Consider the following 57671-nt stretch of genomic DNA (forward strand, 5'->3'; position numbering starts at 1 on the left):
TTTATTTTAACTATGATTTTAAATCAAACTTTTCACATATAATTTTAAATTCATAAAAAAACTTAAAAAACAATAAATATTTTTTTTAATTTTTTTAAACTTAAAGCGCTATTTTATAGGATTTTCATAAGAAAATCACATTGTGAAAACTTTGTGAATAAAATGTATTTTTTTAAGATCTTAATTGGATAATTTATCTCTTATAAGTTGTAATTTCGGAGCAATAACAAATTGGCAATAACTTTGATTTGGATTTTTTGCAAAATAGTTTTGATGATAGGATTCTGCGGAATAATATTTATTTAATTTATAGATTTGAGTTGCTATAGGTAAAGAGTAGTTATTTTTTATCTTTTCAATAAAGTTTTTAATTAGAATTTCATCATTTTCATTTTCGTAAAAAATTGCAGATCGATACTGAATTCCTATATCAGCACCTTGTTTATCTATGGAAGTAGGATCATGAATTTTAAAGAAGATGTCTAAAATTTCTATAAGAGAAATTTCTGCATCGTTGTAGTTTAGTTTAACAACTTCAATATTGCCATCACCAGAGCATACGCTTTCATAGGTTGGATTTTCAGCCCCTCCTGTATATCCAACTTCGCTATATACAACGCCTTTAATGTTTTCAAATACAGCTTGTATGCACCAAAAGCATCCACCACCTAAAATAATACTTTTCATATTTTCCTTGATATTAGCCTAAAAAAGGCTAATAATTTATTTGTAATTTTTGATCGCTTTTTCTAAAATTTCAATTGCAGCATCTGTATCTTTGAAATCTTGCACTTTTACCCATTTATTTGGTTCAAGAATTTTATAGGTTTCAAAGAAATTTTTGATTTTATTTAAGGTTGCTTGAGGCAAATCGGTATAAGATTTGATATTATCATATCTTGCATCAATTTTCGAGCTTGGAACAGCTAAAAGTTTTTCATCCATTCCGCTTTCATCTTCCATGATTAAAACGCCAATTAAACGGCAAGGAATAACAGCTCCAGCTTGGATAGGATACTCATTTAAAACCAAGATATCAACAGGATCGCCATCATCAGCTAGGGTATTTGCGATAAAACCATAATTTGCAGGATAAAACATCGCACTTGCCATCACGCGATCAACCATAATAGCGCCACTATCTTTATCGATTTCATATTTGATATTTGATCCATAAGGAATTTCGATTACAGCATTGATTTTATTTGGGATGTCTCCAATTTTGATTTTGCTTAAGTCCATATTTATTCTCCTTTAAATGCTTTGAATTTTTTTAATTAATTCTTTCATATCTGCAACAATAGGTTCTATTGTGCGTTCTCCATCGATAATAAAATGAAGTTTTTTATCTTGATAAAATTTTTGAATTTCTTCTAAAGGCTCGGTATAAACTTTCATTCTATTATAAAAAACCTCTTCATTATCATCTGCTCCGCGATTTCTACCTAAAACTCTATCTTTAGCCACTTGCTCGCTTACGCGTACCTCGATCACGCCTTTAAGCTCTATTTCGTTTTGAGAGCTTAAGACTTTATCAAATTCCATCATTTGTTCAACGCTTCGCGGATAACCATCTATAATAATTGTTTTTGTTGGAGCGTTTTTAAGTGCTGAAACTATAGTATTTACAACCACATCTAAAGGAACTAAATTTCCTTTAGAAATAAAGCTATCAATTGTTTTTCCAAGTTCGCTTCCACTAGCAACTTCTTCTCTTAATAAATCACCTGTTGAATAATGAGTAATATTAATATCTGATTGAGCTATAAGACTTGCATCTGTAGTTTTTCCACTTCCAGGTGCCCCTATGATTAAAAATAATTCTTTCATTTTATATTCTCCCTTAATTTGATTCCTAATTCTCTTAAAGCTTCTTTATTTGGCTCTGATGGTGCGTCTGTCATAAGACATTGTGCTCTTTGTGTTTTTGGAAAAGCGATAACTTCTCTTATGCTTTTTGATCCAGTCACTAGCATGATAAGTCTATCTAAGCCTATGGCAATACCACCATGAGGTGGAGCTCCAAAACTTAAAGCATCGAGTAAAAATCCAAATTTATTTCTTTGTTCATTTTCATCGATATTTAATTTTTTGAAAACTTTTTGTTGGATATCGTTTTTATGAATTCTAATGCTTCCACCGCCTAATTCTACGCCATTTAAAACCACATCATAGGCAATAGAATAAATCTCTTCAATATCTTCTTCATCAATATTTTTTGGCATAGTAAAAGGATGATGCATAGCTGAATAAGTTCCATCATCGTTTTGTTCAAACATAGGAAAATCAACAACCCATAAAAATTCTAATACATCAGGATTGATTAATTTTAATTCTTCTGCAAGGAAAATTCTAAATCTTCCCATATAATCAAGAACGGTTTTTTTAGCCCCAGCTCCAAAAAAGACAACATCTCCAACTTCTAAATTACAGCGTTTGCTAAGTTCTTGCAAATCAGCTTCATCAAAAAATTTACAAAGTGGACCCTTAAGACCATCTTCTTTAACTTGTATAAAGGCCAAACCTTGCGCTCCAAATTTGCGAACAAATTCTTCAAATCTTTGCATTTGTCTTTTTGAAAAGATAGTGTCTCCTTGTGGAACGCGTATAGCTTTGATACGATTTTTCTTTGTATCTTTAGCGATATTTGAGAAAATTTCATTGTTAGATTTAGCAAAGATATCGATTACATCTATAAATTTAAGATCAAATCTCAAATCAGGTTTGTCACTCCCATAAAGCTCCATAGCTTCTTTATATTGCATGACTTTAAAAGGAGTTTTGATTTCTTTTCCACAAGCCTTAAAAATGTCTTTCAAAAAGGTTTCAGCAACCATCATAACGTCTTTTTGTTCGCAAAAACTCATTTCAACGTCAATTTGGGTAAATTCAGGCTGACGATCGGCTCTTAAATCTTCATCTCTAAAACATTTTGCGATTTGAAAATAACGATCAAAACCACTACACATTAAAAGTTGTTTAAATAATTGCGGACTTTGAGGCAAGGCATAAAATTCACCTTGATGAACGCGAGAAGGGACAAGATAATCTCTTGCTCCTTCAGGTGTGGCTTTAGTTAAAATAGGGGTTTCAACTTCTAAAAATCCCATATTAGCTAAAGAATTTCTAGCCGCTATACAAGCTTTAGATCGTAAAGAAAAATTTTCATAAAGTTTAGGACTTCTTAAATCTAAAAATCTGTATTTTAATCTTAATTCTTCATTAACGCTTTCATCGGCGATTGCAAAAGGAGGAACCGCGCTTTCATTTTCTATAATGAGTTTGCTAACAACAACTTCGATTTCACCGGTTTTTAATTTAGTATTAACGAGTCCTTCTCCGCGAGGACGAATTTTGCCTTCAGCAATAAGCACAAATTCATTTCTAGCACGTGAAGCGATTTCGTGAGATTCTTTGCTATCATTTGGATCACAAACAAGTTGTATGATACCGCTACGATCTCTTAAGTCTATAAAAATGACTCCTCCGTGATCGCGGTAGCTATTGACCCAGCCACAGAGTTTAACTGTTTCTCCAACATTGGAAATTCCCAAGTCTGTATTGTAATGACTACGCAATTTTTTTCCTTGAAATTAAAATAATTATTTTAAAATTATAGTATTTTTATTCTTTTGCTTAGCTAAGTTTTGTTATAATTTTTCCATGCAAAACAAAATAGATTATAAAAATATTAAGAAAGTAGGGCTTGTTGTTCGTTTTAATTCGGATCTTGATAATGAAATATGTATTTTAGAAAATATTTTAAACAAATATAATGTTGAACTTTTGCTTTTAAAAAACTCTAAAAATCCGAATTTATCACATTATGATATTGATGAGTTGTTTAAAATTTCTGATTTTATTATTTCTTTGGGTGGCGATGGAACTTTGATTTCTGTATGCCGCAAAGCTTGGGAATATCATAAAGCTGTTTTGGGAATTCATGCAGGACACTTAGGTTTTTTAACGGATTTTAAAATTGATTATGCGGAGGAATTTTTTCAATCTTTTTTTTGTGGTGATTTTAAAACGGAAAATCCTTTCTTGCTTAGTGTCAGTTTAAAGCAAAAAAATGGTCAAAAAATAAAAAATTATGCTTTTAATGACATTATCATAAAAAGGGAAGATCAAGCTTCTATGGCACATATTGAAGTTTATCATCAAGACAAAAAATTTAACGAATATTTTGGAGATGGATTGATCGTTGCTACACCTGCTGGATCGACCGCTTATAATTTAAGTGCTAATGGTCCTATAGTTTATACTTTAGCTCAAGCCTTTATCTTGACTCCAATTTGTTCTCATTCTTTGACACAAAGACCTATTGTATTGCCTAAAGGATTTGAATTAGAAATTAGAGCAAAAGGATGCATGTTTTCCATAGATGGGCAAGAAAATTACAAAATGGATGATTTTAAAAGCATTAAAGTGGGTTTAAGTCATAAAAGTGTTACTTTGATTCGTCCAAAAAATCGAGATTATTTTCAAATTTTAAAAGAAAAATTAAATTGGGGAAGTTAATGATCAATAGAATTTTGATAAAAGAAAATTTGGGTTTTAAAGAAGCAAAGCTTGAAATTTCAAAAGGACTTACTGTTTTTACTGGGCTTAGTGGAGCTGGAAAATCTGTGTTATTTAAGGCAATTTTATCCGCTTTTGCTCTAAGCGATAGTGAGGCTAAACTTGTAGAGTTAGAGCTTGATGATGAGTTAAATTTAGAAGAATATGGAATAGAAAGCGAAGAAGAAAATGTTTTTAAGCTTTTAAAAGAAAAAAATACAAAATATTTTATTAATAATCAAAGCATCGCTAAAAAAAGTTTGCAAAATTTAAGTAAAAGTTTTATTAAATATCTTAGTGCCAAAGAAAATAATGAATTTAGCAATGAAAAATTTTTGAGAATTTTAGATGCTTTGGAGATACAAAATAATCCTCAATTTGAAAATTTCTTAAATGAATTTAGAGAAGATTTTGACAATTACACTCGATTTTCTGAAGAATTAAATCAAATTTTAGATGAAGAAAAAAAAATCGAAGAATTAAAAGAAGTGGCAAGCATTCAAATTGAAAAAATTCAAAGCATTAATCCAAAAATAGGAGAATATGAAGAATTATTAGAGCTTAAAAAAAAGCTTTCTAAAAAGGATAAATTAGATGAAGCGTGGCAAAAGGCTAGTGTAATTTTTGATTTGGAAAAAGTCGTGATTGATGCTTTAAATTTAAGCGATAAAGATCCGACTTTTTTTAGTGAATGTTTGAATGAGTTGCGTTTGATTTCGGAAAGTCAAAAATTGGAAGATTTTGATTTTGATATTGAAAAAATACTTGATAGGATAGAAAATTTATCTTTTTTAATTAAACGTTACGAGAGTATTGAAAATGCACTAGAAATTTTAGAGCAGAAGAAAAAAGAACTTGAGCATTATGAAAATCTAAGTTTTGAAAAAAAAGAGCTTGAGAAGAAATTTGAAAAAGCAAAAGACAAAATAGAAAAAAGTGCAAAAATTCTAACCCAAACAAGAAAAAATAATCTAGAACAATTGCAAAATTGCTTAAATGGATATCTAAAAAATCTTTACATGAAAGATGCTATTTTAAATTTGGATGAAAGTAAAATGATATCTTCTATGGGCAAAGATGAGATTAGTTTAAATATCAATTTGGCTAATTTGAAAAATTTAAGCTCAGGAGAGCTTAATCGTTTAAGACTTGCATTTATAGCAACAGAATGTAAAATTTTAGGCCAAGGCAATGGGATATTATTTTTAGATGAAATTGATGCTAATTTGAGTGGCAAAGAAGCGATGAGTATCGCTAAGGTTTTAAATGAACTTTCAAATTTTTATCAAATTTTTGCTATTTCACATTTACCACAACTTTCTTCTAAGGCACACAATCACTTTTTAGTTGAAAAAAAGGGTGATGAAAGTTTTGTCAAAAAACTGAATCAAGAAGAGAGAATCAAAGAGCTTGCTAGAATGGTAAGTGGGGAAAAGATTAACGATGAAGCTTTAGAATTTGCTAAAACTTTGTTTAAGTCTTAAGCGGATTTTTTATTTAAGCATGTTACAATTTTATCCTTACATTAAAATTAGCTTTAATTTTTAAGGTGTGTTAAATTTATGGATAAAAAAATTTTAATTGTCGATCATAATAAAATGCTTGGAAAGCTTTTGGCTAAAAAAATCCAATCGACTTTAAATTATGAGGTTGATATTGTTTTTAGTTATACGGAGGCAAAAGAATTATCTTCTAATAAATATTTTTTAGTCTTTGCTGAATTATATTTACCAGATGCTCCAAATGGAGAGGTAGTAGAGTTTCTTTTAGAAAAAAAATTACCCGTGATTGTTTTAACTGCTAATAACGATAAAGAAGTAAGAGATGACTTTTTAAAAAAAGATATAATGGGTTATATTTTTAAAGAAAGCAGTACTTGTATTGATGATATTATAAATTCTATATCTAAATTAGATCAATATTCTGGAACTAAAATCATTTTAGCCTTAAGCAAACTTCCTGAACGTAATGAAATTAAAAAGATCCTTACGCAAAGACGTTTTAATGTTTTAGCTGCTGCTCATGGAGAAGAAGCTATGAGTTATTTAAATGATAACAATGATATACGCCTTATTATTGCAGATGTTAATATGCCAGTTATTAGCGGAAGCGAACTTTTAGATGAGGTTAGAGCTCGTTTCAGTGAAGATGAACTAGGAGTGATACTTTTAGGCGATAAAAATGATACTTTAGAGGCTGATTTATTTAAAAATGGTGCCAATGAATATTTAATAAAACCAATTAAAAGAGATAGTTTTAATTCTCGTTTGGATCGATGTTTAACTTATATGGATAATATGAAATTTTTAAATACCTATAACAATCTTGATCCTATTTCGGGTGTAAAAAATTACGAAGCTTTAATGGATGATATTGAAGCGTATTTTAATGAAGTTATGATTAAAGAAGAAGATTTTGCTTTGGCTTTTTTAAATATTGATGATTTAAAATCTTTAAATGAAAGATATGGTTTTGATGCGGGTAATGAGATTATTAAAATTTGTGCTAATGAAATTGTAAATGAAGTTAAGGGTAGGGATATAGTAGGAAGATTTAGTCCTGAAAAATTTTGTATTTTATTAAAAAATATTTCTCACGAAAAAGCTGTTAAAATTTTATCTCGCATCCGTGTTAATATAAAAAAAGTTGGAATTTTGATTAATTTAGATGAAGTGTTTTTTACTGCTTCTATCGGTGTAGTTTTTGGTAAAAACAAAGATAAATTTGACCACTTAGTCGAAAAAGCATCTAAGGCACTTGCACAAGCAAAAACTAACGGTAAGGATCGAGTGGAAGTATGTTCTTAGATCTTGAATTTAAAGATAATTTAAAGATTATCGACACCCATTGTCATATTGATAGTGATGTTTTTAAGGATGATTTGGATGCACTTTTAACACATTCTTTTAATAATGGGATTGAAAAAATAATTATACCTGGTGCGCATATTAAAGATCTTCCTTATGCTGCAGAATTAGCGCAAAAATATGATAGAGTATATTTTGCAGCTGGAATACATCCTTATGAAATTGATAATTTTGATGAAAACATTTTAAGACAATATTTAAAACAAGAAAAATGCATAGCGGTAGGCGAGTGTGGATTGGACTATTTTCGTTTTCAAAGCGATGATTTAAAAGAAATAGAGCATCAAAAAAATCTTCAAAAACATTTTTTTAAAATTCAGCTTGAATTAGCAAAAGAGTTTAAAAAGCCTGTGATTATCCATACACGAGAAGCCAATAATGATACCTATGAAATTTTACATCAATATTCTAAGGATCTTGTTGGTGGAGTTTTACATTGTTTTAATGCGAGTGAACATTTACTTCGTCTTAGCAATGAAGGTTTTTATTTTGGAATAGGTGGAATTTTAACGTTTAAAAATGCTAAGAAATTAGTGGAAATTTTACCTAAAATTCCAAGGGACAAATTACTCATTGAAACTGATGCGCCTTATTTAACTCCAGAGCCTTATCGCGGGAAGAGAAATGAGCCTTTGCTAACTCAATTAGTGGCTAATAAAATGAGTGAAATTTTAAATTTATCAAGAGAAGAGCTTTTAAAAATTTGCTTGGATAATTCTAAAAAATTATTTTTTCAAGGTGGTTTATGAAAAAAATATTATTACTATTATTGTTTTTTAATTTTCTTTTTGCACAAATTAATTCTCCAGAATTTTATGAAAGACAGATAAAAATTTTAAGAGATTTAGATATAGAGTCAAATTTTATCAGTAATTTAGTTTTTGTTCAAAGTCAACAAGATATAAAATCAAAGCATACTAAAACTTTGATTGATGGAATGCAAAATTTTTCAAAAATAACTCCTATGATTCGAAAAATAATATCTGAAGAAGAAGTTCCTGAAGAAATTTTATATTTAGCTATGGTTGAATCTGGTTTAAAGGTTAATAGTGTTTCTAATGCTAAAGCTGTTGGAATTTGGCAGTTTATGAAACCTACGGCCAAAAATTTAGGACTTAGGGTAGATGCTTATGTTGATGAAAGACGGGATCCTGTAAAATCAACTTATGCAGCTATTGATTATTTAAAAAGAATGAAAGCAGAGTTTGGTAAGTGGTATCTAGCTATTTTAGCTTATAATTGCGGCAATGGAAAATTGCATCAAGCTATTAAAGAGGCAGGCAGTGATGACTTAAATGTTTTGCTTGATTCAGATAAAAAATATCTTTCTTTAGAAACTCGTAATTTTTTGCGTAAAATTTTAACCCTTTCATTTTTGGCAAATGATAGAGATTTTTTATTAGCAAAAGATGCATCTTTGGTAAATTATGCTTTAAGTAATGATTTTATTAAAGTGGATGCCCCATCTTCTGTCTCGTTAAAAGATATAGCCAAAAATTTAAATATAAGTTTTGCTACTTTTAAAAAATACAATCCTCATTTTAAGCATAATTTTACGCCGCCAGGCAAAGGATATTATATGTATATTCCTTTAAATAAAGTGGCTTTTTTTGACAAGTATTTTAAAGAAAATAAACTTGCAAAAGTTGATACAACTATACCTATGACCAAAGTTTATACCGTAAAAGCGGGAGATTCTTTGTATAAAATAGCGAAAAATCATCATGTGAGTATAGATAGTATTAAAGAATTAAACCGTATTTATAAAAATCGTTTAAGTATTAATCAAAAAATTATAATACCAATAAAGGAGAACAAAAATGCAAACATTAAGACAGCTCAAAGCGACTCTAAAAATTATTCCAATTTTATCCGTCATTAGTATTTTTACGGGTTGTGGAATAGGTAATTTACTTTCAGAATCAAGTAGCGGTGCTCAGGTTTATTACCCGAGTAATGATTTTAAAAGCAATCCTAGTTCTTCAGGCGGTAAAGGCACAATGAAGCCTTATACCATAAATGGAAAAACTTATTATCCAACTGTGGTATCTGTTGGAGAAACTGCTGATGGTATTGCTAGTTGGTATGGACCAGGATTTCATGGTAAAAAAACTTCAAATGGTGAAATTTATGATCAAAATGCATTCACAGCAGCACATAAAACTTTACCTATGAATACTATTTTAAAGGTTACAAATTTAAACAATAATCGTCAAGTTACCGTTCGTGTAAATGATCGTGGTCCTTTTGTAAATAATCGTATTATTGATTTATCTAATGCGGCTGCAAAACAAATCGATATGATACACAGTGGAACGGCACCAGTTAGACTCGAAGTTATAGGATTTGGTTCTTCAAATTCTGGCAATAATGTCGTTCATTCTAATGTAAATTATGGCAACGGTGGAGAAATTTCAGGCAATGGACAAATTTACGAGGGTGGAAATTTTATGGTTCAAATTGGTGCGTTTAAAAATCCAGAAGGTGCAAGAACTATAGCTTCAAGATATAAAACTTATAGAACTTATTCTTCGACTATACGCACAAGTACAGTGGATGGTTTAAATCGAGTTTTTTTAACCGGATTTAGAAGTGAAGAAGAAGCACGTGATTTTGCTGCAAGTGGAGCATTTGCTGGAGCTTTCATAGTAAGAGAATAAAATGATAGAATTAATTTTTTTAGATGTGGATGGTTGCTTAACAGATGGAAAAATCATCTACACTTCAGAAGGTGGTTTTATCAAAGAATTTAATGTTAAAGATGGTGCAGCGATTGAAGCTTGGATAAAACTTGGCAAAAAAATCGCCATCATTACAGGTAGAAATTGCCCTTGTGTAGATAAAAGATCTAAAGATTTAAAAATAGATCTTTTATTCCAAGGAGTTAAAGATAAATTAACTTGCGCAAAAGAAATTTTGCAAAAATTAAACCTTGATTTTTCTCAGTGTGCAGCTATAGGGGATTATTTTAATGATAAAAATCTTCTTGAAAATGTGGGTTTAAGCTTTAAGCCAAAAGATGCTCATAAGGATTTAAAGGTTGATGTGATTTTGGAAAATAAAGGCGGAGAAGCCGCTGTAGCAGAAATGATAGAATATATCGTGAAAAAAAATAATATGCAGCAAGATTGGAATAAAATTTGGCTATAAAAAGTTTTGGTATCCTTATCGCTCTTTTTGTGATTACTTTTGTGATTTTATGGCTTCAAGATCCTTATTCTTTAGATATTAAATCTTATTCTTTAAATTTTAAAAATATTGAAGCAAATCATTTAAAAGCTTATGATATCAATCAAACAGCAATTAAGTCTTATTATAAAGCTAATTCTTGGGTAAGATATTCTAATAGAGATGAATTTGATAATTTCACAAATTATAATTTGGATTTTAACTTAAGTGCTAATAAGCTAGAACTTTTGGGTCAAAATATGGATAAGATAAAATTTGAAGGAAATGTTACATATTTAGGATCTAATAATGTTAAATTTATTGCTGATGAAGTAGAGTATCAGCCAAAAAACAAAATTTTAAGCACAGATACAGGTTTTAAGGGTTTGATTAATGGAAATATTGTTAATGGAAAAATTTTACAATATGATACAAAAAACAAAATTTTGCAAATTCAAGAGGTAAATGCATGTTTGCAAGAAAAATAATTTTATTATTCTTTTGTATAAGTGTATCTTTAGCGACTAAAATTGAAGTAAAAGCTTTAAATTTTTATTCCGATGAGAATAAGGGAGAAAGTATACTTAGTGGCGATGTTGAAGTTAAAAGGGGAGAAGATATTTTAAATGCTGGAAAATTGATCATCTATACTGATAAAAATCGCAAACCTATACGGTATGAAGCTACGCAAAATCCAAAATTTAAAATTAACTTAAAAGGCAAGGTTTATAAAGGAGAGGGGGATAAATTAATTTATAATGTTGTTGATGATACTTATGAAATTGATGGAAATGCATATATCAATGAACCAATCAACCATCAAAAGCTTTGCGGAGATAAAATTATCGTAGATAGGAAAAAAAATATTTATAAAATACAAAGCAAAGACAATAAACCTGCACGCTTTGTATTTGATTTGAAACAAAAATGATTATTAATGCACGTTTTATCACCTCTTTGGCAAAATTTGATATCAATTTTGCGTCTAATTTTAGTGAAGTTGCTTTTTTAGGAAGATCAAATGTTGGCAAAAGTTCTTTAATTAATTCTTTGTGTAAGCAAAAAAATCTTGCCAAAAGCTCTTCAACTCCTGGAAAAACTCAATTGATAAATTTTTTTGAAGTTTTATGTCAAAAAGATGAGGATAAATTTAATATTCATTTTGTAGATTTACCTGGTTTTGGTTATGCTAAGGTTTCTAAAAATTTAAAAGAAGAGTGGAATGTTCATTTGGATGAGTTTTTAAGATTAAGAACTTCCATAAAGCTATTTATTCATTTAATTGATTCAAGACATACTGATTTAGAAATTGATAAAGGATTGAATGATTATTTAAAAGGATTTTTAAGACTGGATCAAAAAATTTTAAAAGTTTTTACAAAATGTGATAAATTAAATCAAAGCGAAAAAGCCAAACTTAGAAATAATTTTAAAGATGCAATTTTAATTTCAAATTTAAATAAATTTGGGCTTGATAAGCTTGAGAATGAAATCATTAATCAGGTTTTGGGTTTATAAATGATAAAAAATTATAGAGTAAATATCAATGGTGGGTATATATTTTTAGGTTTTTTTTATATTGTATATCAAATTTTAGGATCTATTTTTACCTATACACCTTTGCTTTATGGTTTATTTTTTTGCTATATGATTTATCTTTTAGAACAAAGTCAAAAAACCTTTAATAAACTTGATTTTCGGTGGTATTTTTCTTTATTTTTTTTGTTTTTTACAGATGTTACCTATGATTTTTTTATTTTTTCATCTTGGATTGCCTTTGCTCTTTTTTATTATATTTGTGCTGATTGGATTAAAACGAGTTTGAAAATGGAAAAATTGATACCTGTTGCATTTGTTCTTTGTGCTTATTTTTTCATTTTTCTTTTGGATTTTATTTTTTCTTATATGAATAATCAGCATTTTAAAACATTGAGTTTTGGATATTTAATATCTATAGCAATTGAATGTTTTTTAGCTTATGTCTTTTTTAGAGGTAAAATTTAATGCGTATGCGTTTGGTTGTTGGTTTTATACTTTTATTTTTTATTTTTTTATTAAGTCGCATTTATTATTTGAGTATAAAGTCTAATGTATATTATGAAGAGCTTGCAAAGCAAAATGCTATAAAAACTCAATTGATAGCTCCTAAACGTGGGGAAATATTTGATCGAAACGGCACACTTTTGGCAGTTAATGACTTAGGATATAGTATTTCTTTAAAACCTTATTTAAGTCTTAAGAAAAATAAAATCAGTATTTTAGAAAAAGAATTAAACAAATTGCAAGGTTTTTTTCCGGATTTAAATGTTACAAAATTATTACAAATTTATAAGAAAAATGATTCATATTATAATCAAGATTATATACAAATTGTAGATTTTATACCCGCACAAGAGATGATGAAACATTATTCAGTGCTTAATTTGGATGAAAATATAAAAATAGAATCTACCGTGCAAAGAAAATATCCTTATGGAAAATTAGCCTCTCATATTATAGGTTATGTTGGAAAAGCTAATTTACAAGATATAAAAGAAAATGAAATCTCTAAATTGACAAATTTTATTGGAAAAAGTGGCATAGAACGTTATTATAATGATGTTTTACAAGGAGTCAAAGGAGAAAAAGTTTATAAGGTTAATGCCTTAAATCAAGAAGTGGCACAAATTTCTTATACTCCTCCACTTTCAAATGATATACATTTAACTATTGATATACAATTGCAAGATTTTTTGACTAATATTTTTGAAAATAATGCTGGAGCAGCAATTATTATGGATATTAAAGATGGATCTATTTTAGCAGCTGGAAGTTTTCCAGAATACGATCTTAATCCTTTTGTAACGGGAATTTCTTTTAAAGATTGGGATGAGCTTTCTAATAATCTTGATCATCCTTTTACAAATAAACTAATCAATGGATATTATCCACCTGGCTCCGTTGTTAAGATGGGTGTTGCTTTGGCTTTTTTAAATTCAGGAAATATAACACCTTCTACTCAATTTTTTTGTGGGGGTAGTGTGGAGCTTGGAGGAAGATTATTTCGATGCTGGAATCGATCAGGGCATGGAAACGTGGATTTAAAACATGCTATTAAATCAAGTTGTGATGTTTATTTTTATGATGGAGGTTTGCAAGTTGGTATCAATCAAATCAGTCAAACTTTATCACGCATTGGTTTTGGTGCAAAAACTGGAGTTGATTTGCCTAATGAATTTGTAGGTATTTTACCGAGTAGAGAATGGAAAATGCAAAGATATAAGCAAAATTGGTTTCAGGGTGATACTTTAAATACGGCCATAGGTCAGGGAAATTTTTTAGCAACTCCTATGCAAATTGCAAGATATACAGCTCAAATTGCTAAAGGTGAACAAGTTTTACCTCATTTTTTACAAAGTATAGAAAATAATAATACTAAAATTGAAAATAAAACCCATGATAATCAAGAAATTTTTACCTTATTTGAAAAAAGTCAGCTTCCTTATATAAGGGATGCTATGTATGCTGTAGCTAATGAACAAGGAGGAACAGCTTATCGTTATTTGCATAATCTTGGTGTAAAAGTAGCTGCTAAAACAGGAACTGCACAGGTGGTAGGATTTTCTCAAACAGATCGCAGCAGGGTGGATGAAAAACAATTACAATATTATACAAGATCTCATGCATGGCTTACTTCTTATGCGCCTTATGCAAATCCGAGATATGTTGTAACCGTTTTACTCGAACATGGAGGTAGAGATACTACCTCTGGGGAAATCAGTGCGAAAATTTATCAAAAAATGATAAGTTTAGGTTATTTTAAATAACTTGAAGTTTTTAACAAAGCTAATCAATAGTTTTTGTTTTATTTTTTAGCCATTTTAAAACTTTAGGTTCATTTTTTAGCCTTATGGAAAGTTTATCATAAACTTTTTTATGATAAGCATTTAGCCATGATTTTTCATCTTTATTGAGTAAAGTTTTATCGATGCATTTTAACTCAAAAGGACAAAGAGTTAAGGGTTTAAAGTATAAAAATTCTCCATAATCTTTATTTTTTGGATTTTTAACTTTGGTATTTAAAACTAAATTTTCAAGCCTAATACCCCATTTATCTTTTTTATATATTCCTGGTTCTATAGAGGTTAGCATTCCTTCTTTGGCTTTGGTTTTTTCAAGGACAGGCGCAAAATAAGATAGGGTTTGAGGACCTTCATGGACATTTAAAAAATAGCCTACCCCGTGGCCGGTTCCATGCATATAATCAAGCTGATTTTTCCATAAAGGCGCCCTTGAGATCGCATCAAGTAAAGGCATAGGAATATCTTTTGGAAAAATAGTACTTGATATGGCTATATGTGCTTTTAAAACAAGAGTATAATCATAAATTTGCTCTTTGCTAACTTTTCCTATGGCAACAACGCGAGTTATATCTGTGGTGCCATTTTCATATTGGGCGCCAGAATCTATGAGTAAAAGTCCATTATCTTTAATATAAGAAAAATTCTCTTTTGTTGCCTTGTAATGAACACAAGCCCCATTAGCATTAAAACCTGCTATGGTTGCAAAGCTATTGCTAATATAATAAGGACTTTTTGATCTAAATTCTGTTATCTTAAGATCAATATCAAGCTCACTTATGCGTTTATTTTTTTTGATATTTTCTTCTAGCCAAGTAAAAAATCTACACAAAGCAATTCCATCTTCTATCATAGCATTTTCTATATGTTTGATTTCTTTTTGAGTTTTGATTGATTTTAAATATGTGCTAGGATTAATTTCTTTTATGATTTTTACACTTTTATGAAGATATTGAATCAATAAAGCTGTTGTTTTTGTTGGTTCTATGAGTAGGTTTATATCGCGGAGTTTTTGAATTTCTTGATAAATTTCACAATAATTTTTAATGTAAATTCCATCTTGATTGAGCTTTTTTTCTAGCTTTGAATCAATTTTATTTTGATCAACAAAAAGCAAAATTGTTTTTTGACTGATAAGCAAATAACTTAAAAATACAGGGTTGTATTCTATATCGTTTCCTCTTAAATTCGTAATCCAAGCGATATCATCAAGCGAAGAAATGAGATGACTCTGCGCGTTTAAATCTTGCATTTTTTCTCGTATTTGTTTGATTTTTTCTTGACGAGAATAACCACAGTATTTAATCTTGTGCTCGTAAATTTTGCTTTTTGGTAAATTAGGACGGTCTTGCCATAAAGGTGAAATCAAATCAATGTGTTTTAATCTTGCTCGGTAATTTGTTTGCAAATTTTCAAATAAATTTAAAGACAAGAGAGAAAAATCAGTGCCTAGAATTTCATTGTTTTTAAGATTTTCTTTTAACCAATTTAAAAAAGTGTTAGCATGATCTTGTTTTTGAAGTTCTATAGAACTTCCTTTTAATTCTTTTTCAGCTTGAAGCCAATATCTTCCATCTGTCCATAAAAAAGCTTTTTTATGGGTAAAAATCAAGGTTCCAGCTGATCCTTTAAAACCGCTAATGAAAGTTTTATTTTGATAAAAATCTGGAAGATATTCATTTAAATGAGGATCTGAACTTAAAATCAAATAAACATCTATATGATTTTTTTTCATTAAGTCTCTAAGTTGTGTGATCTTTTGTTGGTATAAATTCATTTAATTTCCTTATTAAGATATATTATTGATATTTCAAGATTTAATTCCAGTTTTAAGCTTGTTAAATTTTGCATTTCAATGATATTGATTTGATAATAACAATTTGAGTTTTCTAAATCTTTTATAAAAGACAATAAAGCATTAAAATTTCCATAAGTTTTGATAAAAATTTTATAGTGATCGATATTGTTTTTTTGAGTTTTTGTCTGTGAGATTTTTTTTATTTCGATTTTGTTATTTAGAGCTAGTGTTTTGATATTTTTTAAATATTGATCATATTTTTTTTGGAATAAACTTAAGTATTGTTCATAAACGAGTGTTTTGTTTTGAATTTGTTGTAGTTTTTGATTTGATATTTGTATTTTTTGTTCTAAATTTTCATTAGCAGCTTGTTCTTTTTTAATATCAATATTATGGATGAAAATATTATGATTAAAAAAAGAATTTACAAATAAAGGTTCGATTTTAAAAGCTAAAAATATAGCGAACAATATTATAATGATAGTAATGAGAAGTTTTTCTCTTAGATTTAAATTTTCTAAAAAAAATTCTATTTTATCCATGGATTAACTCTAAAATAATTTGATGTAATGCATCGTTTTTGGATATAAGCTTCAATTCAGTTTTTAAATTTTTAAGAGCGTGAAGATAGTTTTCCTGATTGTTAAATTGTATGATAATGTTATAATCTTTTAGTTTTAAGCTAGAAATTCCTAGTGAGTTTTGGTTAAGCCAAATAAAGATATTTTTTAAAATCAAAGTTCTATCTTTGTTTGGTTTGAAATTTTTTACAATTTCATTGAGTTGATTAAAATTTTGATCAAGAAGTATTTTTTTATCATAAAGAGTTAAATTTAAGTCTTTGAGTTTTTTTTCTAAGATTTTATTTTTCTCTTTTTCTAGTTTGTAAAGCTTATCTTGAGAGTTTTTATTTTGAGTTTGCAAGTTTTTATTCTCTTGATAATTTAAAAAATTAGTAAAAATTAAAATTCCACTCGCACTAAAAAAAATGAATAAAAATAAAAAAAATAGTTTTAAATAATAAGGAAAAATTTTCTTACTTGTTTTAATAAAATTTGCATTTTTATCTAAGATTGGCATGCTTAATTTTGCGAGTTTATTTTCATTTTGTTCTAAAATTTTACAAACTATTGCTTTATTTTTTAATTCTTTTATCAAATCATTATTTTCAAAACTGATTAAAATTTCACTTTCATAGTATTGTAAAAGTTCTAATATATGTGTTTTTTTTAAAAATAATTCTAAGTTTTGTTCATATTTGAATTTTTTAAAAGCTTTAAATTTATCTTGTTCATAAAAACATAAATATATTTCATCCAAATAAAGCTCTAGAAAGCAAAAATTATTTTTTTCAATCAAATTATTTTTAAATAAAGGCTTAAAAATGAAGGCTTTGGGGAAACAAGCGAGGCATTTGGGTAAATTTTCAACTCTACTTAAAAAACAGTGATAAATTTCATCTTGTTTTAAAAATGCTATTTGATATTCAAAAGGATTTTTTATATCACATTCTTTGATTATTTCCTCAAAGAGTCTATCTTCTTCAAATCTGCCATTTTTTTGGATATAAATGAGTTTTTCAAAACTTACAATTTCAATTTTATTCTTCATAATTTAACATTTTTTTTAAAAAATCCTCATCTTTTTGCCAATTCTTTTTTACCACTACATATAGTTTTAAAAGAATTTTATTTTGAGCTAGTTGTGTAATTTTTATTCTAGCATCTTTGCCTATACGATTGAGCGTTGATCCATTTTTTCCTATAAGCATGGCTTTATGAGAATTTGTATCTGTAATGATTTGAGCTTCAATAATGATAAGATTTGTTTTTTCTTTAATTTTATTGATCATTACTTCGGTGCAGTAAGGCAATTCTTGACTTAAATTTTCATAAATACTTTCAAGTATAAAATCTCTATAAAGCTCTTTTTGACTGCTTGGAGTTAAAAAATCAGGATCATAAAAATATTCATGTTCGTCTAAATATTTTACAATTTCATCAAGCAAGGTTTTTTTGTAAGTCTTTTTTTTGCAAGAATAAGGAATGATAGCCTTAAAATACTCGCTAAATTTAGCATAATCGTTCAGTTTTTTTAAAAGAGCGGCATTATCGGTTAAATCAACTTTGTTTAAAACGATAATATGAGGAACTTTTGGTTTTAGTGTTAAAAATTCTTCATAATTTTTCAGATCATCAAATACGCTTGCCACAAACAAAATCAAATCACAATCTCCCATGGCTTTTATAGCACTTTCAATTAACATTTGATTTAAGGTTGCATTACTTTGATGTAATCCAGGAGTATCAATAAAAATAATTTGATCTTTTTCATGCATCACTATGGCTTTGATTTTTCGCCTTGTGGCATTTTGTTTATGAGAAACTAGAGTGATTTTTTCCTCAAGCAAGGAATTAACCAAAGCACTTTTTCCAGCATTGGTTCTTCCTATGATGCTAACAAAGCCACTTTTCATAAAATATACCTAGCTAAGTCTTTATTTTCTATAATATCTCCAAGTTTTTCTTCGACCATTTTTTTATCAACGATAAATTTCTTACCCGCGTATTCATCAGCCTCAAAACTTAAGTCTTCAAGAAGTTTTTCTATCACAGTATGCAAACGTCTAGCACCTATATCTTGCATTTCTTCATTTGCTTTAGAGGCTATTTTTGCAATTTCTTTTATAGCTTCATCATCAAATTCAAGTTCTAATTTTTCTGTTTTTAAAAGTTCGGTGTATTGTTTTAAAAGTGAATTTTTAGGACGGGTTAAAATTTCATAAAGAGCTTTATCATCTAAGCTATCAAGTTCAACCCTTAAAGGAAAACGTCCTTGAAGTTCTGGGATTAAATCACTTGGCTTGCTTAAATGAAAAGCACCCGCAGCGATAAAAAGTATATGATCAGTCTTTAAGGTTCCGATTTTAGTTTGAACGCTAGATCCTTCAACGATTGGTAATAAATCTCTTTGTACTCCTTCTTTGCTTGGATCTTGTCGATTTGAATTTCCACTTGAAACGGCTATTTTATCGATCTCATCTATAAAAATAATCCCTTCATTTTCTGCTCTTTTTAAAGCTTCACTTTTTATGCTTTCTTGATCTAAAATTTTATCTCCAGCTTCGTTTCTTAAAGCGTTTTTAGCATCTTTGATTTTCATTTCTTTTTTGACTTTTTTACTTCCTACGCCAATAACCTTGACAATATCTTGCATCGCTCCCATTTCAGGCGGCAAGTTAGGATTGGTATCGAACATGCTTTGAGAAATTTCTATTTCTATATTGCTTTCATCCAAATCTCCATTTCTAAGTTTGGTTCTCATTTTTTCAAGGCTGTTTTTATATTCTTCTTGTTTTTCATCACTAATGCCTTTTGGTAAAGGTGGCAAGAGTTTTTCTAAAATTTTATTTTCGATAAATTCATCGATTTTATCTTTGTTTTTTTCTTTTTGTTCATTCTTGACCAAATTTAAAGCTGCATTAGCCAAATCTCTTACCATGCTCTCTACATCACGCCCTACAAAGCCCACTTCAGTGTATTTGCTAGCTTCAATTTTTATAAAAGGAAAACCCATCATTTTTGCAAGTCTTCTTGCAATTTCGGTTTTGCCAACTCCAGTTGATCCTATCATTAAAATATTTTTTGGCATAATATCATCTTGAAGTTCTGGGCTTAATTGCATTCTTCTATAACGATTTCTTAAGGCTATAGCAATGATTTTTTTAGCTTTTTTTTGACCGATAATATAATCATCTAAGAATTTGACTATTTCTTTTGGAGTTAAGTTCATTTTTCATCCTCTATTACATAGGTTTTTATATTTGTATTGGTATAAATGCAAATTTCTCCTGCAATTTGTAAGCTTGATTTTACTAGTTCTTCTTCATCTAAAGAAGCGTGTTTTGCTAAGGCTCTTGCAGCTGAAAGCGCATAATTCCCACCACTACCAATCGCTGCGATCTCTCCATCTTCTGGTTCTACTACATCGCCAGTTCCCGAAAGTAAAAAAATGTGATTTCTATCAAGCACTAGCATCATGGCTTCGAGTTTTCTTAAGTATTTATCTTTCCTCCATTCTTTGGAAAAATCTATAGCGGCCTTCAAAAGATCGCCTTTAGAACTTTGTAATAAATTTTCAAACATATCAAAAAGATTAAAAGCATCCGCTGTACTTCCTGCAAAACCTGCCAAAACTTTGCCATTGTTAAGCTTTCTAATTTTAACGGCATTGCCTTTTAAAACAGTATTTCCAAAGCTAACTTGCCCATCTCCTCCGATTACGGATTTATTTTTACCCTTATAGGCTAAAATCGTAGTTGCGTGAAACATAATTATTCTGCCTTTATATCAATTTTAAAATTTGCATGGATTGCATGGCCTAATTTTACACTGATTTCATGAATTCCAATGCTTTTTAAAGTATCACATTCTAAACTTTTTTTATCAAGTTCTATATTTTTTTGCTCTTTAAGTGCATGAGCGATTTCATCTTTTGTAACCCCGCCAAATAAGTTGCCATTGGCTCCAACAGGTTTAAAAATTTCAAGGGTGATTTTACTAAGCTCTTCTTTTAATTTTTCTAAATTTGCAATTTCAAAGCGTAAATTTTCAGCTTCTTTTTTCTTATCACTTTCATATTTTCTTAAAACTTCAGTAGTAGCAGCTTTAGCCAAGCCTTTTCCGATTAAAAAATTTTGTCCATATCCATCTTTAACCTCTTTAACTTCTCCGGCTTTCCCAAGCCCTTTAACATCTTTAATCAGTAATACTTTCATCAAACAATCCTTTTTTAAGTTTTAACTTAATTTTTATCTTATTGTATCTAAAATTTGTTAAAAGAAAGGTTTTTAATGAAATTTAATTGCATCAATACAAGCAAAATATGTTCCAAAATTTGTTTTTTTTTGCTAAAATTCATTCCTATGAGAGTGGATAAATTTTTAAATGTGGTTAATATCACAAAAAGACGAGCAATTTCTGAAGATATGTGTAAAAGCGGAGTGGTCAAAGTCAATGATAAAGTCGCTAAAGCGAGTAAGGAAGTGAAAATAGGAGATATCATTAGTTTGCATTTCATGCAATACACTCAAGAATATAGGGTTTTGGCCATACCTTCTACTAAAAGTATTCCTAAAAATACCCAAAATCAATACGTGGAAAAATTATGAAAGAAATGATTTTATCTAAAGAAGAATTAGATCAAATTTTTTCTTATTTGCCTTGCGATGGAGTGGTTTTGTTGCAAGGAGATTTAGCTAGTGGTAAAACTAGTTTAGTTCAAGCTTGGGTTAAATTTCTAAATTTAAGCGATCAGGTTACTTCCCCAACTTTTTCTATCATGCAAAAATACCAAAATAAAAATATTTGTGTATATCATTATGATATTTATCAGCAGGGCTTAGATGGGCTTTTAAAGAATGGCTTGTTTGATAATTTATTTGAAGAAGGTTTGCATCTGGTAGAATGGGGAGATGATGAGTTAAAAGAAAAATTATTGCAATTTGGAATTTTATCTACAATTGTTAAAATCAGCGTTAAAGAAAATAAAAGAAAGTATGAAATTTTATGAGTAAATTACAAATCATCAATCTAGAAAAAATCATAAAAAAAACAAAAATTATACAAGATGTATCATTAGAATTAAATAGTGGCGAAGTTGTTGGACTTTTAGGGCCAAATGGAGCAGGAAAAACCACTACTTTTTATATGATATGTGGTTTAATAACTCCAAGTAATGGAAAAGTTTTGCTTGATGGTGTGGATATTACGAAAGAGCCATTAAATAAACGTGCTAGAGAGGGAATTGGATATTTACCACAAGAAAGTAGTATTTTTAAAGATTTAAGCGTTGAAGAGAATTTGCTTTTAGCGGCACAAATTTTTTATAAAGATAAAAAAGTATTAAATGAAAAAGTAGAGCAAATGCTTGAACTCTTGAGTATAGAACCGATTCGCTTAAGAAAAGGTTTGAGTTTAAGTGGCGGTGAAAGAAGGCGTTGTGAGTTGGCAAGAAGTTTGATGTGTGAGCCTAAATTTTTACTTCTTGATGAACCATTTGCTGGGGTCGATCCTATAGCAGTTTCTGAAATTCAAGCTTTGATTAAAGAACTTAAGAAATTAAATATTGGAATTTTAATTACTGATCATAATGTGCGAGAGACTTTAGCTATTTGCGATAGGGCATATGTGATTCGTTCTGGATCTTTATTGGCAAGTGGGAATGCTGAAGAAATTGCAAACAATAAAGATGTAAAAAAATACTATTTAGGAGCGGAGTTTAAACTCCTAGATTAATGTTAAAGCAAAAGATTACTCAAAGTGCAAAAACAAAAATTTCTCAAACCTTGCGTTCGTGGCTTCCTATTTTACAGGCAAATATAGAAGATTTAAAAGAGAATTTGGACAAATTTGCAGAAGAAAATCCTTTTTTAAATATTCAAGATGCGATTAAAACCTCTGAAAAAGGAAAGAGTTATTTTGATTCTTTTTATAAAAACAATACAAATTCAGCTATGGTTGAAAGTATGGGTATTGGTAAAAAAAGTGTTTATGAACTTTTAAATGAGCAAATTATCCCTCCGCTTTTTCCTACAAAAAAATCTCAGAATATTGCAAATAAAATCATAGAATGTCTTAATCATGAAGGGTATTTTGAATACGATCAAGAAGTCATGCAAGATATTGATGAAAAGGATATTGAAAGCATTAGGATGCGTTTTAAGTTTTTAGATCCTATAGGTGTGGGTGCTAAAGACTATAAAGAAGCTTTTTTATTTGCTCTTGAAAATGAAAATATAGATGAAGAACTCTATGATTTTTGCAAAATGCTTATATTGGATTTTGAAAATATTCAAAATTATACGAAAGAAAAATTATATACTCAAGCAATTTCTGTGATAAAAAAATTCAGCATTCCTCCTTTTTTGGAATATTTTGAAGATTCTCAAGCTATCATTCCTGATATTTTTATTTTTCGAGAAAATAATGAAATTAAAGTAAAAATTAATGATGAGTATTATCCTGAAATTTCTATTGAAACAGATGGAATTGACCATGAATATTTAGCACATTACATTAAAGAGGCTAAAAATTTAGTAGATGCTTTGGCTATGAGAAAAGCAACTTTATATAAAATTGGATTGATGATAGTAGAGCATCAGTATGATTTTTTTGTGGGTAAAGATATTAAACCTATGACTTTAAAAGATATTGCAGAAGATTTAGATCGCAATGCTTCTACGGTTTCAAGGGCGATTGCAAATAAATATTTAAGCTGTGAAAGAGGATTGATTCCTTTAAAAGATTTTTTTGCTTTTGCTCTTGATGAAGAAGGAGAAACTTCTAATGCGAGTGTAAAAGATTTTATCGCAAATTTGGTTAAAAATGAAAATCGCTTAAAACCTTTAAGTGATAGTAAAATTTTAAAACTCATACAGGATGAATTTAAGATCGATATTGGGCGTAGAACGGTTACTAAATACCGAAAACATCTCAATATCGCAAGTTCTACAGATAGAAAAAAACTTTACGAACTTGAAGGATAAGTTTTTTTAAAACTTCTTATATTTAATTTTTATTTATATTATTTAATAAATATTATCTTTTCTTTTTAAATTATGCTACAATGAAATTATTGATTTTTATAATTTAAAAAGGAATTAAAATGGATTTTTTAACAAATCTTAGTGAAGGGTGGCAATTTTTTATTCAAATAGTGGTAGTGCTTATTTGTCTTTTTTATGGTGCTAAAAAAGGCGGTATAGCTCTTGGTTTATTAGGTGGAATAGGCATTTTGATGCTAGTTTTTGTTTTTCATATCCAGCCTGGAAAACCTGCGATTGATGTTATGCTTACTATTTTAGCTGTAGTTGTTGCTAGTGCGACTTTGCAAGCAAGCGGTGGCTTGGATGTTATGCTTCAAATTGCTGAAAAAATTTTAAGAAAAAATCCTAAATTTTTAACCCTTTTAGCTCCTTTTGTTACGTGTTTTTTGACAATGCTTTGTGGAACAGGGCATATGGTATATACTATAATGCCTATCATTTATGATATTGCCATTAAAAATGGTATTCGTCCAGAACGTCCTATGGCAGCAGCTTCTATATCTTCACAAATGGGAATTATTGCAAGCCCTGTTTCTGTAGCGGTTGTAAGTTTAACAGCTTTGCTTTTAAATACTTCTCATAAATTGGCCGGTTTTGATGGCTACATTAATTTACTTCAAATCACTATACCTAGTACGCTCATAGGTGTTTTATGTGTGGGAATTTTTTCTTGGTTTAGAGGTAAAGATTTGGATAAAGATGAGGTTTTTCAAGAAAAATTAAAAGATTTAGAATTTAAAAAATATGTTTACGGAGAATCTAAAACGCTTTTGGGGGTTAAATTGGCAAAAAGTAATTGGGTTGCAATGTGGATTTTTATCCTTGCAATTTTTTCAGTAGCTATTATTGGAATTTTTGATGATTTAAAACCCAATTGGGGTCAAAAAATGGTGTATCAAGCGCACATTGATAATACAGTAGAATGGACTTTAAGTGGAGGCAATAAGGCTGTAATTGATCTTAAAAAATTAACTTCTAATATAAAAGATCATTCAGAAGCGATTGTAGCTATCCCTCAAAAAGATAAGCTTGGAAATCCAAGTTATAATTATATTTCTATGGTATCAATCATTCAAATGTTTATGCTTTTAGCGGGTGCTTTGATGATTATTTTTACAAAAACAGATGTAAAAAAGATAGGCTCTAACGAAATTTTTAAATCCGGTATGGTAGCCCTTGTGGCAGTTTTTGGAATTTCTTGGATGGCTGATACGATGTTTGCAGTCCATACTCCTATGATGAAAGCTTTATTTGGAGATATAGTTAAAGAGCATCCTTGGACTTATGCTTTAATGCTTCTTTTAATTTCAAAATTTGTTAATTCTCAAGCAGCAGCTATTTCTGCTTTTGTTCCTTTATCTTTAAGTATTGGTGTTGAAGCAGGTGTGATCATAGCTTTTGCGGCTGCTTGCTATGGGTATTATATTTTGCCAACTTATCCGAGTGATTTGGCTACTATACAATTTGATCGATCAGGGACAACTCGTATTGGTAAATTTGTGATCAATCATAGTTTTATTTTACCTGGACTTATTGGCGTGGTTTCTTCTTGTATAGCGGGTTATTTTATAACAATGATGGCAGGATATCTTTAGTTTGAAAATAATAAAGCAAATTATAAGGCTAGCAAGGATAGAATTAAAACCCTTTATTGTAAATGATTTTTATTAATAGGATTTTATGAATGATCTTTTTATTGATTTTAAGTTTATTGCTTGCTTGCTATCTTTTTTATGCACTTTTATATCCTGAAAAATTCTAAAGGAATAATATGTTAGAAATTGTAATAGTACTTCTTATAGCTTTTGGTTTATCCTTAATTTTTGGACGATACTTATATAAAATTGCTAATTTTAAAAAAACTATTTTTGATTTTATTTTTAATCCTATAGATACTTTTATTTATAAAATTTGCGCTATCGATAGAAAAAATATGACTTGGAAACAGTATTCTTTTCATTTGTGTATTTTTAATCTTTTGGTGGCTATTTTTTCTTTCATTATTTTTTTATTACAAGATAGATTTTTTTTAAATCCTAACTCTATCAAATCAATGCCGCTAGATTTGAGTTTAAATACCGCTATTAGTTTTATTACTAATACTAATTTACAGCATTATAGCGGGGAAAATGCTTTAAGTTTATTTTCTCAAAGCACAGGAATTTTGCTTGCTATGTTTGTTTCTGGCGTGAGCGGATATTGTGCTTGTATGGCTTTTTGCAGGGCATTTTGTGGTATGCAAATGGGAAATTATTATGAGGATTTTACTCGTGTGATGACACGTTTAATACTTCCTTTGAGTTTTATTATTTCTTTGATTTTTATTTCTCAAGGTGTAGTGCAAAATTATTATCCAAATTTTAATCTTGTAACTTTAGAAAATAAAATTCAAACTATAGCTACAGGCCCTGTTGCTGCTATTGAGTCTATTAAACACTTAGGAACCAATGGTGGAGGATTTTTTGGAGCTAATTCAAGTATGCCTTTTGAAAATCCTAATGCTTTAACCAATCTTATACAAATTTTATCCATGATGTTAATTCCTAGTTCTTGTGTTGTAGCCTTTGGATTGATGATTCATTATAGAAAAGAAAAACAAGGTTTTGCTTTGATGGGAAAACAAGGCGGAGTTATCTTTGGAGCTATGGGTATTATTTTCTTAATTTCTTTAATTATTATCCATTATAGTGAAACTCTTCCAAATCCTAATTTATCTTCTTTAGAACTTAATCAAACTTTGGGAAATTTAGAGGGAAAAGAATTAAGATTTGGGGTTAATTCATCCAGTTTATTTAGTGCTGTTACAACGTCTTTTACAACAGGAAGTGTTAATAATATGCATGATAGTTTAAATCCTTTGAGCATAGGAGTTGCTATGCTTAATATGATGCTTAATGTTGCTTTTGGTGGTGATGGTGTTGGGCTTATGAATATGATGATCTATGTTATTTTGTGTGTATTTATTTGTGCCTTGATGATAGGAAGAACTCCGGAGTTTTTAGGAAAAAAAATAGAAAGTAGGCAAATGAAACTCATTGCCTTAGCTATTTTGATACATCCTTTATTGATCCTTGTTTTAAGTGCTTTGGGAGTAATTTTTGCAAAAGATAGCATCACAAATCCTAGCTTTCATGATTTAGCTCAAATTTTATACGAATTTACATCCGCAACTGCAAATAATGGATCTGGGCTTGAGGGACTTAAAGATAATGATTTGTTTTGGAATTTAAGCACAGCTTTTGCAATGTTTTGTGGGCGTTATCTTATTTTGATTATACAATTAGCAATTGCAGGATCATTTTTAAATCAAAAAACCCAAGAAAATAATACAAATACCTTAAAAACAGATACTTTGACTTTTATGTTTGTTTTAATTTGTATCGTTTATATTTTTGCGGCATTAACTTTTTTTCCAGTGCTGACACTTTCTAGTGTGGCTGAATATTTATCTTTATGGCATTAAACAAGGAGAACTAATGTCTAAAAAACAAAATAAACTTATCACAAAAGAAATTCTAAGCACAGCAATTAAAGGAGCATTTTTTAAATTTGATCCGCGTTTTATGATTAAAAATCCTACAATGTTTATGGTAGAAATTGGTTTTATTATCACGCTTATTTTAAGTTTTTTTCCTAGTTTATTTGGAGGCGATCATCAAGAAAGAATTTATAATATTTTAATCACTTTAGTTCTTTTTATTACTTTATTGTTTGCAAATTTTGCAGAAAGTATAGCCGAGGGTAGAGGAAAGGCACAGGCAGCCACTTTAAAGCAAAGTAAAAAAGACTTTAAGGCAAGAGTGATTAAAAATGATGGCAGTGAAGAAATGCTAAGCGCTAGTAAATTAAAAATCGGAGACATTGTTCTAGTTAAAGCAGGAGAACTTATACCTAATGATGGAGAGGTTATCGAAGGAGCGGCTAGCGTTGATGAATCGGCAATTACTGGAGAAAGTGCGCCTGTGATGCGTGAAGCAGGGGGTGATTTTTCTTCTGTAACTGGAGGAACAACGGTTTTAACAGATTTTTTAAAAATTAAAATTTTAGTCGGTGCTGGAGAAAGCTTTTTAGATAAAATGATCAATTTAGTTGAAGGGGCTGCTCGTCAAAAAACACCTAATGAAATCGCATTAAATATTCTTTTAATTGTTCTTAGTTTAAGTTTTTTAATCGTTGTGGTTAGTTTGTATCCTTTTATAGAGTTTTTAAATGTTAATTTGCCTATTTCTTGGCTAGTTGCTCTGCTTGTATGTTTGATTCCTACTACTATTGGAGGACTTCTTTCAGCTATAGGTATAGCAGGAATGGATAGAGTAACTCGTTTTAACGTGATAGCACTTTCTGGAAAAGCCGTGGAGAGTTGTGGTGATGTTGATACCATGATCTTAGATAAAACAGGTACGATCACTTTTGGAAATCGTTTGGCTAATGAATTTTATGAAGTTCAAGGAGTAGATAGGGAGCGATTGATCCATGCTTGTTTATTATCTTCTTTAAAAGATGAAACTCCAGAAGGAAAAAGTATTGTTGCGTTAGCAGGTAAAATGGGATATCAACGCGATCAAGAAGAAATTCAAGAAGTGATCGAATTTAGTGCTCAAAATAGAATGAGTGGGGTTAATTTAAAAGATGGCACTCAAATTCGCAAAGGGGCTTTTGATACGATTAAGGCCTATATTGATGAAATGGGTGGAGAAATTCCAAGTGATTTGGAAGCAAAAGTCATGCAAATTTCAAATCTAGGTGGAACTCCTTTAGTGGTAAGTCAAGATAAGGAAATTTTAGGAGTAATTTATCTAAAAGATACTGTAAAGCCAGGTCTTAAAGAACGATTTGCAAAATTAAGAAAAATGGGCATAAAAACACTTATGTGCACAGGAGACAATCCCTTAACAGCGGCTACAATAGCCAAAGAAGCCGGACTTGATGGTTTTATAGCAGAATGTAAGCCAGAAGATAAAATAGAAGCTATAAAAAAAGAACAAGCTGAAGGTAAAATTGTCGCAATGACAGGAGATGGCACTAATGATGCTCCAGCACTCGCACAAGCTGATGTTGGTATAGCGATGAATTCAGGAACTGCAGCTGCTAAAGAAGCTGCTAATATGATTGATCTTGACTCTAATCCTACAAAAATTTTAGAAATTGTTGAAATAGGCAAAGGTTTATTGATCACTAGAGGAAGTTTGACAACCTTTAGCATGGCTAATGATATTGCTAAGTATTTTGCCATTTTACCAGCTATGTTTAGTGTGGTTTTGCCACAGATGCAAATTTTAAATATTATGCATTTAGCAACTCCACAAAGTGCTATTTTATCAGCATTGATTTTTAATGCTGTGATTATTCCTTTGCTTATACCTATTGCTATGCGTGGTGTTAAATTTAGACCTATGAAAAGTGAAATGTTACTTTTAAGAAATTTAGGGATTTATGGAATTGGAGGGGTGATCGCTCCTTTTATTGGTATTAAAATCATCGATATTCCTACGGCTTGGCTACTTGGAATTTTAGGAGTTTGATTATGATTAGAACTTTGCTTAGTTTTTTTATCGTTATGCTTGTTTTGTGTTGTGCTATTTATCCTTTTACATTAAATGAGATAGCTAAATTTATTTTTCCTTATGAGGCGAGTGGAAGTTTAATCGATGAAAATGGACAAGCTACACTTGATGTAAATAAAGCGGTTGGCTCAGAGCTTTTAGGTCAAGCTTTTAACAAGCCTTATTTTTTACATGGAAGAAGTTCAGCTGTAAATTATAATACAAGTGATATTAATCAAAGCAGTGTTAATTCAGGTGGTTTTAATTATTCTATGTCTAATCCTGCATTAAAAGAGCGCATGATAAAGGATTTAAATCAATTTTTAAAGCAAAATCCAAATGTTTCAAAAAAGGAAATTCCAATTGATTTATTAAATGCTTCAGCTTCAGGACTTGATCCGCATATTAGTAAACAAGCAGCATGGATACAAATTCCTCGTATAGTCAAATTTTCAAAATTAAGTAAAAATCAAGTAGAAAAAATCATCAATAATAGCACACAAGATAAATTTTTAGGTATTTTTGGTGAGATGAAAGTTAATGTTTTAAAAGCAAATATAGCTATAAATAAGGCCATGAAAAAGAGTAAAAATGCAACGACAAACACCCGAACAAATTCTTAAAAAATTTGAAGTAAAAGCCAAAGAAGAGGAAAAAAATAAATTTGCTAAACTAAAAATATTTTTAGGTTATGCAGCAGGATCTGGAAAGACCTATGCTATGTTAAGTGAGGCTAGAAATTTATTGCAAAATGGAGTCGATGTCGTTTTGGGTTATATAGAACCCCACGATAGACCTGAAACTATGAGTTTGACTGAAGGTTTTGAAAGCATTGAAAATCTTGAAATCTCTTATAAAAATATTACCTTAAAAGAATTTGATCTAGATGCTACTTTAAAAAGAAAACCGGCTTTAGTTTTGGTTGATGAATTAGCGCACACAAATGCAAAAGGTCTTAGAAATGAAAAGCGTTTTCAAGATATAGAAGAATTATTAAAAGCGGGTATTGATGTTTATACTACGTTAAATATTCAGCATTTAGAAAGTTTAAATGATTTGGTGGCAAATATCAGCAAAATAGAAGTTAAAGAAAGAATTCCTGATCGTATTTTTGATGAAGCCGATCAAGTAGAACTTGTGGATATTGAGCCTAATAAACTTCTAAAAAGGATGCAAGAGGGTAAGATTTATAAAGAAAAACAGGCTAAATTAGCTTTAGAAAATTTTTTTAGACAAGAAAGATTGGTAGCCTTAAGAGAAATTGCTTTAAGAAGACTTGCATCAAGAGTCAATTTAAGAGCAAATGAACAAAGGCTTATTAATGATGACTTAACTTATCATACTGGAGAGCATATTTTAGTTTGTATCAATGAAAGCAATGCCAAAGTTATCAGATCAGCTGCAAGACTTGCAAGTGCTTTTCATGCAAAATTAAGTGCTATTTGTATAAAAAATTCTAACCTTGAAGAGGATAAATCATTAAAAGAAAATTTAGAACTTGCAAAGAGTTTTGATGCTGAGATTATCAGCGTTTATGATGAAGATGTAGCGGGTCAAATTGCTGAATATTCTAGTATTAGCAATGTTTCTAAAATAGTTTTAGGGAAAAATAAAAATAAGAAAAAATTTAAAGAAGAAATTTTTGAAGCTGTGGCAAAAAAAAGTCCAAATATTGACTTATATCTAGTCAATGAAAGCGAAATTAAAACGCCCAAAATAACAAGAAAAAAAGGTTTTAATTTTTTAAATTTTATTATGATTAATGCTATATTATTATTAGCAATTATCATCGCTTTTATATTTCATCAATTCGACACTCAACCTAGCAATATAGTGATGGTTTTTATTTTGGCTGTTTTTAGCTCTTCTTTTATATCGGATAATAAATTTTATGCTTTGTATTCTTCTTTAGTTAGTGTATTATTTTATAATTTTTTCTTTTTAAAACCTTTTTTTAGTTTCAAAATTCATGATAGTGCAAATATAATTACTTTTGCGACTATGTTTATTGTTGGTTTTTTAACTTCTATTTTTACAAGAAGATTAAAGCTTCAATCCAAAGAATTAGCAAAAAGAGCTTACAGAACAGCAATTTTGCTTGAAAATAGTGAAAAATTAGCCAGAGTAAAAAGCAAACAAGAACTTTGGGAGCAACTTGGCAATCAAGCTTTGAAATTATTAAATTTACCTATAATCATTTATCCTATGAGTAAAAATAATATTTTATCCAAGCCATTATTATTTTTTAATAATGATAAACAAATACTTAAAAATTGTTTTAGTGCTGATGAAATTGCTATTGCTCAATGGGTGGCTACAAATCGTGAAAGAGCAGGGCTTTGCACCAATACCTTGCCAAATGCTAATGCGATGTATTTGCCTATAGAAGATGGAGAAAAAACAAAAGGGGTTATTGGTATAGTTTTAAAAGAAAAGCGTCCTTTGCAAGATTTTCAATATGAAATTTTAAACGCTTTGATTAATGAAGTTGGAGTGAGAACAAGGGATATATTTTTGTTATAAATTTTTCATTTTATTGATCTCGTCTCTTATAGCTGCTGCTTTTTCAAATTCAAGAGCTTTTGCTGCTTCTAACATTTGCTTACGAAGTTCCTTAATAAGCTTAGCTCTTTCACTAGCAGGCATTTTTTCAAGTTTTTTACCTTTGCGATAAATTTCTCCTAAATCTTCCTCATTTTTTAAACTTTCTTCTATGTGACGTTTAACTGAGGTTGGAGTAATATTGTGTTTTTTGTTATAGGCTTCTTGAAGTTTGCGACGTTCATTAGTTGTATCCATAGCTTCTTGCATGGATTTTGTAATTTTTTTACAAAAAAGCAATACTTTCCCATTGACATTTCTTGCAGCCCTTCCCATAGTCTGTATAAGACTTGTTGTGCTTCTTAAAAATCCTTCTTTGTCAGCATCCATAATGGCAATGAGTGAAACTTCAGGCAAATCAAGCCCTTCTCTAAGCAAATTAATACCAATTAACATATCAAAAGCACCACTTCTAAGATTTCTAATGATTTCATTGCGTTCTATTGCATCAATATCTGAATGCATGTATTTTACTTTAATGCCAAGCTCTAAATAATACCTTGTAAGCTCTTCGGCTAATTTTTTAGTCAGCACTGTAACCAAGACACGTTCATTTTTATCGATCACTTTTTTAGCTTCGTCAAATAAAATTTCAACTTGATTGTCGCTGTCTTTTAATTCTATAAGTGGATCAAGCAAGCCCGTTGGACGCATGATTTGGTGAAAAATATTTTCTTTGCTTAGTTCAAGTTCTAGAGGTGCTGGGGTGGCTGAAACAAAAAGAAATTGACAATTTTTATGGATAAATTCATCAAACATTAAAGGACGATTATCAAGAGCTGAAGGTAGGCGGAAGCCATAATCTACTAAAGTTTGCTTTCTACTTCTATCTCCAGCAAACATTCCGCGAAATTGAGGCAATGAAACATGACTTTCATCAACAATGACAAGAAATTTCCTATCTTTAATCGCAAAATAATCAAATAGCGTATAAGGTGTATCTCCGGCTTTTAAACCTGTTAAATGTCTAGCATAGTTTTCTACGCCTTTGCACATACCTATACTCGTAAGCATTTCAAGATCAAATTCAACACGTTGTTTTAAACGTTGGTGTTCTACGAGCTTATTTTCGAGTTCAAATTGAGCTAAGCGTTCATTCAATTCTTGTTTGATATCTTTAATAGCTTGTTTTAAACGCGTTTCACCGACGCTAAATTGACTTGTAGGATATAAAATAAAGCGCTTTAAATCTTTGCCTTTTTTATTTTCTAAAACATTATAATGATACATGCTATCAAGTTCATCACCAAAGAATTCAAGCCTTACTACTTCATCCTCATAATAAGCAGGATAAATATCTATAGTATCACCTTGCACACGAAAATCTGCACGATCAAAAAAATTATCATTTCTTTTATAACCCATATCTACAAGTTTTTTAAGAAGTTCTTTTTGTGAAATTTGCATACCAAGTTCAAAAATTAAAACCATTCCAATGTATTCATTTGGATTTCCAAGTCCATAATTAGCCGAAACACTTGCGATACACACAACATCTTCATAGCTTAAAAGTGAAGCTGTAGCACTTAGTCTTAATCTTTCTAGATCTTCATTTGTGGAACTGTCTTTTTCTATAAAGACATCAGTGCGTGGAATGTAAGCTTCTGGTTGGTAATAATCATAATAAGAGATAAAATACTCCACATGATTTTTAGAAAAAAAGCCTTTAAATTCGCTATAAAGTTGGGCGCACAAGCTTTTATTATGACTCATAATAAGAGTTGGCATTTGAAGTTCTTTGATGACATTAGCCATGGTAAAAGTTTTTCCGCTACCTGTAACCCCTAATAAAGTTTGATATTTGTTACCTTTTTTAATACTTTTTACTATGCCTTCTATGGCTTGTTTTTGATCAGGACTTGGTTTAAATTCACTTGTAAGTTCTAGCATAATTTCACTTTATTAAAATATTTTAAAAATAAAAATTTTAAAAGAAAATACTTTAATTAAAATTAATCTTTTTAAAAACATGAAAATTTATTTTTTTTTGCTACAATTATATAAATATTTTCTATATTTAAATTTTCAATTAAAGAAGGCGAAAAATATGTTTGATGAAAAAATTATTAATACTATGTCAGATAAAGTTAATGAGCTTATTGAAAAGTATAATGAAGTGTGCGAAGCAAATGAGAATTTAAGAAATGAACTTGTAAGCGTAAAGGCACAAAATGAGGCAAAAAGTAATCAAATAATGCGTCTTGAGGAAGAATTAAAATCTCGCAATATAGAAAGTGAGGATATTTACAAAAAAATCGAGGCTGTACTTGGCAAGTGATAATTTAAAACAAGTAATTATCAATGTTTCTGCAAAAGATTTTATTGTTAAATGTAGTGAAGAATTCGCTAATGTTTTAGAGGATGATATTGCTTTAATTTCTGGCGGAACTAAAAAAATTGAACTCAAGCGTTTTGTAGATGCTTTTGTAAAAAAAAGTTATGAAAATTATATTTTAGAAAGAGAACTTAAAAAACTTATAAAAGCTATTAATGAAGAACTCCCAGTCAAATGAAAAAAGCTTTTACCTTGCTTGAGTTGGTTTTTGTCATTTTGATTTTAGGGATACTTACTACTTTAGCCTTAAGCTTTTGGGGCAAAAGCAAAGAAGAGGCAAAAATTTTAAAATTAAAAATAGATTATGAAATGTTAAGCTCGGCTTTATCGCTTATGCGAACTCAAGCTGAGCTTAAACAAATTGCTTTTATAGCCAATCTTGACAATGCTAAATTTAATACTCCAAGGGAAAAACTTTTTTATAATGCTAACGATTATTCCTTGCTTGATTCTCCTATTTATTCTGATTTTAAATCTTGGATGAAAATTGCATCCAATCAATATAGATTTTTCTTAAATTCAAAAGAATACATTGATTTTGCTTATGACTCTAAAGAAGGTATTTTAGAGTGCATAAATTCAAAATATTGTAAAGATTTGCAATGAGATATTATGAAGTGTCGGTCTTTGGACTGTATTTACAAAATTTAATTTTTCATAGTGAAAAGGAGATCCCTGCCTTAAGCGAGGTAATTATAGATGTAAAAATGAAAAAAAATCTTAGAGCTTTAGTGATTAAGGAATGCGAAAAGCCAGATTTTCAAACAAAAGCTATTAAAGAGCTTACACCTTTTTCTTTAAGTAAATCTCAATTTGAACTTGCGCAATTTATTTCTTATTATTATGCAGCCAAAATGGGTTTTGTTTTGGGCTTTTTTTTAACAAGCAAAGAGTATAGCTGCAAAAAACTAGAAATTACTAAAGAGCCAAATTTAAGCTTAGAACAACAAAAAGCTTTAGATTTTTTAAACAATCAATCAAGTTCTTTGCTTTTTGCAGATACTGGGAGTGGTAAAACTGAAATTTATATTTCTTTAATTAAAGATTATTTAAAAAAAGGAAAACAAGTTTTATTTTTGATGCCTGAAATTTCACTCACTTCTCAAATGAAAAAACGTTTGCAAATGTATTTTGAAGACAGTTTTTTTTTATGGCACTCTAAGGTTTCTAAAAAGAAAAAACAAGAATGTTTGGAAAGCTTTAATGAAGGTAAAGCTTTATTGATTGCTGGAGCTAGATCAGCACTTTTTTTACCTTTTAGAAATTTGGGTTTAATTGTGGTAGATGAAGAGCATGATAATTCTTATAAAGCTTCAAATCAACCCTATTTAAATGTTAGAGATTTGGCGCTTTTTTTAGGAGCTAAGTTAAATATTAAAGTCGTTTTAGGATCTGCAACTCCTTCTTTGACGAGTTTTTATAAGCAAAAGGTATTTAGACTTAAAGGAACATTTTTTGAAAGCAAGAAACATTTTATATACGATGAAAATGAGTTATCATTAAGTCCTATGCTTTTAAATGAAATACAAGCGAGTTTAAATAAACAAAAGCAAGTGATTATCTTCTTGCCTACGCGTGCTAATTTTCGTCAAATTTTTTGTAAAAATTGTGGAGAGACAATAAAGTGTCCATTTTGTTCTATTGCTATGAGTTTGCATAAAAATAGAAATTTATTAAAATGCCATTATTGCAATTTTACAAAAAATATCGATCAATCCTGCCCTTCTTGCAAAGGTTTAATGCTAGAAGCTAGAAAGATGGGAACGGCTGAACTTAAAGAGCTTTTAGAGTCAAAATTTACCCATGCTAAAATAGCAAAGTTTGATAGCGATGAGATTACGAGTGTTAAAAAATTAAATCACATTTTAAAAGAATTTAATGATAAAAAAATTGACATACTTATAGGGACTTCCATGCTTGCTAAAGGACATGATTATCATAATGTCGATTTGAGTGTGATTTTGGGTATGGATGAGTACTTATTTAGACCGAATTTTAGAGCGAGTGAAGAAACCTTAGCTTTAGCTATGCAAGTTGCAGGTAGAGCAGGGCGTAAAGGAGAAGCTAGAGTACTCTTGCAAACTAAAAATCGTGCTTTTTTTGAAAAATATATACAAAATTATGATGCTTTTTTGCGAGATGAGCTTGAAAATAGAAAAGGTTTATATCCTCCTTTTAAGCGTATTTTAAGATTAATCATAGAAGATAAGGATAGATTAAAAGCACAAAATTTATGTGAGTATTTAGCTGAAAAATTAGCAACGATAAAAAATATAGAACTTATTGGATACGGAGTTTGCGGAGTTGAAATGATTAATGCAAAATACCGTTTTCATATTCTTATCCGCAGTGATTCTTACAAGGCTTTAATTGCCATAGAAGAATACGTTTTACAATTTAAAAATATCAATGCAGATATTGATCCTATAGATTTTATGTAAAATCATTGTTTTTAAATTTTTGATAATATTTCCAAGAATTGATAATATCTGGACGATTTTGTTCTAAATGCTGATATTCTTTTTGAAAAATGTTTAGAAATTTCGATGCTAAGGTCTTGTTGGAATTAAAAGATGATAATACCTCTTCCTCTTTCATCATCATAAGTTCATTTTGCTTATCGATCTTTTTTATTTCAAATAAAAAGTTATGTAAATACTCTTTAACAGCATTAAAAAATTGCGTATCATTTGTAAGTTTTTCTAAATCTTCTTTTTGAATATATAAAGCTATATCATTTGATAAATCATCATCAATAACTAATTTTATTATATTAATTTGTTCATTTTGTCTTGGTCTATCCAAAGTAATAGCAATACTGTTTAAAGGATCGATTTCTGGATTTAATCTATTGTTTATATCTTTTTTATTGGCATAAAGTGTGATGGGAAAAAGATAGCGGATGTAGCCTTTGAATTCTTGAATTTTAAAAAAGGATTGTTTTTCTATAGGGGGGGGGGTAAAGCTGAATTTTTGAGCAAGAAAATCCAATGTTTTAAAAGCATTTTCTGGAATAATCGAGTTCATATCTAAATAATAAATTTTATCTTGATTGAAATATCGCAATAAAAAATTTAAGATAAAAACTCCATTATTCAGCTCTTCAAAATCAACTTTAATTTCAGTTTTTTTATTGTGAGTTAAAAATTCAATATAATTTCTATAATCATAAGTGAGATTAAAATCGCGTGGATAATTTCTTGAAACTTTTGTCCAATCTCTTCCCCAATTGTGTTTTAAAATCCCTATAGGGTCTCTAACACCACAAATGATTTGTGCATTAGGATCAAGCAAATTTAGAAATTTATCAAAATTAGGAATATTAAGTTCTGAAATATTTATAGCATATTGATCAATATTGCTATTTAAATACATATAATGGATGCAATATCTTTCTTTGGCATCATTAGGGGAAGTCCAAGAAGGAAAACATAAAACATCACAACCCTCATTAAGATATCTTAAAAATGCAGCAGCACCGACCCCATGAGGCGAAATATAGATAAATTTATAGTGTTTAGGTAAGGGTAAATTTAAATCCCAAGCAAGTTCTGCGCAATATCTGCTCGAATCTGTGTCTATACAGTCAGGATTAATCAAAGGAGGATAAGGGCTATTTAAATAATTTTCTTTAAATTCATGTGAGTTTAACCATGTGCAAATAATGTTAATATTTTCCGTAATAAAATTAAAAAAGTTTTCATTGTGGGAATTTTTTAAAGCTTTTAATAAAATTTGGGCTCCAATTGGATTTAAATTATCCCGTATAAATTCTAATAAATTTTGCATATTTTATAAGTATTTTTGTAAATGATCTAAAATGATAGCTACTTTTTTTTCAAGATTATCAAGTTTAGAATTATCTACAATCAGATCAGGATGTGGCTCATCAAAATCAATATCAACTCCCACAACATTTTTAATATCGCCTTTTAAAGCGCCGCTATAGAGCCCTTTTTTATCTCGTTTTTTTAATTCTTCAAAATCACATTTTATATAAATTTCAAAGTAATTTTTAAGTCGTTTTCGGTTGTATGTATAAATTTCATCCCACATAGAAATCGTACTTACAATAACTACCATTCCTTGAGAACTTAAAAAATGAGCGAAATTAGAACGTTTTAGTGAAACTTCAATACGTCCTTCTTTTTCATAGCCATAATGTCCCAAAAGATCTCTTAATTCATCGCCGTCAAGATAGATAATATTGTTTAATTTTTCTCTCAATTTCCTACATAATTCTTCAGCAATACAGCTTTTCCCACTACCTGCTAAACCTGTTAGCCAAATCACTCCACCATTTTTTAAATCTTGCATTATTTTTTCCATTATATTTAATAAAAATTAGATGTAGAGATTATATAAAAATAAACTTTAGTTAAAGCAAAAAAAGTTAAAATTTTAAAAATAATATTCATAAAAAGAGTTTGTGTATGAAAGTAGAGAGATTTAAAACAAAGCAGATTAAAGTGGGAAATGTTTTAATAGGGGGAGATGCACCTATTTCAGTTCAATCGATGTTATTTACAAAAACTAGAGATATAGAGGGTTGCTTAGAGCAGCTTAATCGTCTTTATTTTGCCGGAGCAAATATAGTGCGTTTGGCTTGTTTGGATATGGCGGATGCAAGAGCCTTAAGAGAAATTAAAGCAAAGAGTCCATTGCCTTTGATAGTGGATATTCATTTTAACCATAACTTGGCTGTATATTGTGCTGAATTTATTGATGGTGTGAGAATTAATCCTGGAAATATTGGCTCTAAAGAAAATATCAAAGAAGTTGTAAAGGCTTGCAAAGAACGTAATATTCCTATACGCATAGGGGTTAATCATGGTTCCATAGAAAAACAATTTAGCGATAAATTTGGATATGGCATAGAGGCTATGCTAGAAAGTGCTTTATATAATATTAAGCTTTTAGAAGATTTAGATTTTACAGATATTAAAATTTCAATGAAAACTTCAGACGCTCAAAAAACGATAGAGGCTTATGAAAGATTGCGTCCACTGTGTGATTATCCATTTCATTTAGGTGTTACAGAGGCAGGAACTAAATTTCATAGCACAGTCAAAAGTTCTATAGCTTTAGGAAATTTACTTCTTAAAGGTATAGGCGATACTATGCGTGTATCTATGACGGGAGAACTTGAAGAAGAAATTCGTGTCGCAAAGGCAATTTTGCAAGATAGCGGGGTGCAAAAAAGCGGGGTTAATATCATCTCATGTCCAACTTGTGGAAGGATACAAAGTGATTTGCTTAGTGCAATTAAGATTGTAGAAGAGAAAACCAAACATATTAAAGAGCCAATTAATATTAGCGTTATGGGATGTGTTGTTAATGCTTTAGGTGAAGCTAAGGGGGCTGATGTCGCTATAGCTTTTGGAAAAAATCAAGGACTTGTTATAAGACATGGAGAGGTTGTTGCAAAATTAAAAGAAAAAGATTTGGTTGATAGATTTTTACTAGAAGTTGAAGATGAGGTAAAAAGTAGAACGATAAAAGAATAATAAAGCAAGGTAAAAAACCTTGCTTTATTAAAACGGCCAAATAGCTTCTATAACTTTACTTCCCCAAGGTTTTCTAGTGCTTCTATCCACTTCACCTTCAGTTTTATAAAGAATTTTTGCATCTGCAATGTATTTGCTATCTATAGTATTATCTTGTCCGATATCATAAGGACGGATCACTCCGCTTAATTGAATGATTTGTTTTTCTCCATTGATCAAGAGTTCTCTTGAGCCTTCAATGAAATAATTACCATTAGATAAAATTTTGATCACTCGAGTTGAGATGGTTGTATTAAAGCTTTCATTGCGGCTTTGAGATCCTGATCCTTGATAATTATTTGTGCTATTAGTTTGAAAACCAATATTAGAATATGCATTAACTTTATTGATTGCATCTTTTAAGATTCCAGATCCACCAGTTAAAGTTCCTCCACCTAAATTTGAAGTATTGGTTCTACTCGTAGCTTTATTGGCTTGAGTGCTTTGAGTGGTGCTTTCTTGAATGACTACTGTTACTAAATCATTAACATTCATTGCTTTTTTGTCTGAAAATAAAGGATTATCTCCTTTACCAAAAAGCGATCCTGGCGCTGTTTCTATATTATTGCTTTGTTTAGGAGCAAGTTCTTCGACATAAGCAGGTGGTTTCATAGAAATTTGAGGATCCACTGTAGCAGAGCAACCAAAAAATACAAATGGTAGTGTGTAAAATAAAACTTTTTTCATTAAAATCGTCCTTTAAATTATGAATTTTTATTTTTTTTTGTTAAAATAATATTTATAAAATGTACAAAGCAAAGAGTGTTCCACTTTTTTAAAATAAAAGGAGAGATAATGGAAAATCTTTATTTAATAAGATCCAAGAGTGATGATCAAAATATTAAAGTTGGTTTAAAATTGCTAGAATATTATAGTAAAAACTATAAAAATATGGCGATTTATTGCCCAGTAGCTTCTAGGCATGATATTTCTATTTTTCAAGAGTGGCTTAATCAATTTAGCATCAATCAAAACATAGAAAATACCTATAGCTTTGTTGATAAAGATGCTATGGAAGAATTTAATAAAGATTCTAATATTTTTTTTAATACTATTTTAAAAACTTACGAGGAATTAAAAGAAAAATACGAATTTGTCTTAACAATTGGTTTTTCTAAATTCGGTGTATTAGATGCTTTTGGACTTAATGTTAAAATCGCTAAAAATCTTAACACTCCAATTATTGCCGATGTTTGCAATGAATACAAAGCGATGACTCAAAAACATCTCGATAAACTTTTAAACGGTAGAAAATATGTTTTAATTGATGAAAATATTGATTTTGATAAAATCGCTCAATTAAAATCTTATGATTTTACAACTCCTTATCGTTTTAAGTATGAAATGATCAAAAAAGGCATTAAAAATAAAAAAACAGTTGTTTTGCCAGAAGGTAATGATGAAAGAATTTTAAAAGCTTGTGATATTTTATTAAAAACTGAAGTTGTTGATCTTATTATTTTAGGAGATGAAAAAGAAATCAAGCAAAATGCAGAAAAACTAATGCTTGATATTAATTCTGCAAAAATGATCAATCCTTATAATTCAGATTTATGCGAAGAATTTGCCACCATGCTTTATGAGGCAAGAAAATCTAAAGGAATGACTCTTGATCAAGCTAAAGAATTAGTAAAAGATAAAACTTATTTTGGAACTTTACTTGTGCATAGCGGAAAAGCTGACGCTATGGTAAGTGGAGCTTCTACAACTACAGCTGAAACGATTCGCCCTGCGCTTCAATTGATTAAAACTCAAGAAGGGGTAAGTTCCGTTTCAGGATTATTTTTCATGGGCTTAGAAGATAAAATGTTGGCTTTTGCAGATTGTGCTGTTAATCCTAATCCAACAGCCGAGCAATTAGCTTCTAGCGCTTATGTTAGCGCTATGACTGCAAAATCTTTTGGATTAGATCCTAAAGTCGCTTTACTTTCTTATTCTAGTGGGGATAGTGGAAAGGGTGAAAGTGTGGATCTTGTAAAAGAAGCCCTTAAAATAGCTAAGGAAAAATATCCAGAATTAAACATAGATGGTCCTATGCAATTTGACTGTGCTTATGATCCTAAAACAGCAGCTTCAAAAATGCCAGAATCTAAAATAGCAGGACAAATTAATGTTTTTGTATTTCCAGATCTTGATGCTGCAAATATTGGCTATAAAGCTGTGCAAAGAACAGCTGATGCTTTGGCAATTGGTCCTATTTTGCAAGGTCTTAAAAAGCCAGTAAATGATTTAAGTCGTGGATGTTTGGTTGATGATATTGTAGATACCGTCATTTTAAGTGCTGTACAAGCTCAATAATTTTAATATAAGGATAAAAATGAAAGTTTTAGTTTTAAATTCAGGTTCATCATCTATAAAATTTAAATTTTTTGATGATAAAGTAGTTAAAGCAAGTGGTTTGATTGAAAAAATCGGTGAAGAAACTTCTAAAGTGGTTCTAAAAAATACTTTAAGCGATGAGAAATTTGAAAGAGATATCGCTATAAAAGATCATGAACATGGTTTGCAAGTTTTAAATGAACTTTTTAAAGAGTCAGGAATTTTAGAAGATCTTAAAGTTCTTGATGGTTGTGGTCACCGTATTGTTCATGGAGGAAAAACTTTAACAAAACATTGTTTAATAGATGATCAAGTACTTAATGAAATTGATAGAGTAAGTGTTTTTGCACCTTTACACAATCCAGCTCATTTAGCCGGTATAAAAACAATGATTAAAGCTGCCCCAAATGTACCAAATGTTGCAGTTTTTGATACAGCTTTTCATCAAACAATGCCTGATTATGCTTATATGTATGCTTTACCTTATGAATTTTATGATAAAGATGGCATAAGAAGATATGGTTTTCATGGGACCTCTCATGCCTATGTAAGCTCAAAGGCTGCTAATTTATTGGGTAAAAGTAGCGTAAATGTGATTTCAGCTCATCTTGGAAATGGAGCAAGTGTTTGTGCTGTAGAAGATGGAAAGAGTGTGGATACTTCTATGGGATTTACTCCTCTTGAAGGTCTTGTTATGGGAACTCGTTGCGGAGATATGGATCCTGCAATTATACCTTTTATTAGTAAAGCAAGAGGCTTGAGTATAGATGAGATTGATAATTTGATGAATAAAAAAAGCGGGGTGTATGGAATTTGTGGTTATAATGATTTTAGAGATATTGAATCACGAGTTGAAAAAGGAGAAGAAAAAGCACGTTTAGCTTTTGATATGTTTTGCTATCGCTTGGTAAAATATATAGGAGCTTATCTTGCTGTATTGCCAGGAACTGATGGTATTATTTTTACAGGTGGAATAGGTGAAAATTCTTCTTTAGTAAGACAAAAAGTGTGTGAAAGATTAGCTCATCTTGGCATTGAGCTTGATTTAAATTTAAATAATCAAAGAATGTCGACTGAAAGAATAATAAGCACTGCAAATTCTAAAATCAAAGTTTGCATCATTCCTACAGATGAAGAATTTGAAATTGCAAGAGTTACGGAAGAACTTGTAAATAAAGGCTAAAAGCTTTTATTTACATTATTTTTTAAAGCATGAAAAAATTTAAAGAATTGAGTCTTAATTTTCTTTTTAAAATATCGGATCAGCCAGTTATTTTGCGCGATTTGCTTGAAGCTAATGCTTTGTTTAATGATGGAATGCTTGTTGATCCTTCTAAACTTAATTTTAATTTTAAAATTTTAAATTCTTATCTATATTTTAGTATTCTTTGCGTACTTATTTTATTGCCTTTATTACTTATCACTCATTATTTTCTTACGCGTCTTGATTTTCATATAAGTATAATTAGTGCGGTTATTGTAACTGCTTGTGTTTTTATAAGTTATGATATTTTTAAGATTTATGCTCGAAAAATCATTTCAAAACAATTGATAAAAAAAGCTTGGAATTTACATTTTCCTTATTTTTCATATGAAAAATATTCTTCAGTAGCAAGCAAACTTTATAAGGAAGCTTTAAAGGACGATATTTTGAAAAAGAATTTAGAAAAATATGTGTTAGAAAAAATCATTCAATCTAAGTAGTCAAGAATTTGATTTTGAAAGCGCATGTTTTCTAATCTTCTTTTTAGATCTTTATTTTCTTCATTAAGCACACTTTCTTCTGTTTTTAAAGTTGCAATTTCTCGGCTTAAATAATAAATTTGATTTCTTATGTAAATTTGCGGAACAAAAAGCAATAAAGCAAAGCTTACAAGTAAGACGGCAAAAAGCAAATGATTAAATGTTAAATTTCTATCTTCTTTTGTTGCATCTGTAAATCCTTCTAAAAGAGTATTTTTAGCTTTTTGTGTGTCTTCCTCGGTAGGATTTTTTTTCAATGAAGTATCAGGTATATTTTCAGTATGTATTTTTTTTTGTAAATTTTCTAGACTTTGTTTGATATTGGTTTGAGGGATTTTTGGATTTTTTTTATCTAATTTATGACTATTTTCTTTTTTTGGTAATTGAGATTCCTTATTGTTTTTTTTGTTTAAATTTTTAGCTTCTATTTTATTTTCTTGTATTTTTTTAGGTTGCAATTCTTTTTCTGTTTTTTTTAGAGAAAATAATTTTTTCTTATTTTTTTGCGTCTGTGAATTTTTACTCTTTTCTTTTATTTTGGAGAAAATTTTCTTAGCTAATGATTGTTTTTCTTCCAATTTTACATTGATTAAATCTTCTTTAAGATATATATTTGATTTTTTGGAATTTTTTGTTTCATATTCATCTTGATCAAATAAATTGCGAGGTTGTTTATTGAGGCGTCTTTTAAAAATATCATTACTAGAGATAATTTCATTTTTAAGCTCATCATCTAAAGGTTTTCCCTGATTTATAGCACGCGAAAAATTTAGCATTTTCTGACGTATATTTTGCTTTTCTTTTAAAAAATCATCTTCTAACATTATTTTTCCATATTTTTAAAATGAAATAAACGCATTTTTGCGCAACTAGATCTTGAATTTTGCATTATTTCTGCTTCGCTTGCAATGATAACTTTTTTATTTAAAATTTTTCCTAAAGAATGATTATTTCCACATTCACAGCGTAAAGCTTTTTCATCGCAAATGCAATTTTTAGACCATTTTTTAAAATAATTTTTTACCATTCTATCTTCTAGAGAATGAAAACAAATTATAGCTAAAATACAATCTTTTAGCTTTATTTTTTCTAATTTTTCTAAAAAGATTTTTAAAACTTCAAGTTCTTGATTGACTTCGATTCTAATGGCTTGAAAAACTAGTGTAGCTTTAGAAACTTTTCTGTGATTTTGTTTGTTCGCACCTATAATTTTTTGCAATTCTTTAGCACTTTTTATAGGTTTTTCAATTCTTGATTGGCAAATTTTTTTAGCAATAAAATAAGCATCGTCTAATTCACCATATTCTTTAAAAATATAAGCAAGTTGTTCGCAAGTATAAGAATTAACAACATTAAAGGCTGAATTTTTAGCATTTTGATTCATTCTCATGTCCAAAAAATCAGAATTAAGATTAAATCCTCGTTCATTATTGTCTAATTGATAGGATGAAATTCCAATATCTGCTAGAATTCCTTTTAAAGAATTTGTAGAAATTTGATCAAGAATTTGACTAAAATTTGTTAAGAAAAATTGCGTTCTATCCTTAAATTTTTCAAGGCGTTTTTTAGAAAATTCAAGAGCTTCTTGATCTTGATCACAAGCGATAAGTTTTATATCGGGATGATTTTTGAGTAAAGATTCACTATGACCACCAAAGCCTACAGTGCAATCTAAAAAATATCCGCAATTTAAATTTTCAAAAGCCTTATTAACTTCATTAAGCAATACTGGAATGTGTGGAATTTCCAAGCTAAATCCTAAATTTTATTGATTGAGTTTGATATTATAGCTTATTTTAACATCAAAATCAAAAAAAGTAACAATACTTTTGGTTTAAATTAAACTCCACTTAAAAACTTATATGTTAAAATGTTGAACTTATTTTTTTATCAAGGAATAGTATGCTTACTTGGATGCAGCATCATAGAAAATACCTTATTATTACTATATGGATTAGTACTATTGCTTTAGTTGGGGCTGTTTTTGTTAATTGGGGTGCTTATGATTTTAACCTTGATCGTGCTTCAAATGCGGCTATTGTAGGAAACGAGAAGATAAGTTATAATGAATTTAATACACGATATAATCAAGTTTTTAATTATTACAATCAGATTAGCAATGGTAGCTTAGATGAAAAGAGTGCCGAAAAGATCGGCTTAAAAGAATTAGCCTTAAATTCACTTATAGAAGATAAACTTTTATTAAATTTTGCTAAAGATCTAGGTTTAAACTCTAGTGATGATGAAATCATAAACAAGCTTACTCAAACAAGGGCTTTTCAAAATCCAATAGGTGAATTTAATAAAACAATTTATTATGAGATTTTACATGCGAATGGTTTTATGCCTAAAGATTATGAAAAAATTCTTTCTGATGAAGTTATTATTGACAAATTAAATAAAATTTTTAATCTGCCTTCTAGTGAAAATGAGATCAAAATGTTAGCAACTGCTTATTTTATGAGAGATTCTTTGAGTGTTGTGGAATTAGATTATGATAAAAAGAATATAAAAATCAATGAAGAAGAATTGAAAAAATTCTGGGAACAACAAAAGCAAGATTATAAGACAAGTAAAACTTATGAAATTTCTACATATTTTTTACCGCTAAATGATCAAAAGTTTACGGAAGAAGAATTGCAAAAATTTTATAATGATGAAAATAATCGAATAAATTACAAAGATCAAAATGGTAAAATTTTAGATTTTAAATCAGTAAAAGATAAAGTTGCTAAAGATTATGGTTTAATTAATCTTAAAAATTTAGCTAATGCTAAATTTCTAGAATTAAAAAATAATAAAGAGCAATTTCAAAAAGATGAAAATGTTTCAGATTTGAGTATTTATTATCCTTTAGAACTTTTATCTAAGATAAAAAATGGAGATGTTTTAAGACCTGTTAGATATAAAGATGGTTATGTGATTGTTAGGGTTAATAAAATTGATCCTGTAAGAATTAAAACTTTTGAAGAAGCTAGAAATGAAGTTTTACCTTTATACTTGAGTGAAAAATCTAAAGAAAATTTAGAAAAAGAAGCGAAAGAAAAGTTAAAAGATTTTAAGGGTGAAAATATAGGTTTTGTGACTAGAGATTCTTTGCTTAGCGATGTTAAAATGGATAAAAATATATTTAATGATGCTGAATTTAGTTATTTTTTAACCAATGTTTTTAATTCTGATCAAAATACTTCTTATGTCCTTTTGGGTGATAATAAAGCAGTGCTTTATAAAATCAATAAACAAAAGATTGATATTAGCAAGGATAAATTAAGTCAGCATTATGAAACATTAAGACAAAATTTACAAATGTTAAAAGCTGATATGATTAAACAAGAATTAATTAATCAATTAAGAAAAACATATCCAATAAAAATTTATTATAAAGGGAAGTGATTTTGAATATACTAGGAATTGATTTAGGTTCGACCCAAACTTGTGCTATTATTGCGCAAAAAGATGATGAAGGTTTAAAAATTATTGGTTTTTCAAAAGCAAAAACCAATGGTGTAAAAAAAGGTGCTATTACAAATATCGAACTTGCTTCAAAATCCATCGAAGAAGCAGTAAGAAATGCTGAGATGATGAGTGGTGTGCATTATGATAAGGTTGTCGTTTCAATTTCTGGTGCATACACTAAGAGTGTTGATAGTATAGGAGTTGTAAATATTCCAAATCATGAAATTGGAATCAAAGAAATACATCGAGCAGTAAGTACTGCAAAACATACGGCTAATATACCAAGCGGGTATGAAATCATTCACGTTTTACCTTATAATTTTAAAGTCAATGATCTAGAACATGTAGATGATCCTTTAGGGATGAGCGGAAGTCGTTTAGAAGTTTCAACCCATATTGTTATTTCTCAAGAATCTCATATTAAAAATTTGAAAAAAGCTGTAGAATTAGCTGATTTAAGGGTTGATAATATAGTACTTTCTGGCTATGCTTCATCCATAGCTTGTTTGGATGATAGTGAAAAAGAACTCGGATCCGTTCTTATTGATATGGGTGGTGCAATTTGTGATATGGTAGTTCATACTGGAAATTCTATCCGTTATAATGATTGTTTGCAGATTGGTTCTATTAATATCACCCAAGATTTATCTATGGCTTTGCATACCCCACTTAAAGAAGCTGAAAAAATTAAACTTAATTATGCAGCTTTATCACAACAACCTAATGCACTTATACAAATTCCAACAATGGGTGATGAAAAAAGAGTAAATGAGGTTTCTTTGGATATTATTTCTGAAGTTATTTATGCTAGAGCAGAAGAAACTTTGATGATTTTGGCAAAAATTTTAAGCGATAATCGTTATGCTAATAGCATAGGTGGTGGGGTTGTGCTTACTGGAGGAATGACTAAATTAGCAGGTATTGATGAATTAGCTCCTGCTACTTTTGATAATCGTTCTATTAGAATAGCAACTGCAAGAAGGGATTTAATAACAAGTTTTAATGAGATTTTTAATGATCCTGAAAATACTTGTGCTATAGGTCTTTGTCTTTATGGTGCGGGTTATTTCACTCCTTATGAGCTTGATTCTAATGAAAAATTAAGATATAAAGGTGAAATAGAAAATTATAATCGTCAAATCAGACAAGAGATTATTCCTCAAAAAGAAATAGAAAATGAAATAAAATCTGATTTTTTTGATGAAAATTTGCAAGAAAATGATACAATAGCAATTCAAGAACAATTGGATTTTAAAGAGACACGAGAAAAAAAATCCGGCCTTTTTTCAAGCGTGTGGCATAAAATAATAAATCAATTTTAACAAGGAGAGAATTTTATGAATGAATTTTTAGTAGAAGAAATGCAACATAATAAAGGTGCAAAAATTAAAGTTATAGGCTGCGGAGGTGGCGGCGGTAATATGATCAATCATATGGTGAAAATGGGATTAAATGATCTTGATCTTATTGCTGCTAATACTGATGCACAAGCTATCTCTACATCTTTAGCAAAAACTAAAATTCAACTTGGTGAAAAGAAAACAAAAGGGCTTGGGGCAGGTATGCTTCCTGAAGTTGGAGCAGAAAGTGCTAGAGAAAGTTTTGAGGAAATCAAAGCGAGTTTAAGTCAAAGCGATATAGTATTTATCGCATCTGGTTTTGGTGGTGGAACTGGAACAGGAGCTACTCCTGTTATAGCACAAGCGGCTAAAGAAATTGGAGCTTTAACTGTTTCTGTAGTTACTATGCCTTTTAGCTTTGAAGGTAAACAAAGAAAAAAACTTGCAGAAAACGGACTTCTTGAACTAAAAAAAGAAAGTGATTCTATCCTTGTAATTCAAAATGAAAAACTCTTAAGTATTATTGATAAAAAAGCGAGTATGAAAGAAGCTTTTAAATTGGTTGATGATATTTTAACTCGTGCAGTAAAAGGTATGGTTTCTATACTTTTAGATAATGGTGATATCAATGTTGACTTTGCGGATGTTAGAACTATTATGAGTCATAGAGGACTTGCCCTTATGGGTGTTGGAAGTGCCGAGGGTGAAAATGCTGTTGAAATAGCTTTGAAAAATGCTATAGAGTCTCCTTTATTGGATGGTATGGATATTAAAGGGGCTAAGGGTGTGATTTTACATTTTAAAACAAGCTCTAATTGCTCCTTATTTGAAATTTCTGCAGCGGCTAATAGTATTGAAGAAAAAGTTGATGAAAATGCAAAAATTATTTTTGGATCAACCATGGATGATACTATGGAAGATAGGGTCGAAGTTACTATTATCGCTACAGGTTTTGAAGATAAAGACACTGTTGAGAAAAAATCTTCAGAAGAAACCGAAGTGGCTAAGAAAAATCCTTATTTAAATCTTAAAAAAGTTAGCGGTGGTTTTGATGAGGAAATTATGGCTCAAATAGAAACTCCTACATTTTTACGCCGACAAATGGATTAAAATACAAGGCTTTTAAGCCTTGTAACTTTCTACAAATTCTTCATTTTATTCTTTATTTTTTTATATTTTTAAAAGTTGGAACACTCTTTGCTTTATACCTTTATATAAAATAATTTTATAGGTGAAAATATGCAAAATGGATATTATCAAGCAGTAGGCGGAATGGTAACTCAGTTTAACAAACTTGATGTTATCACAAATAATCTTGCCAATATCAATACAAGTGGATATAAAAGAGATGATGTTGTAATTGCAGATTTTAAAAGGATTTTTAAAGAAACTCAGGATGTGTTGCCTATAGAAAACAATACAAGAGATGCTTCACGCTTTATCAATACTACCATAGATAGCGTACCGCAAGTTTCTCAAGAATATACAGATTTTAGTTTAGGTTCTTTAAAGGCAACTAATAATCCTTTGGATTTTGCAATAACAAGAGATGATGCTTTTTATCTAGTTCAAACAAAAAATGGAGAAATTAGATTAAGCAAGGATGGAAATTTTCAATTAAACGAAGAGGGTTATTTGGTAAATAAACAAGGATATAAGGTATTAAGTAGTGATTATTTTAACAATCCTGAAAATGCCGCTATTAAAATTCCAAATGGATCTTCACAAATTAGTGTTGATAAAGATGGAAACATCGAAGTTGATGGCACGAGAAATGCAAGATTGTTTATTGCTCAAGTAGATGATATGAGAGCTTTGCAAAAAGATGGAGATAATGTTTATAAAATCGATGATTTAACTCGCATTAGAGATTTGGATAATTCTAACGCGGTGCGTCAAGGTTTTTCTCAAGGCTCTAATGTCAATCCGGTTATTGAAATGGTGGGTTTGATTGAAGCCAATAGAATGGTTGAAATGTATCAAAAAGTTATGACAGCTCATATGGATGATTTAAATCAAGAAGCTATCAATAAACTTGCATCTGTTAAATAAGATTAAAAATTAAAAGGATAAAAAATGATGAGATCACTTCATACTGCTGCTACTGGGATGGTAGCGCAGCAAACACAAATTGATGTTACTTCTAACAATATTGCCAATGTTAATACAGCTGGTTTTAAGAAAAGTCGTGCTGAATTTGCTGATTTGATGTATCAGGTTATGAAATATGCAGGAACTTCTACTTCAGCTACAACCCTTTCACCTTCTGGTATAGAAGTGGGTGTTGGTGTGCGTCCTACTGCTGTAACAAAAGTTTTTACAGAAGGAAATTTAAAAGCAACAAGTACAGATAGTCTTGATATGGCTATTGCTGGAAATGGTTTTTTTCAAATTCAGCTTCCTGATGGAACTATAGGATATACAAGAAATGGACAATTTACAAAAGATAATGAAGGTAATATTGTCAATTCTGATGGCTATAAATTACTTCCTGAAATGACCATACCAGAAGGTGCAACTGCTATTAATGTGGCAACTGATGGAACGGTATCGGTTATGCTTCCTGGAGAGCAACAAGAAACTCAAATCGGACAAGTAGAATTAGTGCAGTTTATTAATCCAGCAGGGCTTCATTCTATGGGAGATAACTTATATCTTGAAACAGGTGCGAGTGGTGCTCCAGTTGCTGGAATCGCAGGACAAGACGGACTCGGTACAATCAGACATGGTTTTGTTGAGCTTAGTAATGTTCAACTTGTCGAAGAAATGACAGATCTTATTACAGGACAAAGAGCCTATGAAGCCGGTTCTAAAGCTATAACAACAAGTGATGATATGCTTGGCATTGTAAATCAGTTAAAACGATAATTAATCTAATTTTTAGTCTTATTTTAAAAAATCCAAAATCAATACTAAACTATTTCTTCGTTCCACTTATCCAAAGTGGAACACTTCTTGCTTATATTTAATTAAGATATTTAGATTTGAAGGCAGAACAATTCTAAAATCAAAGGAATAAATATGAGTATCTTTAGTATCAATGATAACTCAAATTATGGCTCTATACTTTCACAAGCAAAAGCTAATAAAGAAAGTAAAGAAAATTCAAAAATAAGTTTTGCCAATGCTTTCTTAAAACAAAATGCTACTAAATTAAATGATATAGAAAATAAAAATTCACAAACTTTAATAAGAAGTGAAGTATTAAATTCTACTAATAATAATAATATCAATAAAAACTATTACACTAAAACAAATTCTCCTAATTATGATATATCTAGTGAATTTAAAAACTCTATTTATACTTTAAAATTCAAACAAGCAGATATAAGTAATACTTCTACCAATACAGCCTATGGTTATAGTGTAGATAAAGAGGGTTATATGGGAGAAGACTTTAATGAAGCTGCAGGATTACCAAAAGATTTTAAGATACATAAATCTACTTTGGATGAGATAGAGAGATATAATAAAGATTTAAATGAAGATACTGTTAATTATTTAGGTGTAAGTAGTTATTATTCCAATATAGATATGGCAAATACTATCAAGCAATACTATGATAAATTCAATGATATTATTAATCATACTTTTAACGATACCAATAAAACAAGTTTTAGTGAAGCAGATTTAAATAGTTTGCCTAAAGGTGTAAGTATGTCAGTGGGAGATTTTGATTTTGCTTCACCTCTAAATTTTGAAAGCAAAACCATAACAAATTATTATAACACCCAAGAACAATACGATGAAATGGAACAATTAGGAATGTTTGCAAGTATCAATACAGGATTGCAAAAATTAGATTTTACTCCTCAAAGTATGCAAACTCAAAATACATCAAACAAATATACTTTTAATCCTGATATGTCATTTTATCCAAAAAATGAAGATGGAACTTATACTAAAGAAGATTTATTTATGAGTTTTTTAAAATCTACAGGTGCTGATGCTCTAAAAGGTGGTGATACCAAAATGAATCCAATAGTTAAATCTTTTAAAGAAGCTATGGCTAAAGAAAGCTTTGATGGATCATTAGCTTCCTTAGATGACATCATGACAGGCAAAGTTGATTTTGCAAGTTTATTAAAAGGCTATGCACAAGATGGTTGGCTTGACGCAGATATTTATGCAATGGAAAAAGGAGTTAAATGGCAAAATTCTGTTATAGGTTATGGTGGAGCTTGGTTTGATAATCAGTTTAATCAAGCAAAAGCTAGTGGCTGGAAAGCAAGCAGTGAAAGTATCAATTCTTATGTTGGATCTATAGTGGATAGATTAAATAATCTCATAGGGCAAACTAGGGTTTAGGTTTTGATTAAAAGGATTTTAATATTAAAATCCTTTTTTAAATCAGCAAGAATAGCAGGTTTTAAATTCATAAGCAGTTGGACGCGCTTCTACTGGCCATACTTGAGTTTCAAATTTTAAATGTTGATAATCATCAATAAAAAGATCACTCATAATAGGCTTTAGATAAGCATTGTTGCGAATGAGAGCTTCTAGGCTTCCTCTTAGGGTGTGTGGAAGTTGCTCTATACCTTTTTTACGAATTTCATCTAAGGTTAAATCAAATAAATTTTCATCCATTGGTCCAACTGGAATGGTTTTATTTTGTATCCCATCAAGTCCTGCCATCAATAAACTCGCAAAAGCAAGATATGGATTTGCTGTATTATCAGGAAAACGGATTTCAATACGAGCTGAATTTTTTTCTATACCGTAAGGTATGCGACAACTTGCACTTCTATTTTGGCAAGAGTAGGTTAAAATACAAGGAGCTTCAAAACCTGGAACTATTCTTTTATAAGAATTTGAACTTGGATTTGTAAAAGCAGCAAGACTTCTAGCATTTTTTAAAATTCCACCTATGTAGTGTATAGCAGTTTGACTTAAATTTGCATATCCTTGTTTATCGTAAAACAAATTAACTCCATTTTTCCATAAACTCATATGCACATGCATACCACTTCCATTATCTCCATAAAGCGGTTTTGGCATAAACGTTGCTGTTTTACCATTTAAATGCGCAACCATTTTGACAACGTATTTATAAATTTGAACATTATCAGCAGCTTCTACAAGTGTATCGTATTTTACTCCAATTTCTGCTTGAGCTTGTGCAACTTCGTGATGATGTACAAAGGTTTTAAGTCCAACTTTTTCAAGAGTTTGTACCATTTCAGCTCTGATATCCACTAAAGAATCTACAGGTTGTACGGGAAAATATCCGCCTTTTTTGCGAGGCCTATGACCCGTGTTATAACTATCCATAAATTCTTTATCATCATTCCATTCTCCTTCTTCGGTATCAACCTCGTATTTTGAGCAGTGTGCTGTATCTACTATTTTTACACTATCAAAGATAAAAAATTCATTCTCTGCACCAAAATATGCTGTATCGGCTATACCGCTATCTTTAAGATATTGCATTGTTTTTTTCGCGATACTTCTTGGGCATTTTTCATACATTTGCCCTTTGTAAATATCATATACATCACAAAAAACAATAATCGTAGGATCCGCTGTAAAAGGATCTAAAAAGGCACTTTGCGCATCAGGTTTTAGGATCATATCTGATTTTTCAATAGGTTGCCATCCTTGCAAAGAGCTTCCATCAAATGGAATTCCTGTATTAAAAGTTTCTTTATCGATTGAATGGATATTGTAGGTAATGTGGTGCCAAGTTCCTATCATATCCGTAAAACGAAAATCCACAAAAAGCACTTCATTTTGTGTGCAAAATTCAAAAAAATCATTGATATTATTAACAAATTTTCCCATGTATTCTCCTTAGTAAGCATTAATTTTTAAAATTGTATCATATTATTTTAATAAAAATTTTGTTAATATCTTTGAAACAAATTACAATTAAAAATTCAATAGGAAGGAATATTTAAAAAAATATTAGAATTTATATTTTTATTTCAGATTAAATAGAATATAATCTTAAAATATTAAGAAATATTTACATATTTTAAAAATTAAGGAAAACAATGACTCAAGAAGAACTTGATGCTTTGATGAATAGTGATTTAGATTCTGAAGATACCTTAGAGTCTGAAACTGTGGCTGAAGTAGAGACTCAAAGTAATGAAACTCAAGAAGCAAAAATAGAAGATGTAAAAGTAGCTGATTATAGACCAAATCCTAATTTGGCATGGCCACCACCACCACCAAGTCAAGAGCATAAAGTGGTACATCAGCTTGATGATGTAACTAAGGATAGTGAGCAAAAAGCCACTGAAATGATGGAAAGACTTGAAAATATCAGTAATTTTTTTGTAGATTCTGAAAGTTTAATAGCTGATATTAATAAAATTTTAGATAAAAATATCGAAATTTTTACAAGATTAAATGAGAAATTTCCTAATGTTGAAAGCTTTAGTGAGGCCTTAGAGTCTAATACAAAAGCTAAAAAAATGAGTGGTGATATTGTTGATCATTTACAAGGCGGTCAAGATGAAGTTATGATGGCAATGGATGCTATGCAATATCAAGATATCCATCGTCAAAAAATAGAGCGTGTTATTAATGTTATGCGTGCTTTAAGTCGATACATGAGTTCTTTATTTGAAGGCAGAATTGACGATAAAAAACGTGTTAGCTCTGCGGTACACATAGAAGGAGATAGCACAGCAGAGGTTGTAAGTAATGATGATATAGAAGCCTTAATAGCAAGTTTAGGCCAAAAATAATGATCATTCCAGAAATCGTAGCTCCAGCTGGAAATTTTACAAAGCTAAAAATTGCTTTAGCTTATGGAGCTGATGCGGTTTATGCTGGGGTAAATAATTTTTCTTTGCGTTCTAGAACGGCTAAAGAATTTACTTATGAAACTTTTGAAGAGGCTGTAAGATATACTCATGATAAGGGTAAAAAAATTTATGTTACCCTAAATGGTTTTCATTTAAGCGGACAAATAGAGGGTCTTAAACGCCATATTTTAAAACTTCGCGATATGAAGCCTGATGCTTTTATTGTTGCATCGGTAGGTGCTATGAAATTAGTACGAGAATTGGCTCCTGAAATTCCTTTGCATGTATCTACTCAAGCTAATGTTTTAAATTACCTTGATGCTAAAGTTTATAAAAGTATGGGTGCTAAACGTATTGTTATTGCTAGAGAATTAAGTCTAAAAGATTCTAAAATTTTAAAAGAAAACTGCGATGTAGAGCTTGAAGCTTTTGTTCATGGTTCCATGTGTTTTGCTTATTCTGGTCGTTGTTTGATCAGTTCGGTTCAAAGTGGAAGAATGAGCAATAGGGGTTCTTGTGCTAATGATTGCAGATTTAATTACGAGCTTTATGCTAAAAATCCTGAAAATAATACACTTTTTAGACTCGAAGAAGATGAAAATGGCACACATATTTTTAATTCCAAAGATTTAAATTTATGTTCTTATATAGAAAAGATTATGCAAGAAAATTGTATTAGTGCATTTAAGATAGAAGGAAGAACAAAAAGTGAATATTATGTTGCACTGACTACAAGAACTTATAAAATGGCTATTGAGGATGCTTTAAATCATAATTTTGATCCTAAAAAATACGAAAGAGAAATTTATACTCTTAAAAATCGAGGGTTTACGGATGGTTATTTAGTTTCTCGTCCCTTGGAGAAAACAGACACTCAAAATCATCACACAAGCATAGAAGAAGGTACGCATCAAGTTCATGCTATTGTTGAAGATGGAGATTATTTTAAATGTAAAGGTAAAATAGTTTTAGATACAGCTTATGAAATTTTACTTCCTTTGGGAGACAAACTCGAAGAATGTGAAAATGAAATAGGCAAAATTTATCAAAAAGATGATAAGTATTTTATAGAATTTAAAAAATTAATTGCAAAAAATAATAAAGAATTCACAGAAATCCATAGTGGAAATGAAAATGAGATTAAAATGCCAACTAAAATTAGTGAATTTAGTTTTCTAAGAAAGGAAATTTTATGAAATTTATTTCTATTTTAATAGGAAGCAAGAGTGATTATGAAATTATGCAAGAGTGTGCCAATATTTTTAAACAATTTAATGTTAAATATGAACTCATTATTACTTCAGCACATCGTAGTCCGCAACGCACTAAAGAATATATAAAAAAAGCAGAAGAAAAAGGTGCTCAAGTTTTTATAGCAGCTGCAGGTATGGCGGCGCATTTAGCTGGAGCGGTTGCCGCTTGCACAACTAAGCCGGTTTTAGGAGTTCCTATGTCAGGAAGTAATTTAGCAAGCATGGATTCTCTTTTTTCTACTGTGCAAATGCCAAGCGGAATTCCTGTAGGAACTTTGGCTATTGGTAAAGCGGGTGCTCAAAATGCTGCTTATTTAGCAATACAAATTCTTGCTTTAAGTGATGATAAACTAGCACAAGCTTTAAAAGAAGATAGAGAGACTAAAGAAAATAAATTGATTGCAGACTCAAAAAGTGTTGAAATTTTACTATAGGAAGAAAGATGCAAACTTATTTAGAGCTTGAAGAATTTTGCAAACTTGTGCATTTAAATGAAGACGTTGTCAAAGGTATGATGGCTAAAGGTACTTTAAATTTTAAAGAAGAAGAGGGTGTAATTTATATAGAAGCTAATCAAGGTACTTTTAGTGTTGTTCCTGCTACTAATTCACAATCTGCTATGGTTAATTCCATGACTTTAGCTGGAGAAAGTTTTGTAGAAAAAACTATAGGAACAATTTTAAATTTACATGAAAAAGTTTTAGATGCAAAGGATGAAACACTTGAGGCTTTAAAAAATGAAAATAAATTTTTAAAAGATGCACTTTATTCCATGCAAGAACTTTATGAAGAAGATAGGAAAACAATAGAAACTTTAAATAATGAGTTAAAACATGCAAGAGAAGAAGTTGAGTTTTTAAAGCGTAAGTATAAGCTTATGTGGAGCAAGACAACTGAAATTTTTGGAGCAAAAACGGAGCCTGATTTGGAAATGAATAAAGA

57 protein-coding genes and 1 pseudogene (1 of these 58 running past the window's edge) are annotated in these 57671 nt (G+C 29.8%); 40 read left to right on the forward strand and 18 right to left on the reverse strand.

Annotated elements, in window-relative coordinates; translation table 11 throughout:
• Positions 1-180 precede the first annotated feature (180 nt).
• From msrA to aspS, 4 genes are read right to left on the reverse strand one after another with little or no spacing between them, the layout of a single operon-like run.
• Positions 181-687 carry a peptide-methionine (S)-S-oxide reductase MsrA gene (gene msrA, locus H2279_RS02370; protein ID WP_337195464.1) on the reverse strand — a complete coding sequence of 169 codons (507 nt, stop codon included), beginning with the start codon at positions 685-687 and terminating at the stop codon, positions 181-183.
• Between the two features lie 36 nt (positions 688-723).
• Positions 724-1242: an inorganic diphosphatase gene (gene ppa, locus H2279_RS02375; protein ID WP_137624212.1), complete on the reverse strand. Its 519-nt coding sequence runs from the start codon at positions 1240-1242 to the stop codon at positions 724-726.
• A 12-nt stretch (positions 1243-1254) separates the two neighbouring features.
• Positions 1255-1830 carry an adenylate kinase gene (locus H2279_RS02380; RefSeq protein ID WP_137624211.1) on the reverse strand — a complete coding sequence of 192 codons (576 nt, stop codon included), beginning with the start codon at positions 1828-1830 and terminating at the stop codon, positions 1255-1257.
• The gene (gene aspS, locus H2279_RS02385) at positions 1827-3578 is read right to left on the reverse strand and encodes an aspartate--tRNA ligase (RefSeq protein ID WP_337195465.1); all 1752 of its coding nucleotides are present in this window, start codon (positions 3576-3578) and stop codon (positions 1827-1829) included. Before aspS ends, H2279_RS02380 begins: the two co-directional genes overlap by 4 nt.
• Before the next feature lie 85 nt (positions 3579-3663).
• On the opposite strand from aspS, the gene H2279_RS02390 reads away from it, so the two are divergent.
• From H2279_RS02390 to mrdA, 12 genes are all read left to right on the forward strand, one after another.
• Entirely contained in the window at positions 3664-4521 is an 858-nt protein-coding gene (locus tag H2279_RS02390) for an NAD(+) kinase (protein ID WP_337195466.1), read from the forward strand.
• On the forward strand, positions 4521-6044 hold the full coding sequence (locus H2279_RS02395; protein ID WP_337195467.1) for an AAA family ATPase: 1524 nt from the start codon (positions 4521-4523) through the stop codon (positions 6042-6044). Before H2279_RS02390 ends, H2279_RS02395 begins: the two co-directional genes overlap by 1 nt.
• A gap of 78 nt (positions 6045-6122) precedes the next feature.
• Positions 6123-7367 (forward strand): bile resistance response regulator CbrR, encoded by a 1245-nt coding sequence (gene cbrR, locus H2279_RS02400; protein ID WP_337195468.1) that lies wholly within the window; start codon positions 6123-6125, stop codon positions 7365-7367.
• Positions 7358-8176 (forward strand): TatD family hydrolase, encoded by an 819-nt coding sequence (locus tag H2279_RS02405; protein ID WP_137624206.1) that lies wholly within the window; start codon positions 7358-7360, stop codon positions 8174-8176. Before cbrR ends, H2279_RS02405 begins: the two co-directional genes overlap by 10 nt.
• Complete coding sequence (locus tag H2279_RS02410; protein ID WP_137624205.1) at positions 8173-9309, forward strand: lytic transglycosylase domain-containing protein; 1137 nt, start codon at positions 8173-8175, stop codon at positions 9307-9309. Before H2279_RS02405 ends, H2279_RS02410 begins: the two co-directional genes overlap by 4 nt.
• Entirely contained in the window at positions 9248-10087 is an 840-nt protein-coding gene (locus H2279_RS02415) for a septal ring lytic transglycosylase RlpA family protein (protein WP_337195469.1), read from the forward strand. Before H2279_RS02410 ends, H2279_RS02415 begins: the two co-directional genes overlap by 62 nt.
• Position 10088: 1 nt before the next feature.
• A complete protein-coding gene (locus H2279_RS02420) occupies positions 10089-10577 on the forward strand; it encodes an HAD-IIIA family hydrolase (protein WP_137624203.1) in 489 nt (162 codons plus the stop codon).
• Complete coding sequence (locus H2279_RS02425) at positions 10568-11083, forward strand: hypothetical protein (protein WP_337195470.1); 516 nt, start codon at positions 10568-10570, stop codon at positions 11081-11083. Before H2279_RS02420 ends, H2279_RS02425 begins: the two co-directional genes overlap by 10 nt.
• A complete protein-coding gene (locus H2279_RS02430; RefSeq protein ID WP_137624201.1) occupies positions 11065-11526 on the forward strand; it encodes an LptA/OstA family protein in 462 nt (153 codons plus the stop codon). The genes H2279_RS02425 and H2279_RS02430 overlap by 19 nt, the downstream gene beginning before the upstream one ends.
• Positions 11523-12113: a ribosome biogenesis GTP-binding protein YihA/YsxC gene (gene yihA, locus H2279_RS02435; RefSeq protein ID WP_337195471.1), complete on the forward strand. Its 591-nt coding sequence runs from the start codon at positions 11523-11525 to the stop codon at positions 12111-12113. The genes H2279_RS02430 and yihA overlap by 4 nt, the downstream gene beginning before the upstream one ends.
• Complete coding sequence (locus tag H2279_RS02440) at positions 12114-12599, forward strand: hypothetical protein (RefSeq protein ID WP_337195472.1); 486 nt, start codon at positions 12114-12116, stop codon at positions 12597-12599.
• The gene (gene mrdA, locus H2279_RS02445; RefSeq protein WP_137624198.1) at positions 12599-14401 is read left to right on the forward strand and encodes a penicillin-binding protein 2; all 1803 of its coding nucleotides are present in this window, start codon (positions 12599-12601) and stop codon (positions 14399-14401) included. The genes H2279_RS02440 and mrdA overlap by 1 nt, the downstream gene beginning before the upstream one ends.
• A 19-nt stretch (positions 14402-14420) precedes the next feature.
• Here the strand turns inward: mrdA and H2279_RS02450 are convergent, their stop codons facing one another.
• The 7 genes from H2279_RS02450 to rplI are packed head-to-tail and all read right to left on the reverse strand — an operon-like array spanning position 14421 to position 21009.
• Positions 14421-16211, reverse strand: a complete 1791-nt coding sequence (locus H2279_RS02450) for an aminopeptidase P family protein (RefSeq protein WP_337195473.1) — start codon at positions 16209-16211, stop codon at positions 14421-14423.
• The gene (locus H2279_RS02455; protein WP_337195474.1) at positions 16208-16774 is read right to left on the reverse strand and encodes a hypothetical protein; all 567 of its coding nucleotides are present in this window, start codon (positions 16772-16774) and stop codon (positions 16208-16210) included. The genes H2279_RS02450 and H2279_RS02455 overlap by 4 nt, the downstream gene beginning before the upstream one ends.
• Positions 16767-17843, reverse strand: coding sequence for a hypothetical protein (locus H2279_RS02460; protein ID WP_137624195.1), 1077 nt, complete (start codon positions 17841-17843; stop codon positions 16767-16769). The genes H2279_RS02455 and H2279_RS02460 overlap by 8 nt, the downstream gene beginning before the upstream one ends.
• Positions 17833-18708, reverse strand: a complete 876-nt coding sequence (gene era, locus H2279_RS02465) for a GTPase Era (RefSeq protein ID WP_337195475.1) — start codon at positions 18706-18708, stop codon at positions 17833-17835. Before era ends, H2279_RS02460 begins: the two co-directional genes overlap by 11 nt.
• A complete protein-coding gene (hslU, locus tag H2279_RS02470; protein ID WP_337195476.1) occupies positions 18705-20024 on the reverse strand; it encodes an ATP-dependent protease ATPase subunit HslU in 1320 nt (439 codons plus the stop codon). Before hslU ends, era begins: the two co-directional genes overlap by 4 nt.
• The gene (hslV, locus tag H2279_RS02475) at positions 20021-20563 is read right to left on the reverse strand and encodes an ATP-dependent protease subunit HslV (protein ID WP_137624192.1); all 543 of its coding nucleotides are present in this window, start codon (positions 20561-20563) and stop codon (positions 20021-20023) included. Before hslV ends, hslU begins: the two co-directional genes overlap by 4 nt.
• Before the next feature lie 2 nt (positions 20564-20565).
• On the reverse strand, positions 20566-21009 hold the full coding sequence (gene rplI / locus H2279_RS02480) for a 50S ribosomal protein L9 (RefSeq protein WP_137624191.1): 444 nt from the start codon (positions 21007-21009) through the stop codon (positions 20566-20568).
• Between the two features lie 147 nt (positions 21010-21156).
• Between rplI and H2279_RS02485 the strand changes: the two genes are divergently transcribed.
• The 10 genes and pseudogenes from H2279_RS02485 (at position 21157) to H2279_RS02530 (ending at position 31904) form a co-directional block, all read left to right on the forward strand.
• Positions 21157-21402 (forward strand): RNA-binding S4 domain-containing protein, encoded by a 246-nt coding sequence (locus H2279_RS02485; RefSeq protein WP_337195512.1) that lies wholly within the window; start codon positions 21157-21159, stop codon positions 21400-21402.
• Positions 21399-21803, forward strand: a complete 405-nt coding sequence (tsaE, locus tag H2279_RS02490) for a tRNA (adenosine(37)-N6)-threonylcarbamoyltransferase complex ATPase subunit type 1 TsaE (protein WP_337195477.1) — start codon at positions 21399-21401, stop codon at positions 21801-21803. Before H2279_RS02485 ends, tsaE begins: the two co-directional genes overlap by 4 nt.
• Positions 21800-22528 (forward strand): LPS export ABC transporter ATP-binding protein, encoded by a 729-nt coding sequence (gene lptB / locus H2279_RS02495; RefSeq protein WP_137624189.1) that lies wholly within the window; start codon positions 21800-21802, stop codon positions 22526-22528. Before tsaE ends, lptB begins: the two co-directional genes overlap by 4 nt.
• A complete protein-coding gene (locus H2279_RS02500; protein ID WP_337195478.1) occupies positions 22528-23778 on the forward strand; it encodes an RNA polymerase factor sigma-54 in 1251 nt (416 codons plus the stop codon). Before lptB ends, H2279_RS02500 begins: the two co-directional genes overlap by 1 nt.
• Positions 23779-23897: 119 nt before the next feature.
• On the forward strand, positions 23898-25433 hold the full coding sequence (locus H2279_RS02505; RefSeq protein WP_337195479.1) for an anaerobic C4-dicarboxylate transporter: 1536 nt from the start codon (positions 23898-23900) through the stop codon (positions 25431-25433).
• Positions 25434-25522: 89 nt separating this feature from the next.
• Positions 25523-25600: pseudogene (kdpF, locus tag H2279_RS02510) on the forward strand (K(+)-transporting ATPase subunit F); the annotation flags it as partial.
• Positions 25601-25609: 9 nt separating this feature from the next.
• On the forward strand, positions 25610-27301 hold the full coding sequence (kdpA, locus tag H2279_RS02515) for a potassium-transporting ATPase subunit KdpA (protein WP_337195480.1): 1692 nt from the start codon (positions 25610-25612) through the stop codon (positions 27299-27301).
• A 13-nt stretch (positions 27302-27314) separates the two neighbouring features.
• On the forward strand, positions 27315-29360 hold the full coding sequence (gene kdpB / locus H2279_RS02520; protein ID WP_137624185.1) for a potassium-transporting ATPase subunit KdpB: 2046 nt from the start codon (positions 27315-27317) through the stop codon (positions 29358-29360).
• A gap of 2 nt (positions 29361-29362) precedes the next feature.
• Positions 29363-30004 (forward strand): potassium-transporting ATPase subunit KdpC, encoded by a 642-nt coding sequence (gene kdpC, locus H2279_RS02525; RefSeq protein WP_337195481.1) that lies wholly within the window; start codon positions 29363-29365, stop codon positions 30002-30004.
• On the forward strand, positions 29973-31904 hold the full coding sequence (locus tag H2279_RS02530; protein ID WP_137624183.1) for a sensor histidine kinase: 1932 nt from the start codon (positions 29973-29975) through the stop codon (positions 31902-31904). Before kdpC ends, H2279_RS02530 begins: the two co-directional genes overlap by 32 nt.
• Here H2279_RS02530 and uvrB read toward each other — a convergent pair.
• Entirely contained in the window at positions 31899-33872 is a 1974-nt protein-coding gene (gene uvrB / locus H2279_RS02535; protein WP_337195482.1) for an excinuclease ABC subunit UvrB, read from the reverse strand. The genes H2279_RS02530 and uvrB overlap by 6 nt on opposite strands.
• A gap of 157 nt (positions 33873-34029) precedes the next feature.
• Between uvrB and H2279_RS02540 the strand changes: the two genes are divergently transcribed.
• The 4 genes from H2279_RS02540 to H2279_RS02555 are packed head-to-tail and all read left to right on the forward strand — an operon-like array spanning position 34030 to position 36758.
• Positions 34030-34260, forward strand: coding sequence for a hypothetical protein (locus H2279_RS02540; protein WP_137624181.1), 231 nt, complete (start codon positions 34030-34032; stop codon positions 34258-34260).
• On the forward strand, positions 34250-34495 hold the full coding sequence (locus H2279_RS02545) for a hypothetical protein (protein ID WP_137624180.1): 246 nt from the start codon (positions 34250-34252) through the stop codon (positions 34493-34495). Before H2279_RS02540 ends, H2279_RS02545 begins: the two co-directional genes overlap by 11 nt.
• Positions 34492-34923: a type II secretion system protein gene (locus H2279_RS08885; protein ID WP_442862185.1), complete on the forward strand. Its 432-nt coding sequence runs from the start codon at positions 34492-34494 to the stop codon at positions 34921-34923. The genes H2279_RS02545 and H2279_RS08885 overlap by 4 nt, the downstream gene beginning before the upstream one ends.
• Complete coding sequence (locus tag H2279_RS02555; protein ID WP_337195483.1) at positions 34920-36758, forward strand: primosomal protein N'; 1839 nt, start codon at positions 34920-34922, stop codon at positions 36756-36758. Before H2279_RS08885 ends, H2279_RS02555 begins: the two co-directional genes overlap by 4 nt.
• Here H2279_RS02555 and H2279_RS02560 read toward each other — a convergent pair.
• Positions 36751-38106 (reverse strand): DUF2972 domain-containing protein, encoded by a 1356-nt coding sequence (locus tag H2279_RS02560; protein ID WP_337195484.1) that lies wholly within the window; start codon positions 38104-38106, stop codon positions 36751-36753. The genes H2279_RS02555 and H2279_RS02560 overlap by 8 nt on opposite strands.
• Before the next feature lie 3 nt (positions 38107-38109).
• On the reverse strand, positions 38110-38634 hold the full coding sequence (locus tag H2279_RS02565) for an adenylyl-sulfate kinase (protein WP_337195485.1): 525 nt from the start codon (positions 38632-38634) through the stop codon (positions 38110-38112).
• Between the two features lie 116 nt (positions 38635-38750).
• On the opposite strand from H2279_RS02565, the gene ispG reads away from it, so the two are divergent.
• On the forward strand, positions 38751-39824 hold the full coding sequence (ispG, locus tag H2279_RS02570) for a flavodoxin-dependent (E)-4-hydroxy-3-methylbut-2-enyl-diphosphate synthase (protein WP_137624176.1): 1074 nt from the start codon (positions 38751-38753) through the stop codon (positions 39822-39824).
• A 27-nt stretch (positions 39825-39851) separates the two neighbouring features.
• Here ispG and flgH read toward each other — a convergent pair whose 3' ends face one another.
• Positions 39852-40550 (reverse strand): flagellar basal body L-ring protein FlgH, encoded by a 699-nt coding sequence (gene flgH, locus H2279_RS02575; protein WP_137624175.1) that lies wholly within the window; start codon positions 40548-40550, stop codon positions 39852-39854.
• 108 nt (positions 40551-40658) lie between these two features.
• On the opposite strand from flgH, the gene pta reads away from it, so the two are divergent.
• The 3 genes from pta to H2279_RS02590 are packed head-to-tail and all read left to right on the forward strand — an operon-like array spanning position 40659 to position 43886.
• Positions 40659-42161, forward strand: a complete 1503-nt coding sequence (pta, locus tag H2279_RS02580; protein ID WP_337195486.1) for a phosphate acetyltransferase — start codon at positions 40659-40661, stop codon at positions 42159-42161.
• 19 nt (positions 42162-42180) lie between these two features.
• Positions 42181-43365, forward strand: coding sequence for an acetate/propionate family kinase (locus H2279_RS02585; protein WP_337195487.1), 1185 nt, complete (start codon positions 42181-42183; stop codon positions 43363-43365).
• Positions 43366-43394: 29 nt separating this feature from the next.
• Positions 43395-43886: a hypothetical protein gene (locus H2279_RS02590; protein WP_137624172.1), complete on the forward strand. Its 492-nt coding sequence runs from the start codon at positions 43395-43397 to the stop codon at positions 43884-43886.
• On the opposite strand, the gene H2279_RS02595 is transcribed toward H2279_RS02590, so the two are convergent.
• Both H2279_RS02595 and rsmH read right to left on the reverse strand, forming a co-directional pair.
• On the reverse strand, positions 43874-44749 hold the full coding sequence (locus tag H2279_RS02595; RefSeq protein WP_137624171.1) for a hypothetical protein: 876 nt from the start codon (positions 44747-44749) through the stop codon (positions 43874-43876). The two genes, H2279_RS02590 and H2279_RS02595, sit on opposite strands and share 13 nt — an antisense overlap.
• Positions 44749-45675 (reverse strand): 16S rRNA (cytosine(1402)-N(4))-methyltransferase RsmH, encoded by a 927-nt coding sequence (rsmH, locus tag H2279_RS02600; RefSeq protein ID WP_337195488.1) that lies wholly within the window; start codon positions 45673-45675, stop codon positions 44749-44751. Before rsmH ends, H2279_RS02595 begins: the two co-directional genes overlap by 1 nt.
• 152 nt (positions 45676-45827) lie before the next feature.
• Here rsmH and H2279_RS02605 point away from each other — a divergent pair, with 152 nt between their 5' ends.
• From H2279_RS02605 to H2279_RS02630, 6 genes are all read left to right on the forward strand, one after another.
• Positions 45828-47318: a peptidylprolyl isomerase gene (locus tag H2279_RS02605; RefSeq protein ID WP_337195489.1), complete on the forward strand. Its 1491-nt coding sequence runs from the start codon at positions 45828-45830 to the stop codon at positions 47316-47318.
• The gene (ftsA, locus tag H2279_RS02610; RefSeq protein ID WP_137624168.1) at positions 47315-48703 is read left to right on the forward strand and encodes a cell division protein FtsA; all 1389 of its coding nucleotides are present in this window, start codon (positions 47315-47317) and stop codon (positions 48701-48703) included. The genes H2279_RS02605 and ftsA overlap by 4 nt, the downstream gene beginning before the upstream one ends.
• Before the next feature lie 15 nt (positions 48704-48718).
• On the forward strand, positions 48719-49831 hold the full coding sequence (ftsZ, locus tag H2279_RS02615; protein WP_337195490.1) for a cell division protein FtsZ: 1113 nt from the start codon (positions 48719-48721) through the stop codon (positions 49829-49831).
• Positions 49832-49960: 129 nt separating this feature from the next.
• Positions 49961-50773: a flagellar hook-basal body protein gene (locus tag H2279_RS02620; RefSeq protein WP_137624166.1), complete on the forward strand. Its 813-nt coding sequence runs from the start codon at positions 49961-49963 to the stop codon at positions 50771-50773.
• Positions 50774-50797: 24 nt separating this feature from the next.
• Entirely contained in the window at positions 50798-51589 is a 792-nt protein-coding gene (gene flgG / locus H2279_RS02625) for a flagellar basal-body rod protein FlgG (protein ID WP_137624165.1), read from the forward strand.
• Between the two features lie 153 nt (positions 51590-51742).
• Positions 51743-53029: a Cj0814 family flagellar-dependent secreted protein gene (locus H2279_RS02630; RefSeq protein WP_337195491.1), complete on the forward strand. Its 1287-nt coding sequence runs from the start codon at positions 51743-51745 to the stop codon at positions 53027-53029.
• Between the two features lie 42 nt (positions 53030-53071).
• Here H2279_RS02630 and glnA read toward each other — a convergent pair whose 3' ends face one another.
• Complete coding sequence (gene glnA / locus H2279_RS02635) at positions 53072-54502, reverse strand: type I glutamate--ammonia ligase (protein WP_337195492.1); 1431 nt, start codon at positions 54500-54502, stop codon at positions 53072-53074.
• Between the two features lie 212 nt (positions 54503-54714).
• Between glnA and H2279_RS02640 the strand changes: the two genes are divergently transcribed.
• The 4 genes in view from H2279_RS02640 to H2279_RS02655 are tightly spaced (at most 8 nt apart) and all read left to right on the forward strand, a layout consistent with a single transcriptional unit that may run on beyond the window.
• Positions 54715-55416 (forward strand): protein phosphatase CheZ, encoded by a 702-nt coding sequence (locus H2279_RS02640; RefSeq protein WP_137624441.1) that lies wholly within the window; start codon positions 54715-54717, stop codon positions 55414-55416.
• Complete coding sequence (locus H2279_RS02645) at positions 55416-56672, forward strand: peptidase U32 family protein (RefSeq protein WP_337195493.1); 1257 nt, start codon at positions 55416-55418, stop codon at positions 56670-56672. The genes H2279_RS02640 and H2279_RS02645 overlap by 1 nt, the downstream gene beginning before the upstream one ends.
• Positions 56669-57163 (forward strand): 5-(carboxyamino)imidazole ribonucleotide mutase, encoded by a 495-nt coding sequence (gene purE, locus H2279_RS02650; protein WP_337195494.1) that lies wholly within the window; start codon positions 56669-56671, stop codon positions 57161-57163. The genes H2279_RS02645 and purE overlap by 4 nt, the downstream gene beginning before the upstream one ends.
• An 8-nt stretch (positions 57164-57171) precedes the next feature.
• A protein-coding gene (locus tag H2279_RS02655; protein ID WP_137624444.1) for a DUF3972 domain-containing protein crosses the window boundary here: on the forward strand, positions 57172-57671 show its 5' portion. The gene runs 49 nt beyond the window's last position; the window shows 500 of its 549 coding nt (coding positions 1-500); it begins with the start codon at positions 57172-57174; the stop codon falls past the right edge of the window.

The organism is Campylobacter sp. B0100352/1 (genome assembly GCF_020135855.1).
Taxonomy (GTDB): domain Bacteria; phylum Campylobacterota; class Campylobacteria; order Campylobacterales; family Campylobacteraceae; genus Campylobacter_D; species Campylobacter_D taeniopygiae.

What these genes read in the sequence shown, in the direction of transcription:
- kdpA (WP_337195480.1), top strand. Translation starts at nt 25,610, where the DNA reads ATGTTAGAAATTGTAATAGTACTTCTTATAGCTTTTGGTTTATCCTTA.
- cbrR (WP_337195468.1), top strand. Translation starts at nt 6,123, where the DNA reads ATGGATAAAAAAATTTTAATTGTCGATCATAATAAAATGCTTGGAAAG.
- era (WP_337195475.1), bottom strand. Translation starts at nt 18,708, where the DNA reads ATGAAAAGTGGCTTTGTTAGCATCATAGGAAGAACCAATGCTGGAAAA.
- H2279_RS02420 (WP_137624203.1), top strand. Translation starts at nt 10,089, where the DNA reads ATGATAGAATTAATTTTTTTAGATGTGGATGGTTGCTTAACAGATGGA.
- H2279_RS02560 (WP_337195484.1), bottom strand. Translation starts at nt 38,106, where the DNA reads ATGCAAAATTTATTAGAATTTATACGGGATAATTTAAATCCAATTGGA.
- lptB (WP_137624189.1), top strand. Translation starts at nt 21,800, where the DNA reads ATGAGTAAATTACAAATCATCAATCTAGAAAAAATCATAAAAAAAACA.
- hslU (WP_337195476.1), bottom strand. Translation starts at nt 20,024, where the DNA reads ATGAACTTAACTCCAAAAGAAATAGTCAAATTCTTAGATGATTATATT.
- H2279_RS02380 (WP_137624211.1), bottom strand. Translation starts at nt 1,830, where the DNA reads ATGAAAGAATTATTTTTAATCATAGGGGCACCTGGAAGTGGAAAAACT.
- mrdA (WP_137624198.1), top strand. Translation starts at nt 12,599, where the DNA reads ATGCGTATGCGTTTGGTTGTTGGTTTTATACTTTTATTTTTTATTTTT.
- glnA (WP_337195492.1), bottom strand. Translation starts at nt 54,502, where the DNA reads ATGGGAAAATTTGTTAATAATATCAATGATTTTTTTGAATTTTGCACA.
- H2279_RS02565 (WP_337195485.1), bottom strand. Translation starts at nt 38,634, where the DNA reads ATGCAAGATTTAAAAAATGGTGGAGTGATTTGGCTAACAGGTTTAGCA.
- flgG (WP_137624165.1), top strand. Translation starts at nt 50,798, where the DNA reads ATGATGAGATCACTTCATACTGCTGCTACTGGGATGGTAGCGCAGCAA.
- H2279_RS02390 (WP_337195466.1), top strand. Translation starts at nt 3,664, where the DNA reads ATGCAAAACAAAATAGATTATAAAAATATTAAGAAAGTAGGGCTTGTT.
- H2279_RS02415 (WP_337195469.1), top strand. Translation starts at nt 9,248, where the DNA reads ATGCAAACATTAAGACAGCTCAAAGCGACTCTAAAAATTATTCCAATT.
- yihA (WP_337195471.1), top strand. Translation starts at nt 11,523, where the DNA reads ATGATTATTAATGCACGTTTTATCACCTCTTTGGCAAAATTTGATATC.
- H2279_RS02430 (WP_137624201.1), top strand. Translation starts at nt 11,065, where the DNA reads ATGTTTGCAAGAAAAATAATTTTATTATTCTTTTGTATAAGTGTATCT.
- ppa (WP_137624212.1), bottom strand. Translation starts at nt 1,242, where the DNA reads ATGGACTTAAGCAAAATCAAAATTGGAGACATCCCAAATAAAATCAAT.
- rplI (WP_137624191.1), bottom strand. Translation starts at nt 21,009, where the DNA reads ATGAAAGTATTACTGATTAAAGATGTTAAAGGGCTTGGGAAAGCCGGA.
- uvrB (WP_337195482.1), bottom strand. Translation starts at nt 33,872, where the DNA reads ATGCTAGAACTTACAAGTGAATTTAAACCAAGTCCTGATCAAAAACAA.
- tsaE (WP_337195477.1), top strand. Translation starts at nt 21,399, where the DNA reads ATGAAAGAAATGATTTTATCTAAAGAAGAATTAGATCAAATTTTTTCT.
- H2279_RS02595 (WP_137624171.1), bottom strand. Translation starts at nt 44,749, where the DNA reads ATGTTAGAAGATGATTTTTTAAAAGAAAAGCAAAATATACGTCAGAAA.
- H2279_RS02630 (WP_337195491.1), top strand. Translation starts at nt 51,743, where the DNA reads ATGAGTATCTTTAGTATCAATGATAACTCAAATTATGGCTCTATACTT.
- H2279_RS02395 (WP_337195467.1), top strand. Translation starts at nt 4,521, where the DNA reads ATGATCAATAGAATTTTGATAAAAGAAAATTTGGGTTTTAAAGAAGCA.
- H2279_RS02530 (WP_137624183.1), top strand. Translation starts at nt 29,973, where the DNA reads ATGCAACGACAAACACCCGAACAAATTCTTAAAAAATTTGAAGTAAAA.
- H2279_RS02405 (WP_137624206.1), top strand. Translation starts at nt 7,358, where the DNA reads ATGTTCTTAGATCTTGAATTTAAAGATAATTTAAAGATTATCGACACC.
- H2279_RS02585 (WP_337195487.1), top strand. Translation starts at nt 42,181, where the DNA reads ATGAAAGTTTTAGTTTTAAATTCAGGTTCATCATCTATAAAATTTAAA.
- ftsZ (WP_337195490.1), top strand. Translation starts at nt 48,719, where the DNA reads ATGAATGAATTTTTAGTAGAAGAAATGCAACATAATAAAGGTGCAAAA.
- flgH (WP_137624175.1), bottom strand. Translation starts at nt 40,550, where the DNA reads ATGAAAAAAGTTTTATTTTACACACTACCATTTGTATTTTTTGGTTGC.
- H2279_RS02640 (WP_137624441.1), top strand. Translation starts at nt 54,715, where the DNA reads ATGACTCAAGAAGAACTTGATGCTTTGATGAATAGTGATTTAGATTCT.
- H2279_RS02590 (WP_137624172.1), top strand. Translation starts at nt 43,395, where the DNA reads ATGAAAAAATTTAAAGAATTGAGTCTTAATTTTCTTTTTAAAATATCG.
- pta (WP_337195486.1), top strand. Translation starts at nt 40,659, where the DNA reads ATGGAAAATCTTTATTTAATAAGATCCAAGAGTGATGATCAAAATATT.
- msrA (WP_337195464.1), bottom strand. Translation starts at nt 687, where the DNA reads ATGAAAAGTATTATTTTAGGTGGTGGATGCTTTTGGTGCATACAAGCT.
- H2279_RS02460 (WP_137624195.1), bottom strand. Translation starts at nt 17,843, where the DNA reads ATGAAGAATAAAATTGAAATTGTAAGTTTTGAAAAACTCATTTATATC.
- H2279_RS02540 (WP_137624181.1), top strand. Translation starts at nt 34,030, where the DNA reads ATGTTTGATGAAAAAATTATTAATACTATGTCAGATAAAGTTAATGAG.
- H2279_RS02450 (WP_337195473.1), bottom strand. Translation starts at nt 16,211, where the DNA reads ATGAATTTATACCAACAAAAGATCACACAACTTAGAGACTTAATGAAA.
- hslV (WP_137624192.1), bottom strand. Translation starts at nt 20,563, where the DNA reads ATGTTTCACGCAACTACGATTTTAGCCTATAAGGGTAAAAATAAATCC.
- H2279_RS02605 (WP_337195489.1), top strand. Translation starts at nt 45,828, where the DNA reads ATGCTTACTTGGATGCAGCATCATAGAAAATACCTTATTATTACTATA.
- H2279_RS02555 (WP_337195483.1), top strand. Translation starts at nt 34,920, where the DNA reads ATGAGATATTATGAAGTGTCGGTCTTTGGACTGTATTTACAAAATTTA.
- H2279_RS02410 (WP_137624205.1), top strand. Translation starts at nt 8,173, where the DNA reads ATGAAAAAAATATTATTACTATTATTGTTTTTTAATTTTCTTTTTGCA.
- H2279_RS08885 (WP_442862185.1), top strand. Translation starts at nt 34,492, where the DNA reads ATGAAAAAAGCTTTTACCTTGCTTGAGTTGGTTTTTGTCATTTTGATT.
- kdpB (WP_137624185.1), top strand. Translation starts at nt 27,315, where the DNA reads ATGTCTAAAAAACAAAATAAACTTATCACAAAAGAAATTCTAAGCACA.
- ispG (WP_137624176.1), top strand. Translation starts at nt 38,751, where the DNA reads ATGAAAGTAGAGAGATTTAAAACAAAGCAGATTAAAGTGGGAAATGTT.
- H2279_RS02645 (WP_337195493.1), top strand. Translation starts at nt 55,416, where the DNA reads ATGATCATTCCAGAAATCGTAGCTCCAGCTGGAAATTTTACAAAGCTA.
- H2279_RS02500 (WP_337195478.1), top strand. Translation starts at nt 22,528, where the DNA reads ATGTTAAAGCAAAAGATTACTCAAAGTGCAAAAACAAAAATTTCTCAA.
- H2279_RS02505 (WP_337195479.1), top strand. Translation starts at nt 23,898, where the DNA reads ATGGATTTTTTAACAAATCTTAGTGAAGGGTGGCAATTTTTTATTCAA.
- kdpC (WP_337195481.1), top strand. Translation starts at nt 29,363, where the DNA reads ATGATTAGAACTTTGCTTAGTTTTTTTATCGTTATGCTTGTTTTGTGT.
- H2279_RS02455 (WP_337195474.1), bottom strand. Translation starts at nt 16,774, where the DNA reads ATGGATAAAATAGAATTTTTTTTAGAAAATTTAAATCTAAGAGAAAAA.
- H2279_RS02485 (WP_337195512.1), top strand. Translation starts at nt 21,157, where the DNA reads ATGAGAGTGGATAAATTTTTAAATGTGGTTAATATCACAAAAAGACGA.
- purE (WP_337195494.1), top strand. Translation starts at nt 56,669, where the DNA reads ATGAAATTTATTTCTATTTTAATAGGAAGCAAGAGTGATTATGAAATT.
- H2279_RS02440 (WP_337195472.1), top strand. Translation starts at nt 12,114, where the DNA reads ATGATAAAAAATTATAGAGTAAATATCAATGGTGGGTATATATTTTTA.
- H2279_RS02620 (WP_137624166.1), top strand. Translation starts at nt 49,961, where the DNA reads ATGCAAAATGGATATTATCAAGCAGTAGGCGGAATGGTAACTCAGTTT.